The organism is Pseudomonas putida, assembly GCF_028682475.1.
In the GTDB taxonomy this organism is placed as follows: domain Bacteria; phylum Pseudomonadota; class Gammaproteobacteria; order Pseudomonadales; family Pseudomonadaceae; genus Aquipseudomonas; species Aquipseudomonas putida_AG.
In genome coordinates, this window is sequence record NZ_JANHLE010000007.1 from 1 (window position 1) to 57,671 (window position 57,671).

Genomic DNA, 57,671 nt, shown 5'->3' on the forward strand with positions numbered 1-57,671 from the left:
TGCGATCAGTCAGCCCCATCGTATCGCGGGGCAAGCCCGCTCCCACCGCGTCCCCCCGTCGCCATCAGAACGTCTTGCTGGCACTGACCACCACCGTCGCCGAGCACAGGTCGTCATAGCCGTACCAATTGATGCACTCGCTTTTCGACAGGTCTGTGTCGATATAACTCAGGCCCCAGGTCACCCCGACAAACTCACGGCTCAGCTTCGCCTCCCACTCGTAGTACGCATTACGGTCATCGCCGCTGGCCGACAAGAACGCCGGATCTTTTACATCATTGCGCCCGGCGCGCAACGCCAGTCCCACGTCACCTGGCAAGGTCAAACTGTAACCGAGGTAGGCGTAGAGCGTGTCCTGATCCTCACCAAAGAAATTCGGCGTGTCATTGGAGTAGTAAGCACCCAGTTGCACCCCGTACACATCGAGGATGGCGTACACCTCACTCATGTTGAACTGGCCTTCCTTGGGGTAGTCGTATTTGACATAGCCCAGATCAAGGCTGACCGCATCCGTCGCCTGCCAGTACCAACCCGCGTAGTACTCCAGCTCCTGACGGGTCTTGAAGTCGTCGCCAAAATCGACGTTGGACGTCCAGCTGCCCAGATACAAACCGCTGCTGTGGATCAGCGTGGCGCCGGCCTGCAGGGCCGGATCGCCAAGGGTTTGCGAAACACCCCGGCTGCGGTAGTCGCTGGCGGCGGTGAGTTCCACTTCCAGGGAAAAGTCTTCGCTCAGCGTCAGGGCCTGACTGCTCAATGGGGTCAGCAACAAGCTGGCGAGGGAGAAAATGGCGCGTGCGTTCATACAAAACCCTTGTTTTTATCGGTGTGCGGGTAGGTTCGTGCGGGCGAAACCGGGCCCCTCGCTGGGCAAGGAACCAGGCATCGTCAGAGAGAGCGGTCAGGACGCGGGGGCGTAGACCTGTTTGCCGGCGAAGAAGGTCTTCAGCACTTGGGTGTCAAACAACTCATCGTTGCTGACCTTGAACACATCCCGGTCGAGGACGATCAGGTCAGCCTGCTTGCCAGGCGCCAATGAGCCGATCTGCTGGTCCAGGCGCAGGGTCTTGGCGGCATTGAGGGTATAGGCCTGGAACATGACCTGGCGATCGACGCTTTCTTCAGCGTTAAGCACACCCAGCGGCCCTTTACGGGTGATGGCCTGGGCGATGGCGTTCCACGGGTTGGGGCTGGACACCGGCCAGTCACTGGCACCGGCGATCATCGCTCCGGCGTGTTCTAGCGAATTGGCCGGGTACTGATAGCTGTAAGCCGACGCACTAATGTAGGGTTTGACCAGCTCCACGGTGTAGCTCTCCCCGGTGGCCCAAAGCATCTGCATGGAAGCGATCACACCGAGTTGTTTGAAGCGCGGAAAGTCTTGCGGGTCGACCAGTTGCAGGTGACTGATGCTGTGCGCCTTGGCGCTGCTGTTGAGCGTGCGCGCGTATTCGACAGCATTGAGCGATTCGCGCACCGCCCGGTCGCCAACGGCGTGCATATGGACAATCCAGTCGCGCTGTTCCGCCGCCGCCACCAGTTCCCCGAAATGCTCGGGCTCGATCAGCAACTGGCCATTTTTCTGGCTGTTCTTATAGGGCTCAAGCACCGCAGCGGTTTGCCCCGGATACTCCAGCACGCCATCGACGAAGACCTTGATGCCCGGAAAGCTCAAGTTGGGCACGCCCTGAAACTTGTTCATCACGCTGGCCAACACCTCAAGATCCGCTGGCCGGCTCTTGGGGTTGGCAATCATCAATGCGGCAACGTGAGCGTTGAGTTCGCCCTGCTCGGCCAGGGCGCGGTACAGCGGCAGTACGCCGTAGCTCTGCTCGGTGGCTTTGAAATCAAACAGGGAGTCGTCACTGCCAGCGTTGGAGGCCGCGTCCATCCAGGCGGTCACACCGTACTGATTGTTGATCCGTACCGCTTCACGGGCTGCCTTGAGCATGACCTCCTCGCTGGCCGCAGGAATCTGGCTGCGCACCTGGTCCCATTGAGATTCGGAAAAATAGCCGTTTGGCGTGAAGTCAGCCGCGTGACCGACATAGCTGCGGTCTTGCTCCGACATACCCTTGACCCGTGCGGCATCGATTTTCAGCCGCTTGAGCATGGCGTTGTTAGCCCAGCCGGTGTGGCCGTCAATACCGTTGAGCACCAACGGCTGATCGGCCCAGCGCCCCTGGTTGAACAGCTGGCCCAGTTCGCGGCTTTTCTCCCAATAGGCCGAACTCACGCCGGCGATGCTGATGACATCAGCGGCTTTGCCGCGACCGTCCTTGACCTCGGCCAGTATCCATTGCTCCAGTTCGGGCAGCGGCTTGACTGCATCTTCCAGATTGGCGCCGAGGGTGGCCAAGGCGCCCAGGACCGGATGACTGTGGGTGTCGATCATGCCGGGCATCAGCACTTTGCCCGCGAGGTCGATGCGTTGGGTGTGGGCATCGGCCAGCGCATTGATCTGCGCATCTGTGCCCACTTGCACAATCTTGCCATCCTTGACCGCCACCGCTTGCATCAAGGCCTGGCCGGGCTCGGCGGTGTACACCTTGCCGTTGACCAGCACAAGGTCAGCGGCGGCCATGGCCTGCAGGGAAGAAAAAGCCAGGGCCGCGGCCATCAGGCTGGGAATCACTCGTTGCATCGGAACGCTCTCTTGTTTTTATCGGCTCTGGGCACACCCTATAGCGCTCGACAAAAGAACGGACCTCCGCAAATGAGGAGGGTCAGACGACTTTTTCCACCACTGCTGCGACCGAACGCAAGGCCGAGCCCAGTTCCACCTTGCTCTTGACCCCCAGTTGCGCGTAGCAGTTGCGCAGGTAGGTACGCACCGTGGCCGGGCTCAACGACAGCATCCGGGCGATCTCCTTGTAGGAATGGCCAGCAGCGAAGAGCATCGCCGCCGTGCGTTCGCGGGGTGCCAGCACCACCCCAGGGGGCGGCGCTTCAAGTGACAGGATCACGTGTTCGGCATTCGGGCTCAGGGTCAGTGCACAGCGGCCCAAACGCATCACACAGGGTACCGTGTGCAACTGCGCGATGACCTCGGCCGGCAACACCGAGCCACTCCAGCCCGGCACCTCACGCTGTATCACCGCGCACAGCCGGGCCCCGACATACAGCAGGCTGCCATCCAGGCGCGCCACACCGAAGTCGCTGGCGCCGTTGCCGGTGTCGAGGCGGATCATGTCCTGCACCTGGAAACGCCACAATTGCAGCAAGTGGGCGCAGAAGGCGGCAAACAGTGCGTCTTCGCTGGCATTGAAGGCTTGCTCATCCACGCCCCGGTACAAACAGACAAAGAAGCTCAGGCCACTCTCCGGCAGTTCGAAGGTGATGCTCATCAGGTGATAGAGGTCATAACGGCGGGCAAAGTCGTTGACCGCCTCGACCGGGTCGGTGAACTCACTGTCGCGAATCACCCGCCCCGGCTTGGCCAGGGTGTCGTGGGCGAAGCTGTCCAGACCGGCGACGTGGCGCCACTCAGCAGCGAAGGATGCCGGCAGGTCGATGCGCCCGTGCATCCAGCTCTGCAGTGGCGCAGTGGAAACGCTGGCAGACATTTCCCCCCACCAGGCCGAGGCGAATGGCACCAGTTGGCGAAAGGCCTGCAAGCCATCGGCGATGAAATGCGAGCTGCCTTGCTCGCGGGCCAGACTGGCCAACTGCAGAACACACTGATTGAACGCTTCAAGCGTTGGGATCGACAGCTGTGGTCCATTTGTTTCAACCGCCACCATTGTTCCCTCTCTTACCGGTTATGGCCATCGCGGGGCAAGCCCGCTCCTACACTGTGGGAGCGGGCTTGCCCCGCGAAAGCTTCAGAACACTGCCCCCACCGGATAGACAAAGGCATTCACGTCATAGAACGGCGTACGCTGGTAAAACCATTGCAAGCGCGCACTGGGGCTGGCGGCAAAGACCTTGTCGGTCTTGAGCTTCTTGTCGAACTCGGCCTTGAGTTCAGGGCGCTCGGCGAGCATCTTGCGCGCCATGGGTTCCATCACGTACTCCTCAGGTTCTTCCGCCACCACCAGGGTCGAGTTGAAGAACCCCCAGGCCCAGAACGAATCCGGGCTTTCGGGATACAGCAAGTTGACCGCCAGCACACCCAGCGGCTGATCAAGGTCGATCACCACCGAACCTGCCGGGAAGGTCTGCAACCGTTCGAACGGCCTGGCTACCCCGCTGACCAGCAGACGTCCTTCGTAGCCGGGAATCTGGTTGGTTTGCGCACGATCAGGCTCGAATCCGCCCGCCACCTTGACCTCGTCCATGCGGTACAGGGTGACCGCGATCGCCTTGGGCTTGTCCAGGGTGGTCATCTGGATGCCATGGGCCTTGAGCCGGGCAATGACCTCGCGCCATTGGCCGGGCACGACGTACTGCTGTGGACGCCGGGTCACCAGGTCCGGCTCGGTATTACCGGTCACCGGAACTGTCAGCTGCTTGGGTTTGTTGCTCCAGACAATGGTCTTGGCACCGGTGATCGGCGACTGTTCATAGCGGTAGTCACCCACTGTGAACGGGGTGGTCTGGGCCTTGCCCGGCTTCCAGGTGAGGATCACTTCCTGCTGGCTCTCCAGCCGCTCGCGGTCCTGGCGGATGGCTTCCTTGAGCGATGCCGATTGCTCGCCAATCACCTGGAACATGCTTTTGAGCATCACATAGTTGCCCAGCACCTGGGTCTGGTACGGATGCAAGGCGTGTTGTTCGATGAGAATCGAGGGGACGTTGCGAATGTCGCCGTACTGGTTGGAAAACCGCGCGTAGTCGCTGCGGTACGGGTAGTAGCCCTGGCTCGGGTCCTGGTTGTCGTTGAGGCTGATGCACTCGTGCACCACATGCCCATCGGCCTCCAGCGCCTTGTACACCGGCCCACGCATGACGTTATCCATCCACGCACTGCTGGCCGGCGACCATCCGTTGCCATTGTGGCAATAGGAGCTGTCGTAGGGATACATGGCGCCATCGGTGGAATGGGTGTCGGCGAAGAAGCTCAGGTCGTAGGTGTTGAACACCCAGGCGACGTTGCGGATCTCGGCGCTGTCGAGCTTGGTGAAGTCACGGTTGAGGTTGTAGTTCAGGCCATTGACCCGCCAACCGGTCTGCTGCGGACCGTTCTGGTTGATCCGCCCATAGGCGCTGCGGCGCAGGTCACCATCGATATTGACGGTAGGGATGAAGAGGATGTTGACCTTTTCCAGCACACTGGCCAGCGGCTTGTCGCCGGTGGTCATGTCGCGCAGCAGCATGAACATGGCGTCTTTGCCATTGGCCTCGCCGGGATGGATCTCGGCCTCGACGAAGATCGTCGGTTTGCCTGATTCGTTCAAGCCAGCCGGCGACTTGTCGACTTCCAGCGAGGCAATGGCCATGACCATCGGGTGGCCTTCGGCGCTTTTCTCCGGCAGATCGTGAAGCACGATACTGCCCCCGGACGCCGCGACCAGCTTGCTCAGGTAATCACGCGTCTGCTGGTAGTCGCTGGTCTGCTTGAAGCCGCTGGCTTCGGCCTGGGTGATCAGCGGGTTGTCCGCCTTGGCGATGTAGCGGGTGCTGGCCAGGGTCTGCTCGAACATCGGCGGCAGGATGCGCTGCTTGGCCGCCTCTGGGTAACCGCTATCATCGATGTAGGACGGCGCGCTGGGCAGTGCAGCCAGCGCAGGCAGGCATGTGCTCATCAGCATTGCGACACACAGGGGCTGCAAAAGCGGGTGTTTCATGATCAATCCCTATCATGAGAGGCAGACGACACCTTAAACCACAATGAGATGCCAGACGAGGGTCATGCAGCGATGTTCAACAACCTGTTCAATCCCCTTCCTGCCGCTACCACGCAGGAACACGTTGACGAACTGCTGGCGCACCCGGGCTTGCGCATAGAGCGCATCGTCTCCCATGGCCAGGCGAGCCCTGCGGGCTTCTGGTATGACCAGCCGCAGGGCGAGTGGGTGTTGCTGCTCAGTGGTTCGGCCGGGCTGCGGCTTGAACATGAAAGCCGTGAACGAGTGTTGAAGCCGGGAGACTTTGTCGAGATTCCGGCGCATTGCCGACACCGGGTCGAGTGGACGGATAGCCAGCAGGCGACAGTGTGGCTGGCGGTGCATTTTGCTGATCATTGAACTCCGGTGGGAGCGGGCTTGCCCCGCGATCGGCTGCCGGGGCTACGCTAATCCCTGCTAGCCATCAAAAGCCACTTCAAGGAGAAGCGCATGAGCAAAACCAAAGCCGGCGCAGTCAAGCTCCCCAAAGCCAAGCCCGCCATCAGCCGCACCCCGATCGCAGGTCGACTCTTCGACGCCCGCCCCGATCGCCTGGATTTTCGCGACCTGCCCTACATCCCACCGCTGCGCTCACTCCCGCCTTGTGCGCCGGCGCAGACTGACTTGGCAAAATACCTCAAGAGTTACGTCGCCCAGGGGCTGGTGCTCGATCAAGGCAGCGATGGCGCCTGTACCGGATTCGGCTTGGCCTGCGTGGTCAATTACCTGCTCTGGCTTCAGCACCTGGCGCTAGGCAGCGCTGGCGTCTTCGATGCGGTCAGCCCGCGCATGCTCTACGAACTGGCGCGTCGCTACGATGAATGGCCAGGCGACGATTATCAGGGCTCCAGTTGCCGCGGTGCCCTCAAAGGCTGGCACAAGCACGGTGTATGCAGCGAGCAGCACTGGCCGTTTTCCACAAAGGGCTTCATTCGCCCTCGGCCCCGCTGGGATACCGACGCGGCCACAAGGCCTCTGGGGGTTTACTACCGGATCAACCGCAGCTCCGTGGTGGACCTGCAGGCAGCCATTCTGAACATTGGCGCGGTCTACGTTTCATCCAGCGTGCATGACGGCTGGGAAACCCTCATGCACACGCGGGCGACCGCCGTGCCGAAAAACCTCGACAGCCTGCCCGTCATCCCGCCGCCACAAACGCCGGGCTCATTAGGTGGGCACGCATTTGCCATCGTTGGCTACGACCACCGGGGATTCATTGTGCAGAACTCCTGGGGCACCCGCTGGGGACGTTCGGGCTTCGCCGTGCTGCCTTATGAAGACTGGGTCATCTACGGCACGGATGCCTGGGCCTGTGCCCTGGGTGTGCCGCAGCAGTTATCGGACCCGAGCAAACTAAAACCCGGCAAGTCCGATCTGCTTGATCAGGTGTCCTCAGCCTTTCGGGTCGGGTCGGGGCGTTCGCTGACCGGGCTTGATCGATCGGCGCGGGTACCGGCCAATCCGGTTGACGACCCCTGGCCTTTCGACCACCCCTTCAAAGAACCGCGTTATCAGCCGATCCGTACAGCCCGCGCCTACGAACTGACCCTGGTCACCGGTAATGACGGCGAGATCGTCCCTACCGACTTTACCCGAGGTCCGCTGGATCGCGCGGGCCTGGTGCAGGAGGTGGTGCATGACCGGCCGCTGGCCTGGCTGCAGACACAACCGCAGAAAAAGACTCTGCGCCTGGTGCTCTACGCCCACGGCGGGCTGAACGGCGAGGACGCGTCCATTCAGCGTATCCGGGTACTGGCGCCCTACTTCCTGGCCAACGGCATCTATCCGTTGTTCATGACCTGGAAAACCGGGCCGGGAGAGACGCTCGCCAACATGGCAGAGGACTGGCTGCACAAGCTTTTCGGTGCTAAGGACCTGCGGGCCACTGGGCTGGATGACACCCTCGGCGATGCCAAGGACCGCGCCGTCGAAGCGCTCGGCCACGTGCTCGGCACCGGTATCTGGTCGCAGATGCGCAGCAATGCCCGCGACAGCAGCCAGCCTGGGCATGGGCTTGACCTGTTGAACAAGTCTCTTCGAGCGCTGGCAGCTGACCTGCAAAACCAAGGTGGCAAACTGGAGCTGCATTTGCTCGGCCACTCCGCCGGCTCGATTCTGCTCGGCCATCTGCTGGATCTGCTGGGTAAAAACACCGAGCAAGCGCTGCTCAAAGTGCAGAGCTGCGAGTTGTTTGCCGCGGCCTGCTCAACTGATTTCGCGCTCAAACATTACCTCAACGCCCATGTCACCGGCGTGCTCAGCCTGGAGCAGCTCTGGCTCGATGTCCTGCGCGATGAGGATGAAAAGGCCGATGGCCTGCCGACCCCTGACTTCCCCGCGTATGGCAAGTCGCTGCTCTATCTGGTGTCACGGGCATTGGAAGATGTGCGCAAGCAACCCCTGCTGGGTATGGCCCGGGCGCTGGATGCGAAGTATGCCAGCGACAAGGACCAGTGGGACGCCAGTACGCTGCCGGCGATTCAACAGTGGCTGGCGAACTGGCCGACGAAACCTGACCGCTTGCGCGTCTGGCCTACACCCTGGGTGCGCAACACTCGGGATGGACAGCAGATACCCTCGACTCATGGTTCTTTCGACAACAACATCGAGGTGCTCACCTTTGTGCTGATGCGCATCCTTGGCAAACAGCTCATCGGCCCCATCGAGTGGCTGGATTACTAGCGGGAGGTACGGACAGGGGCCATCGACATGGCCCCACCGCCCCGCGACTTAACCTTGCGCAGCCTTGAGCATCCCGCGCTCGACAATGAAATCGATCACCCGCTGCAAACCCTGTCCGGTCTTGAGGTTGGTAAAAGTCCAGGGCCGCTCGGGACGCATGCGCTGGGTGTCCTTCTCCATCATCTCCAGCGACGCCCCCACATACGGTGCCAGGTCAATCTTGTTGATCACTAGGAAGTCCGACTTGGTGATCCCCGGTCCGCCCTTGCGCGGGATCTTCTCGCCTTCGGCCACATCGATCACATAGACCGTCAGGTCGGCCAGCTCCGGGCTGAAGGTGGCGCTGAGGTTATCGCCGCCGCTCTCGACAAAGATCACTTCGAGGTTGCCGAACTTGCGTGCCAGCTCCTCCACCGCGGCCAGGTTCATCGAGGCGTCTTCGCGAATCGCGGTATGCGGGCAGCCACCGGTTTCCACGCCGACGATACGCTCGGGAGCCAGGGCCCCGGCCTCGGTGAGGATGCGCTGGTCTTCCTTGGTGTAGATGTCGTTGGTGACCACGGCGATTTCATAGTGATCGCGCATGGCCTTGCACAGGGCCTCGAGCAGCGCGGTCTTGCCGGAGCCGACCGGGCCGCCGACACCGACGCGCAGGGGTTGCTGATAGCTTTGCATAGAGCTTTCCTCAGGATCGGAACAATCGGGTGTATTGGGTTTCGTGACGGGCCGAGGCAATCGCCAGCAGCGGCAAGCCAGCGCCCAACTGATCGTCAGTTCGTTGCAAGGCGCTTTGCAGTACCTCGGGCAGTGCTTCACACAGGTCGCGCAACAGGCTCTGGGCCGCCTGCTGGCCAAAGGGCACCAGCTTGACCCCAGCCATGACTGCACCTTCGAGCCAGGCGAAACCATGACCCAGGGCCAGATCACGCAGCGGGATATCCCAATGCGCGCCCAGCCACGCCATGCCGCCCAACTGACTCAACTCCAGGCTGGCGCGCCACTCAGGCGCCTGGCACAACTGCCAGCCGTCCAGCAGCCGCGCCAGGGCCATGCCTCGCTGGCGTTCTTCCAGGCGCAGCTCGGCGGTTTCGCGGTTGGCCAGCAGAAACTGGCTCCAGCGCGCGAAGGTTTCGGCATCGTCGTCGCGGCAGGCCTGGTACAGGCGCGCCAGCAATGGCCAGTCGAGGTAACCGAGGGTGTCTTCCAGCTGCTGACGTTGCCAGTGGCGGAAGCCTTCGGCACCTTGCACCCAGCCGGCTTCCACCGCCCATTCCAGCCCCTGCGAGTAGGTGAAACCACCCACCGGCAGGCTCGGGCTGGCCAGCTGCAACAGGCGCAACAGCTTGAGATCGCTGCTCATCAACCGGCCAGCACCACTGCCGCACCTGCCAGCAGGCCGCCACCGAAGGCTTTTTGCAGGCCTGCGTGACGGCGCAGCAGGCAGCCAGCGGCAAAGCCTGCCAGCAGCAACAGGCCGCTGACCGTGACAAAGCCTGCGCTGAACATCCAGAACGCGCCGGGGCTGGCTTCAACCCCATGAGCCCAACCATGGAACAGGGCAAACAGCGGCATGGCCAGGGCCAGCATGGTTTGACGGCCAGGCAGCAGCAACGCGGCAGCGGCCACCAGCAGCGAGCCGATGATCATCTGCTCCATGCCGATCACGCCACCGAACAGATGCCCGAGCAGCGCGCCGCCGAACATGGCGCAGAGGGTCAGCAATGGCAGCGCCAGGGTGCGTCCGGTCAACGCCGCGAGAACACCGGTACCGAGCAGCATCAGCAGGTGATCAAGACCGGTCAGCGGATGCAGCAGGCCGTCCTGCAGCGGATTGGCATCGTGCCCGGGATGGGCGAAAGCCGGTACGGCAACCAGCAACAACGCGAGGGCCAGAGTGTTTTTCATGGTGATGCTCCTTATCAAAAATCAGTGCTGTGCCACACGTACAAAGGGATGGTCGCTATGCGCATGGCTATGCGGCGCGCTCTGGTAGGCACCGGCTTCCGGCTCGAACGGCGCTTGCTCCACCGCGACCTGCAAGCCCAGGCCGCGAACCATCTCGTCCAGTACGTGGTCGTGCTGATAGCGCAAAAAGCCGCCGTCGATCTGCAACGGCACGTGGCGATTGCCCAAGTGATAGCTGGCGCGCGCCAACAGCAGCGGGTCATCGCAGCGCACGGTGGAAACCTGCTCGGCCGCCGCCACCACGCGAACCACTTCAGCGCCCAGTTCATCAGCCAACAGCTCACCGCCGCGCAACAGCTGGCCGCGCTCGAGCATCAGGCCGGCCTCGCGACCGTCGTCGAGGGTGACGCGTACCCGGCTCTTGATCCGTGTGTCCAGGGTGAGGGTCACCGTGGTGCTTACCTGCTCGGCCTCATTCAGCCGACGCGTGAAGACAATCATGCTCGCTCCTTCAGAACAGAAAATAACGTTGCGCCATCGGCAGCACCGTGGCCGGCTCACACACCAGCAGCTCGCCGTTGGCACGCACCTCGTAAGTCTGCGAATCCACTTCGATCAGCGGCAGCAGGCCGTTGTGGACCATGTCGCCCTTGCGCACCGTGCGACAGCCATCGACCACGCCGATCAGGCTGCGCAAGCCCAGTTGCTGATGGACGCCGCGCTCATGGGCGGACTGCGACAGGAAGGTCATGCGCGTGGCATTGCGTGCCGCGCCCAGGGCGCCGAACATCGGCCGGTAATGCACCGGTTGCGGGGTCGGGATCGAGCCGTTGATATCGCCCATCGGCGCCATGGCGATCATCCCGCCCTTGATCACCAACGCGGGCTTGACCCCGAAAAAGGCCGGGGCCCAGAGCACCAGGTCGGCCAGCTTGCCCGCCTCCACGGAACCGACTTCATGGGCGATACCATGGGTCAGCGCGGGATTGATGGTGTATTTGGCGATGTAGCGTTTGACCCGGAAGTTGTCGCTGTAGCCGCTATCCGGCGCCAGCGGGCCACGGCGGCGCTTCATCTGGTCGGCGACCTGCCAGGTTCGCAGCACCACTTCACCGACCCGGCCCATGGCCTGCGAGTCGGATGAAGTCATAGAGAACGCGCCGATGTCATGCAGGATGTCTTCGGCGGCGATGGTTTCGCGGCGGATGCGCGACTCGGCGAAGGCCACGTCTTCGGCAATGCTCGGGTCCAGGTGGTGGCAGACCATGAGCATGTCCAGGTGCTCATCCACGGTGTTGATGGTGTACGGCAAGGTCGGGTTGGTCGACGACGGCAGCACGTTGGCAAAGGCTGCCGCGCGGATGATGTCCGGGGCATGGCCGCCGCCCGCCCCTTCGGTGTGGAAGGTATGGATGGTGCGGTCACCGATGGCCGCCAGGGTGTCTTCGACGCAACCGGACTCGTTGAGGGTGTCGGTGTGAATGGCCACCTGCACATCCAGCTCGTCGGCGACGGTCAGGCAGCAGTCGATGGCCGCCGGGGTCGAGCCCCAGTCTTCATGCAGCTTGAGGCCGACGGCGCCGGCGTGAATCTGCTCGCGCAAGGCTTGTGGCTGCGAGGCGTTGCCCTTGCCGAGCAGGCCGATGTTGATCGGCAGCTCGTCGGCCGCCTGCAGCATGCGCGCCAGGTACCAGGGCCCGGAGGTGCAGGTGGTGGCGTTGGTGCCGGTGGCCGGCCCGGTGCCGCCGCCGATGAAGGTGGTGATACCCGAGGTCAGCGCCTCCTCCACCTGCTGCGGGCAGATGAAATGGATGTGCGAGTCGATGCCGCCCGCGGTGACGATCTTGCCTTCGGCGGCGATCACTTCGGTGCCCGCGCCGACAGGCAGGGTCACGCCAGGCTGCACGTCAGGATTACCGGCTTTGCCGACGCCGAAGATGCGCCCGTTCTTGATGCCGATGTCTGCCTTGACAATGCCCCAGTGGTCGATGATCAGAGCGTTGGTCAGCACCAGGTCCATGGCCTCGGCGGCGAGCATCTGGCCCTGGCCCATGCCGTCGCGGATCACCTTGCCGCCACCGAACTTGACCTCTTCGCCGTAAATCGTGAAGTCCTTTTCCACCTCGACCCACAGCTCGGTGTCGGCCAGGCGCACGCGGTCACCGACAGTGGGGCCGAACATGTCGGCATAGGCCCTGCGGGAAATCCGGCTCATCCTTGCGCCTCCAGCTTGCCCATTACCTTGCCTTGAAAACCGTAGACCTCGCGTTTGCCCGCATAAGGCACCAGGGTCACGGTACGCGCCTGGCCCGGCTCGAAGCGCACAGCGGTGCCGGCGGCGATGTCCAGGCGAAAACCGCGGGTAGGCTCACGCTCGAACACCAGGGCGTTGTTGACCTCATAAAAGTGATAATGCGAGCCGACCTGCACCGGCCGGTCGCCATGGTTGGCCACCGTGACACTGAGGTTCGGGCAACCGGCATTGAGTTCGATGTCGCCCTCGGCGACCTGTATTTCTCCGGGAATCATCCTGCGCTCCTAGACAATCGGGTCATGCACGGTCACCAGCTTGGTGCCGTCGGGAAACGTCGCTTCGACCTGCACGTCGGGGATCATTTCACTCACGCCGTCCATCACCTGCTCGCGGCTGAGCACTTCACGGCCCAGGTTCATCAGCTCAGCGACGGTGCGTCCGTCACGGGCGCCTTCCATCACCGTGGCGCTGATCAGTGCCACCGCCTCCGGGTAGTTGAGCTTCAGGCCACGGGCCAACCGGCGCTCGGCCAGAAGCGCGGCGGTGAACAGCAGCAATTTGTCTTTCTCTCTCGGGGTCAGCTCCATGGTGTTCTCTCAAGTAGCCCAGATACGCGGCGGACATGGCGCCAGGCCGACCACGGCCGGTCGCAAGGCATGCCATAGCCGCTGCAGGGTGGATTGCAGGCGTTGATTATCGGAATCGAGCAGACGCACCACCAGCAGTTGGCCGAGCAGGGTCGCTGCGGCGGGTACGCTCAGGTCATCGATCAGGGTGCGGGTTTGTTCAAGCAGGGTTTCATTGGCCGGATAGGCGCAGAACGTGGCCTGCAACGGATAGCCACCGAGTTTCTGCAGCTGGCCACCTTCGATGCGCAGGCGTTCATGCAGGCCGGGGTCATCGGGCACATCGATCTGTAGGCGACTGTCCAGTGCGCCATGGCTGAAGGATTCATTCATCACCGGTCGCCCCAGGCACAAGGTTTCCCAGGCTAGCAAGCGCGCCCCCGGCGACAGCTTGAAGCGGTTCACCAGGCGTACACGGGCACCGGCAAAACAGATGCTGCCTTGGGGCAGCCACTCCAGCACGCTGTCAGTGGCCAGGTGAAAGTGCTGGGTCAGGGTCGAGGTGTCGCCGCTGCTGCGGTAGAACTTGGTCGCGCCGGGCATGGTCAGCAGCGCATGGCTGCCGGCTTCCAGGTGCACGTCGAGCACCAATTTGTCGCCACCGACCACACCACCGGGCGGGTGCAGCACATAAACGTGGCACGGCGCCCCTTCCGGGTAGAACGGCCGCTGCACCAAAAGTGGACCGAAATGACGCCGCGCACCAATACAGGTCTTCGCTGCGCGGCGGACAAAACGCAGCCTCAACTCGGCACTCCAGCCGGTATCGCGGGCAGCGAGGTCGAGTGGTTGAGCGATTGTCATGCCGTTGATCCCTGTAAACATGCGGTTCCAGGGGGTAAAGCACATAGCGGGCCAACCGACATCCGGTGGTGGATGGGCGCTTCGGTGGGAGCGGGCTTGCCCCGCGATTGCATGTTCTCAGTCACATCGCATCGCGGGACAAGCCCGCTCCCACCGCAAGCCCATTGCTGCATTGTGTGCAGCACTCATCTGCTTTTTCAGGTAATTGCTGCTCATGCCATCAGTAAATATCCTCACAGCCACCTACAACTGATCCGAGGTACTGAACATGGTCATGCACGTACGCCTTGAGCAAACCGGCAATCCGCAAGTCATGCAGCTCGCCAACGCCCATCCACAAGCCCCCGGGCCCGGCGAAGTCTGGCTGGAACAGGCGGCCATTGGCGTCAATCCGCTGGACGTCAATCAACGCAAGGGCGATGTGCCGATAGCGCTGCCTTCAGGGTTGGGCCTGGAAGGCGCCGGCACCGTGACGGCAATCGGCCCGGGGGTGAGCACGCTGCAAATCGGTGACCGCGTGGGCTATGCCACAGGTCCCCTGGGTGGCTACGCCAGCGCCCGCCTGTTCCCCGCTGAGCGCCTGGTGAAGCTGCCAGACAGCCTGTCGTTCGAAGACGCCGCAGCCGTGCTGTTCAAAGGCATAACCGCCCAGTACCTGCTCAAGAGCACCTACCCGGTCGGACCGGGCACACGCGTGTTGATCTATGGCGCAGCGGGCGCGCTCGGTCAGTTGCTGGTGCCTTGGGCCAAGCACCTGGGTGCGTTTGTGATCGGTGTGGTATCCAAGCCGCAAAGCCTGGCCAGGGCCAGGGATGCAGGGTGTGACGAGGTGCTGGTGTTCGACGCCGATACCCTGGCCGCACAGGTGCTGGACCTTACCCAGGGGCTGAAAGTCGATGTGGTCTACGATTCGGTTGGCCGCGTGTCGCTGCAGGCTTCGCTCGACAGCCTGCGACCGCGCGGTGTGCTGGTGTCCTATGGCGCAACCTCCGGCGCGCCTGAACCGCTGGCCATGGGCACCCTCAATGCCAAGGGCTCGCTGTTTGTCACCCGCCCTTCGCTCGCCGCGCATACCGCTACCACACAGGAGTACCAGGAACGTGCGCAGGACGTGCTGGCAGCGGTGACGGCAGGTATCATCCAGCCGCGGATCTGGCAGCGCTATGCCCTGGCCGACGTGGCCACTGCCCACGACGACTTGCAGCAAGGGCGTTCCCAGGGCGCGATCATCCTTACCCCTTGAGGCGCAGCACCAACATGGACCCGTTCGACAGTCGCCAGGCCGATGAGCTGGCCACCCTTCTGGCCCTCTTCAGCCATGGCTCCTTTGCCGCGGCAGGCCGGCATCTGCAACGCCATCCTTCGGTGCTGTCGAAACGCCTGGGGGCCATGGAGCAACGCCTGGGTATCCGTCTGGTCGAACGCACCACCCGCCAGTTGCGCTTTACCGACGAAGGCCTGCGTCTGGTAGAGCGCCTGCAGCATGCCGCCAGCCTGATCAGCGATGCCGAACGCGAAGCCGCCCAGGGCGCAATCGAAGTCAGAGGCCGCTTGCGCCTGGCGCTGCCCTCGTCCATGGGCAGGCTGTGGCTCAGCCCGATGCTCGCCGAGTTTGTCCTGGCCTTTCCGCAGGTGACGGTGGAAGCTGAGTACTCGGAGCGTTTTGTCGATCTGGTCGGCGAAGGCTTCGATGCCGCAATCCGCATCGGTGAGCTGAGCGACAGTCGATTGGTGGCGCGCAAGCTTTGCGATCACCAGCGCATTCTCTGCGCCGCTCCCGCTTACCTTGAACGACATGGGCAACCGCAGACACCGGCCGAGCTTGGCGCCCACAATTGCCTGGGCTTTACCGGATTGCGTTCTTATCCGCAGTGGCATTTGTACCGCGACGGTGAGCTACAGACCATCAAAGTGCAGGGTTCGATGCAGAGCAACGATAACGAGGCATTGCTTGGCGTTGCCCGGGCGGGCGTCGGCATCATCGCCGGTGGCGACTGGATGATGAAGAAGGATCTGGATCGCGGCAGCCTGCAGCGGGTGTTGCCAGAATGGCAACTGGACAGTGCTGCCGGCGTGTACCTGGTTCGCCCCGGTGCTCGCTTCAATACGGCGGCAACCACTGCCTTCAAACAGTGGATCGAGCGGCAGTTCGCCAACGGTGCGCCGTGGCGCTGAAATGCATCGCGGGGCAAGCCCGCTCCCACAGTAGCACCTGTGGGAGCGGGCTTGCCCCGCGATAAAACACCTTACTTAGTAGTAGGCGTTCTCTTTCTGACTGTGGTCAGTCACATCGCGCACACCCTTGAGTTCCGGGATACGCTCGAGCAAGGTCCGCTCGATGCCTTCCTTCAAGGTCACGTCGGCCTGGCCACAACCCTGGCAACCGCCACCGAACTGCAGTACGGCGATACCGTCTTCAACCACTTCGATCAGACTGACCTGCCCGCCGTGGCTGGCCAGCCCCGGGTTGATCTCGGTTTGCAGGTAGTAGTTGATGCGCTCGTTGATCGGGCTGTCTTCGTTGACCATCGGCACTTTGGCGTTCGGCGCCTTGATGGTCAGCTGGCCACCCATGCGATCGGTGGCGTAGTCGACGACCGCATCTTCAAGAAACGGCACACTGACCGCATCCAGGTAAGCAGTAAAACTGGCCAGACCCACAGCCGTGTCTTCCGGCTTTTCTTCGCCCGGCTTGCAGTAGGCAATGCAGGTTTCGGCGTAGGTGGTGCCCGGCTGGGTGATAAAGATGCGAATGCCAATACCCGGGGTGTTCTGCTTGGACAGCAGATCAGCCAGGTAATCATGCGCGGCGTCGGTAATAGTTATGGCGCTCATGGAAGTTCCTCACAGACTTGCCGGCAGTTTACGCCAACCTGGCCGCCGAACAAAGTCCTAGTATTTATGTCAGGAAAGCATGACCGGGGCCGGGAGGGCTCAAACGCCCTTCCCGGCGGCTCGGCTCAGAGGTTTTCGTAGCGGTTCATGTCGAGCACGCCCGCCTCCACCGCATCGGTTTCCTTGATGTAGCTGTTGAGGTCGTGGAAGTACTGCCAGAACTGCGGGTGGCTGCGGCGCACGCCCCAGCGCATGACCACGCGCTCGAACTTGTCGGTGTCGTCGCGGGCGGCTTCCAGATCTTCGACGAACTCCGGCACATCGGCCGCGGGAACGTTGAACATGAAGTTCGGGTAGCTGCTCAGCACCCCGGGAACCAAGGTCAGGGTGTCCAGGCCCGGCTGGTAGCGGTACGCCTCACCGAGCATGAACGCCACGTTGCTGTGCGCGCGGTTGCGTAACAGGCTGTAGACCTGGCGCTGACCGCCCTGCCCCTCGATACGCAGCAGGGTTGCCTCAGGCAACTGGCCGATGACCTTCAACCCGGCAGCCGGACGCGACACCAGACGGCTCAGGGTCTGTTCGACGCCACGAAACTCCTCGTTCATCTGCGGGCGCGAGCAATAGGCGCCCTGACAACGGTTGATCGGATCGGGCGCGGCATTGAGGCTACCGGTGCGCTGGATCAGCTTGAGGCCGAAGTCGCGTTTCGGGTCTTTGGCAGACAGTTGCAGTGCACTCGGGGTATCGGTGTCGATCTCCTCGTAGTCCATCCACATCTTCACCTTGCCGCTGTTCTGGTACCAGTCGCTGAGAATCGCGCCGCGCTGCTCAGCCGGCATCAGGCGCAGGAAGTTGACCTCGGCACCGTTGCGGATCAAGTCGAAGTACAAGCGGGTCTGCGCCTGGTGCGAGACGTTGCCGTAGACATCGAAGTTGACTGCCAGCTGGTAGTAGGTGCGCTCGAACAGCGGGTAGTCGAACAGCCACAGGGTCTTCGGTACGTCACCGATCAGGCCCTTGGTCACAGAAGCGCTGTCGAAGTGGCGGAAGATGGTCAGCAGCGCGTTGTCGTTACCGGCCCACAGGGTCGACCAGCTCGGCGCCGGCATCTCGGCATAGGCATCGCGGCGCAGGCTTTCATACTCGTTGCGCTTGTCGCGGTAGGCATGCCACAGGGTCAGGATGCTGCCCACATCGTCGATCTGCCCAGGCATGGCCAGCAACGGCGTGGCCTGGCCGCGGTACTCGGCATCGGTCAGGTAGCGGTCGTGGGCCGGTTCCTGGAACAGCGCCCAGAAGTTGTCGCGGATTACGTCAGTGGCGATCTGGCCGCGGCACACCGGGCCGCGGATAAAGGTACGCACGAAGTATTCGGCGTTATCCAGCATGAACTGGTAACGGGCCACGGCCGGGATCGCTTCGAAGGTTTCGAAGGGGTTAGCGCGGTGGCGCGGGCCGTAGCCTGGCAGCGCCGTGGCATGCCAGTCGCCGCTGTAGAACAGCTGTTTGACGCGCTTGAGCTTCTGCGGGCCCATCGGGTAGGTGATGTGGGTCTTATGCACGATCACGCCCTGCACCGGCATCAGGCGGTAATAGAAGTCGGTGCCCGGCGGATCGTTGGGGCGCCGGGTCGTGAGCAGGTCGATAGGCTGGCCACTGGGCGTGCGCGAACGTACCCACTGGAAAAAGTGGCCCTGCTCGCCGCCGACAAAGTGGATATGCGCCAGGAACAGGTGCTCGTACAGCCAGCGCCCGACCAGCGCTTCGGTCGAGCCCGGACGGTTGAGCAGCGCCTCCCAGTCAGCGATCTGCGCAGCCTCGGTGGCGCTCGGCTGGATCGGGTTGTGCTCCACCGGCGCCCCTGCGGCGAGCCAGCGTTGCAGGGTCTGGTACTCGGCATCGGTGAGGCCGGTGACCGCCAGCGGCATCCCCTCTTTGGGGTGGGCGCCGGCATAGGCGTCGAACTCGCCGGGCAACGGGCACATGTTGTTGCGGTTCAGGCCCAGGACAATCTCTTCAGGCAGCTTGGCATTGGGTGTCAGCGGCGTCTTGTGGCCCAGTTCGAGCATCCGCGCCATCAGCGCAGCCTGGCTGCCCTGATTGTCGAGTACCGAGTAAAAGCCTTTGCGCTGCCAGGCCTCGGTGCTGTTGGCATCAAAGAACAAGCGGGTCGGGGCCACGGCCTTGCTGCGATCACCTTGGTACACCGGCACCTTGGACGCGCCCCGCGACGCGCCTTCGGCACTGCCCAGGTTGAGCTGGCAGGCCGCGTCGTTGCAGGCGTGGCAGGCCACGCATTTCTCGGTGAAGATCGGTTGGATGTCCCGGGTATACGAAATAGCCGAGCTCGATTGAGGGGCTTGCCCTAACGCCACGCCACTGATGAACAGAGCGAAAGCGCCGGCAAGTAAGCGATGCACCATGTGCCAATTGTCCTGGGTATTGAAAGCTTCACGATTCTACCGGTGCTGGCGGCGCGCCAACATGAATGAAATTCATGTAAATGCTCGACACGTCTAAAAACCGCGCAGCTTTGTTATTATTCCGCAACTTTTGTTTTCGCCCGACCAGGTAGTCCTATGTCTGACCGCAGCGCTCGTTTCCAAGCACTTCAGCACGCACTCAAAGAGCGCATCCTGATTCTCGATGGCGGCATGGGTACTATGATCCAAAGCTACCGCCTAGAGGAACACGACTATCGTGGCACGCGCTTCGCCGATTGGCCAAGCGATGTCAAAGGCAACAACGACCTGTTGCTGCTCTCGCGCCCGGATGTCATCGCCGCCATCGAGAAGGCGTATCTGGATGCCGGTGCCGATATTCTTGAAACCAACACCTTCAACGCCACGCAGATTTCCCAGGCCGACTACGGCATGGAAGCGCTGGTGTATGAGCTGAACGTGCAAGGCGCGCGCATCGCCCGCCAGGTCGCCGATGCCAAGACCCTGGAAACCCCGGACAAGCCGCGCTTCGTCGCCGGCGTGCTCGGCCCGACCAGCCGTACCTGCTCGATCTCCCCGGACGTCAACGATCCCGGCTACCGCAACGTCACCTTCGACTTGCTGGTAGAAAACTACATCGAGGCCACCCGCGGCCTGATCGAGGGCGGCGCCGACCTGATCCTGATCGAGACCATCTTCGACACCCTCAACGCCAAGGCGGCGATCTTTGCCGTGCAGCAGGTCTTCGAGGAAGACGGCGTCGAATTGCCGATCATGATTTCCGGGACCATCACCGACGCCTCCGGTCGCACCCTGTCCGGGCAGACCACCGAAGCGTTCTGGAACTCGGTGCGGCACGCCAACCCGATCTCGGTGGGCCTGAACTGTGCGCTCGGTGCCAAGGACCTGCGGCCTTACCTGGAAGAGCTGTCGGACAAGGCCGGCACCCATGTGTCGGCACACCCCAACGCCGGCCTGCCGAACGCCTTCGGCGAATACGATGAAACCCCGGCCGAGATGGCCGTAGTGGTCGAGGAGTTCGCTGCCAGTGGTTTCCTCAACATCATCGGCGGTTGCTGCGGCACCACGCCGGGGCACATCCAGGCGATTGCCGAGGCCGTAGCCAAGCACAAACCACGGGCCATTCCAGACATTCCCAAGGCCTGTCGCCTGTCGGGCCTGGAGCCGTTCACCATCGATCGCAACTCGCTGTTCGTCAACGTCGGCGAGCGCACCAACATCACCGGCTCCGCCAAATTCGCCCGCCTGATCCGCGAAGAGAACTACACCGAAGCGCTGGAAGTCGCCCTGCAGCAGGTCGAGGCCGGGGCCCAGGTGATCGACATCAACATGGACGAAGGGATGCTCGACTCCCAGGCGGCCATGGTCAAGTTCCTCAACCTGATCGCCGGTGAGCCGGACATCTCGCGCGTACCGATCATGATCGACTCCTCCAAGTGGGAAGTGATCGAAGCCGGCCTCAAGTGCATCCAGGGCAAGGGCATCGTCAACTCGATCTCGATGAAAGAAGGTGTCGAGGCCTTCAAGCATCACGCCAAACTGTGCAAGCGCTACGGCGCCGCTGTGGTGGTGATGGCCTTCGACGAAGTCGGCCAGGCCGATACCGCTGCGCGCAAGCGCGAGATCTGCCAGCGCAGCTACGACATCCTGGTCAACGAAGTGGGCTTCCCGCCGGAAGACATCATCTTCGACCCGAACATCTTCGCCGTTGCCACCGGCATCGAAGAGCACAACAACTACGCCGTCGATTTCATCGAGGCCTGCGCCTACATTCGCGACCACCTGCCCTACGCGCTGAGCTCGGGCGGGGTGTCCAACGTGTCGTTCTCGTTCCGTGGCAACAACCCGGTGCGTGAGGCGATTCACTCGGTGTTCCTCTACCACGCGATCCAGAATGGCCTGACCATGGGTATCGTCAACGCCGGCCAGCTGGAGATCTACGACGAGATTCCGGCGGTCCTGCGCGAGAAGGTCGAGGACGTGGTGCTCAACCGCACCCCGGAAGGCACCGACGCCCTGCTGGCGATTGCCGACGACTACAAGGGCGGCGGCGCGGTCAAGGAGGTCGAGAACGAAGAGTGGCGTTCGCTGCCGGTCGACAAGCGCCTGGAACACGCGCTGGTCAAAGGCATCACCGCCTTTATCGTCGAAGACACCGAGGAGTGCCGCCAGCAATGCGCGCGCCCGATCGAAGTCATCGAAGGCCCGCTGATGAGCGGCATGAACGTGGTCGGCGACCTGTTCGGCGCCGGCAAGATGTTCCTGCCGCAGGTGGTGAAATCGGCGCGGGTGATGAAGCAGGCGGTGGCTCACCTGATTCCGTTCATCGAAGCGGAAAAAGGCGACAAGCCCGAAGCCAAAGGCAAGATCCTCATGGCCACGGTCAAGGGCGACGTGCACGACATCGGCAAGAACATCGTCGGCGTGGTACTGGGTTGCAATGGTTACGACATCGTTGACCTGGGTGTAATGGTGCCGGCCGAGAAGATCCTGCAGACCGCCCGCGAACAGAAGTGCGACATCATCGGCCTGTCCGGCCTGATCACCCCATCGCTGGACGAGATGGTCCATGTCGCCCGCGAGATGCAGCGCCAGGATTTCCACCTGCCGTTGATGATCGGTGGCGCGACCACCTCCAAGGCGCACACGGCGGTGAAGATCGAGCCCAAGTACAGCAATGATGCGGTGGTCTATGTGACCGACGCCTCACGCGCTGTCGGCGTGGCGACCCAGCTGTTGTCCAAGGAACTCAAGCCTGGCTTCGTCGAGAAGACCCGTCTGGACTATATCGAAGTGCGCGAGCGCACCGCCAATCGCAGCGCCCGCACCGAGCGCCTGAGCTACGCGCAGTCGATTGCGGCCAAGCCGAAGTACGACTGGACCGATTATCAACCGGCAGTGCCGACCTTTACCGGGGTCAAGGTGCTGGAAAACATCGACCTCAAGGTACTGGCCGAATACATCGACTGGACGCCGTTCTTCATCTCCTGGGACCTGGCCGGCAAGTACCCGCGCATCCTCACCGACGAAGTGGTCGGTGAAGCGGCCACCGCGCTGTTCAAGGACGCCCAGGAAATGCTCGCCAAGCTGATCGACGAGAAACTGATCAGCGCCCGCGCGGTGTTCGGTTTCTGGCCGGCCAACCAGGTCAACCACGACGATATCGAAGTCTATGGTGCCGACGGCCAGCCACTGGCCCAGCTCCACCACCTGCGCCAGCAGACCATCAAACCGGACAACAAGCCGAACTTCTCCCTGGCCGACTTCGTCGCGCCGAAGGAGACCGGCATCACTGACTACGTCGGCGGCTTCATCACCACCGCAGGCATCGGTGCCGAAGAAGTGGCCAAGGCTTACCAGGACAAGGGCGACGACTACAACTCGATCATGGTCAAGGCCCTCGCCGACCGTCTGGCCGAGGCCTGCGCCGAATGGCTGCACGAGCAGGTGCGTAAAGACTACTGGGGTTACGCCAAGGACGAGCACCTGAGCAACGAAGCGCTGATCAAGGAGCAGTACTCGGGGATCCGCCCTGCCCCGGGCTACCCGGCCTGCCCGGACCACACTGAGAAGGAAACCCTGTTCCGCCTGCTCGATGGCACCGCCATCGGCGAAACCGGCCCCAGCGGCGTGTTCCTCACCGAGCACTTCGCCATGTTCCCGGCGGCGGCGGTCAGCGGCTGGTACTTCGCGCACCCGCAGGCGCAGTACTTTGCCGTGGGCAAGGTCGACAAGGATCAGGTGCAGAGCTACACCGCGCGTAAAGGCCAGGACTTGAGCGTGAGTGAGCGCTGGCTGGCGCCTAACCTTGGCTATGACAACTGACTGAAATCGCGGGGCAAGCCCGCTCCCACCGATCAAGGTAGGAGCGGGCTTGCCCCGCGATCCGGTCTACACTGAGGGCGATGCCTATCCCAAGGAGCCCCTCATGGACGACCCAGCCCAAGGCAAACCCCCAACCTTCTGGCAGATGCTGCAAAGCATTCTGGCGGCGGCGTTCGGCGTGCAAAGCGGCAAGAACCGCGCCCGCGACTTCACCTACGGCAAGGCCAGCCATTTCATTGCGCTGGGCACCGTCTTCACCTTGATCTTCATTCTGGTACTCGTGGGGCTGGTGCAACTGGCCATGCACCTCACCGCGCGCTGAAACGCAATCCGCCCGCAGATATCCATTCTGCGGGCGGCTCATGATTGCCCATCGCGTGATATTACTGGTGGCTGACCCAATACACCGCGGTCACAACAACCAGGACGATCAGACAGAGTATCGCCCAGGCATCGACACTGCTGTCACTCTTACCCGCTTTGGTCGAGTTTCCCATTGCATTGCCTCTTATTGGTGGTTATGGGAATGCATGTCACCCGTAGCAGTTAAGTCCAGCAATGCCCTTTGCTCAAGCAGGGCTATTTTAATATTTGACCGGTGCACTCAGGAATGGATAGCGGTATTCGGCGGGATGGCCCTGAGCGCTGAAACGGTTGAAGTCCAGCCCGTAGTCGGCCTGACCGTGGAGACTCAACCAGCGCCGGGCACGTAGCGGATCAATCAACTGCAGCACCGGCACCTGGTGATCACGCTGCCCATCCCGATCAATTGGCAGTTTCAGCGCATCATCGTGCAACAACACCATTGCCCAGCCACCGAGAGAGAAGTGCCCGCCCATCAGCACGCTGAGACGGCCGTCGATCCGCGCCTGCAGGGCTTGCGGGGAACTGTTGACGGCACTGAACAGCACATCCTTGCCTGGCGTGCGGCCGGCTTCGACAAACGCCTGCATGGCACCAAAGGCCATCTCGTCGTTGGCCGACCAGACCAGTTCGATCTTCGGGTATCGCTTCAACAGTTGCTGCGCCTGCTCGTAAGCCCGCTGCTGGCCCCAGCCGCCGTACACCACCTGACGCAAACGTACCTGCGGATGTTCGGCCAGGGCCCGGCGCATGCCCTGCTCGCGCAACTGCGCGGCGGGCGTGGTCTTGAGGCCGGAAAACGCCAGCAGCTCGACCGGCTGCTGTGCGCCTTTGCGCGCGTGCAGGGCAATCAGTTCGTTGAGCATCTGGTAGCCGGCCTGCTCATCGTTACCCACCAGGGTGCCCCGTAATGGCGGGTACTTGTCCGGATGCGCGCGAATCAACTCGGCCTGATCATGGGTCAGGCCGTTATTGACCAGAAACAGCTTGACCCCGCTGCCCCGTGACAGGCGAATGATTTCCGGGGCCACGTACTGCTCATTGACCAGTACCAGATAATCAGGCCGCGGCTGGCCTTCAAGCACCTGGCGTGCCTGGGTCAGCGCCAGCTCCGGTCGCCGCTCGCTGTATTCGATGCGCAACTGCATGCCCAGATCCTTGGCGGCCGCCTGCATGAAGTTCGAATAGCTGACCCAGAAGGTTTCGTTGGAATAACCCGGATTGAGAAAGACCACCGACGCGGCGTGCGCACTGGCAGCCAGCGGCAGACTCAGGCACAGGCTTTGGCACAAGGCCTTGAGCATGCGGATTCGCTCCTGCTATTCAAACCATTGATTATAAACACCGCAGAGGGTTGAACGGCGAAATGCCAGTCAGTCTCACTTAGTCCGAATGGTTCTTTTCATATGCAAAAACATCACTTTTGCGCATAAACGCAAACTGCTATCTTTCCTTCGCTCCGTTTAGGGAGTGCGCGGCCGTGCGCGCGATTAGCTGCAAGCAGCTTGAGAACAGGACCCCTATGTACGTATACGACGAGTACGATCAGCGGATCATCGAGGACCGCGTAAAGCAGTTCCGTGATCAGACCCGCCGCTACCTGGCCGGTGAGCTGAGCGAAGAAGAGTTCCGCCCCCTGCGCCTGCAAAATGGCCTCTATATCCAACGTTTTGCCCCGATGTTGCGGGTCGCCGTGCCTTATGGCCAGCTGACGTCGCGCCAGACTCGGATGCTGGCGAAGATCGCGCGCGACTACGACAAGGGCTATGCCCACATCAGCACCCGGCAGAACGTGCAGTACAACTGGCCTGCCCTGGAAGACATCCCGGACATCCTGGCTGAGCTGGCCACCGTGCAGATGCACGCGATCCAGACCAGCGGCAACTGCCTGCGCAACGTCACCACCGACCAGTTCGCCGGAGTCGCTGCCGATGAAGTGATCGACCCTCGCCCATGGTGTGAGATCGTTCGCCAGTGGACCACCTTCCACCCCGAATTCGCTTACCTGCCACGCAAATTCAAAATTGCGATCAATGGCTCGAGCAGCGACCGTGCGGCCATCGAAGTACACGATATCGGCCTGGAGCCGGTGTACAACGCCGCTGGCGAGCTGGGTTTCCGCGTTCTGGTCGGTGGCGGCCTGGGCCGTACCCCGGTGGTCGGTGCCTTCATCAATGAGTTCCTGCCGTGGCAGGACCTGCTCAGCTACCTGGACGCGATCCTGCGGGTGTACAACCGCTATGGCCGTCGCGACAACAAGTACAAGGCGCGGATCAAGATCCTGGTCAAGGCGCTCACCCCTGAAGTGTTCGCCGAGAAGGTCGCGGCCGAAATGGTCCACCTGCGCGGCGGCAGCACCACGCTGACCGAAGCCGAAGTGCAGCGCGTGGCCAAGCACTTCGTCGACCCGGACTACAAGGCGCTGGACAACCTCGACTTCAGCGAACTCGAGCAACAGCACCCAGGCTTCGCCCGCTGGCGCACCCGCAACGTCCTGGCGCACAAGAAGCCTGGCTACGTTGCCGTGACCCTGTCGCTCAAGCCTACCGGCGTCGCCCCTGGCGACCTGACCGACAAACAGCTCGATGCCGTCGCCGATCTTGCCGAGCGCTACAGCTTCGGCCAGCTGCGTACCTCCCACGAGCAGAACATCATCCTCGCCGATGTCGAGCAGAGCCAGCTGCACGCCCTGTGGCTGGAGTTGCGTGAAAACGGTTTCGCCACGCCGAACATCGGCCTGCTGACCGACATCATCTGCTGCCCGGGCGGCGATTTCTGCTCGCTGGCCAACGCCAAGTCGATCCCGATTGCCGAGTCCATCCAGCGCCGTTTCGACGACCTGGACTACCTGTTCGACATCGGCGAACTGGACCTGAACATCTCCGGCTGCATGAACGCCTGTGGTCACCACCACGTTGGCCACATCGGCATTCTCGGGGTGGACAAGAAAGGCGAAGAGTTCTATCAGGTCTCCCTCGGTGGCAGCGCCAGCCGCGACGCCAGCCTGGGCAAGATCCTCGGCCCTTCGTTTGCCCAGGACGACATGCCGGATGTGATCGAGAAGCTGATCGACGTCTACGTTGAAAAACGCACCGAAGACGAGCGCTTCATCGACACCTACCAGCGTATTGGCATCGACCCTTTCAAGGAACGCGTCTATGCAGCGAATCATTAAGAACAACGAAATCGTCGACGAAACCTGGCACCTGCTGCCCAAGGACTTCAACATTGACGAGGTGACCAACTGCGACGACTACATCGTGCCGCTGCAGTTGTGGCGTGAACACGGCCATATGCTCAAGGCCCGCGACGGCGGTCTGGGTGTATGGCTGGACGCCGACGAAGAGGCCGAAGAGATCGGCCACGTTGCCAACGAGTTCCAGGTCATTGCCTTGAACTTCCCGGCGTTCACTGACGGGCGCAACTACTCCAATGCGCGTCTGCTGCGTGATCGCTACAAGTTCACCGGCGAGCTGCGCGCCATTGGCGACGTGCTGCGCGACCAGCTGTTCTACATGAAGCGCTGCGGTTTCGACGCCTTCGCCCTGCGTGCCGACAAGGACCCGGTTGAAGCACTGGAAAGCCTCAAGGACTTCTCGGTGACCTACCAGGCTGCAACCGACGAACCGCAACCGCTGTTCCGTCGCCGTTGAACAAACAAGGCCCCGCATGCGGGGCCTTGTTTATTTGTCACACCTCAGGCCTGAGCCTCTTCAGCCTGGGTCAACCTTAGCAACAGCGCGTTCTCAGCCTCTTCTCTGGCGCTTTTCAGCGCGTCGCTCTCCTGCTTGTACTGTCCACCGTTGATTTCAATCTTTCGAAACGCACCCTCTGCGTCGATCGGCTCTGCACCCAATGCTGTACGCAAGAACGCCAACACCTCGCCATCGAGCATTTCAGGGCCCTTATCGGACACACCAGCGCAGAAGTCCAGGTACTCCTGACCCTCGGCCCACCTGTCCCGGAAACTATCGAATTGCGACACGTAACGCTGCTCCAGGTAACGCGTCCAATTGATATCCTCGACCATCCATGCTTGCCGGTTTGCGACCGTATCACGCGCCAAGACTGCACTTTTAACCCGCTGTACCGTCTGCGGCGACAGATTGGCAGTGGTCTCATAAAGCATGCCGCTGGAAGGCTCTGGGTAATCCAGCTCACTCGCCAGCTGCTGGCGCAAGGCCAGTCGAATTTCGATGTCATCGACTTCGTCACGCCTCAACAGGGCATCAGTGATGTCATCCAGCGGATCCAGCGGGGTCAGCGCACTGTTCGCCCTCAAGGCTTGACGCCGCTGCTTGCGGGCCAATGACAGTACATCGGCCATGCGCTGGACTTCATGGCGACGAAACAACTGTTTGTACAATCCCAACAGCTCGGTACTGCGCTCAGCGGTGACGGCTTCCTGACTACGTTGAAACCCCAGCACTGCGATTTCCAGGGCGCTGAAAGCATCGGCACCGGCATCGCCACAAGTGACCGGAAAAGCTTCGGCGATTTCGAGCAGTTCCATTCGTAGCTGCTGGTGCTGCGAGGCAAGCTGGAGCATTGACCATACCCGCTTGCGCACATCCGCCCCATTGCGTTGAAACTCCCTGGACAAGGCCAGCCGGTCAAGCATGTCACGCAGTGCCTGGTGCCCGTTATCCTTGAACAGATCATGCCAGAGCTCGCGTTGTGCCTGGGTTGCACCCCGCAGCCAGGGGTCGCCAGGTAGTCCTGGCAGGGCCGCTTCAGCTTCGAACTCTACCCCGATCACATCCAGGCGCGCGATGCTCTCAGCGTCCAGTGGGTTGTAGGAAATGTCCAGCCCCTGCGTAGCATGTGTATTGGCCTGCAGCCCAGCGCCAAAGCGCGTAGCGGCCAGGTCCGGCAATTGCGTGATCCGATTTTGGCTCAGGCTGACGATACGCAACGGGTAGGGGTCCAGGTTCATCAGGGTGGTCAGTCCGTCCGGCCATTCACTTAATTGGCAATTAATGAGTTCCAGTTCTTGCAACCGGATCAGATTGCCCAGTTCAGGCGCCCGCCCCAAGGTGTTGCTACTCAAGCGCAAACGCTGCAACCGGTCAAAGCTTGAGAAGACCTGGGCACCGGCTTCATCCAGCGCCAGCCTGGTACTGCTCAAGTCCAGATCCTGCAGGGGTAATCGGGCCAGGACTTGCAGATCATTGCTACTCAAACCCACTTGATTGAAGCGCAAGTTCAGTCGGGTCAATCCAGGCAATCGGCTTAGCGTTTCCAGCGCCGCGGTGGGGATATTGGTTAACTGATTGCTTTGCAAGCTCAGTGACCGCAGGCGGGTTAATGGCTGCAACGTATCAAACATGGTATCGCTGCTGTTCAGGCCAATCGCGTCCAAATCCAGATCTTGCAAGTCAGTCAATGCAGTGAGCTCAGGCGGTATGCTACCCAGCGGGTTGCCCTGCAACGACAGGCTTTGCAGCCTGGGAAAACACCGCAGAAAACCGCTGGGCACTTCGCTCAAGCCCATGTCGGCCACCGTCAGGCTTCGAATGTGCTCGAAACGCGCCGTCAGCAAAGGTAGAGACCCGCTGTTACGCGCAAATAAACTCAGCCGCAAGCTCGAACGATCGCCTATTCGGCGCCAGGCGTCTATCAGACTGCTACGGACTTCGTTGCGAGCAAATCTGACAATCATGTTGCGGCCGGAGCCTGCCCACTGTTCAAGAGTTTGCTCGAGCATTGCGAATTCGGCCTCTAACCTGAACAGGCCGTCCGCCAACGTCTGATTCTCGCTCAGCAACTGCACTTTCATTGCCTCAAGCTCTTCCCAGCTCAACGTCGGGAACAAGGCGTTGAGCCGGGCATCAATTGACGATGTTGTCGACCCCATCCCACCCAGGGGATACCCGACACGGCCATCAGCCAAGCGCAACGGTGTGCGAAACCACGGCTTTATTGGCTGCTGCCCGAGTAATCTGGCCGCCCTAGCACGATCCTCCACAGCAAGCGAATACAATGCGGTGCGCAACGTTTGTACAGCATGGATGTCGAGCCTCAACGCCCTGCGCTCGCTATCGGGTAGAGCCCTGAGCAGGGAGACGATAACCTCCTGATGCTTGCTCAGTTCGAGCCCTTGGGCGTCGTAGGCGGTGTATCGCCCAGCCTGGCGCACCAGCGTCTTAAGCTCGCCCCCAGGTTTTCCGGCACTGGCCAGCAAGCGCCCGGACAACCTGTCCTCGCGCATCTCCAGGTAAACCGTGTCGGTCCAGCCCGGCAGTTTCGTCAACAGTCCCACGGCCAGGCGATCGCTGTCCAGGTTCGCCAGCGTGGCTTGATGCACACCCTGTATCGCCTGATTCAACACAATCTGGCGTTGGTAGACACGCGCCTCCTCGGCCAGACGCAAAGGCACCCGGCCATCACTGGCCTGCAATTGCAAGCGCTCAGCGGCGTTAGCAGCCTCTACGATCTCTCGTGCAGCAGCGTCAGTCAGCTTCGGAAAGTCGCGCATCAGACGTTGCTGCTCAATGGAATGAGACGGACGTTGATGCTCGTACAAAATTTTGAAGATATTGGCGCGGCGCATTACCGCGCGTTCTGCAATCAGTGCACGTAACACCTCCAGGCGCTTATCCGTCTCGACACTGGATCCGAACAATTGGAGGGCTTCGGTCTCGGTCAGGTCCGCCAACACCTTTTCGGCCAGTTTGTTGGCATACAGCTCTTTTTCCGATAGACGAATGACGCGGCCACTGGGCCAGCGTTCGGCACCATAGCGAACAGGCGCTCTGCTCGACATGCTTTCGTCGTAAACCTCAATGATCCGCTGCGGCCACCGAGGCAACTCCTGGCCCAGGCTGGGAGCCAACCCCAACCCCTGTACGTCGCCTGTTCCCTCCCCCAAGGCGTTGATCAACCGGGTGACCTGGCGGTCTACCCGAAAGCGCTGCAAAGTTTCCTTCAGCAACGGCGGCACGGGTAGTTGCTCCAAGTGCATACGCCGCAGCACCGCGTCGTCGATACCACTGATCTGCACGGCGTGTTCAAGCACCTCATCAGGTAATCCCTCTGCCGTGGCGCCAATGCGGCTGAGCAGCTTTTCATGGCTCCATTGCATCGGTAGCTCACCGACGGCTTGCCAGGTGCCTTCCTGGTTATGCTTGAGGGCTGGCTGGTACGCTTCGGGGTCATCCGGGTGACGGACCGACCAAGCACCGTCAGTGCCCTCGAACACTTCGAAGACCTGCCCGTCGATGCGGATGTAGGACTTGCCATCAAGGTAGTGCAAGCCCTTTTCATCCGGGACGCTGTTACCCAGATCGACATCGCGTGCATAGGCTGCCAGGTCCGGTTTCCACAAGCGCTGCTCACCGTTGGGCAGGGTGACACGTACCAAACTGTCTACACGTTCGCTCGCCTGCAACGGCGCCGCAGCATGAGTGACGAGACCCAGACCGGCAGCCAGGGCGACATTCAATATCACCGACTCGAAATGCTCCAGCGCCTCATCCCGTTCACCCGCTTCCCAGGCATGGGCGCCGTCGATGATTTCTTTGACCAGTTGTCCACCTGCCACTACCGCCATCACCGCACCAAGCGCAGGCACAAAGAACGCAGCGGCGTTGAGCAGATTGAAACCGATGCTTTCCCAGTAAGCCAGGCGCCGCTTCTTCGCAGCCTCATCCACGTCTGCACTGGGCACGGCAAAGTCGCGCGCATTAGCCTTGATTCGCTTTAGCTGCTGGTCTTGTACATAGCCAAATAACTCACCTTCAATCGCCGCATCACGCAGGTGCAGATTGGCCCTGGGATTGAGCTGGCCACCCGCATCGAGGCTCCTGTCATAAAGCGCCTCATTGAGCAGCTTGAAGAAATGTTCTTGCTCGTGCCTGGGCACAAAGGTACGAAACAGCTCCAGGTACGTGGACGTCAGCAGGTTAACCCGCAGGTCCTGCTTGAACGCTGCCACTGAGGCGTACTCTTTCAGCGGATACAACGGTGCACCTGGCAAATAGACGACAATCGGCTCCACTTCATCGCTGGTAATCCTGTTGGCGCTGAACACCAGAACGCCATCCAGCGCTGACTGGAACATGCTCAGTGATTGGCAGATGACAGGCTTGCCATGCAGAAGCGGTGCACGCTCCCCTTTTAGCAAGCCGTCGAACATCTGCTGAACCGAGGCTGAGATTTCACCCTTCATCAGCGCCGTTTGTGCCACAAGACGCAAATTATCTTTGTAGGCATTGATCAACAAAGTGCGAAGGGCATCTGCAGACGTGGGGTTCTCGAATACTTCGCTCAAGTGCGTCTGATACTTGCCGCCCAGATCCAGCTCATGACACAACGTGGCAAAGCGTGCGGGGTCGATGTCCAGCTTGCTGGTATAGCGGTATTGAAAACGCGGGTAAGCACCTGCCTGCCCCGGGGCCAGCTCCAGCACAAAGTCCCCCTTGGCAGCCAAGGCACTACCCGGCAGAAATTCGCTATCCGCGGCAAAGTTCTGCATTGCCGCCTGGAGCAAACTTTGCTGGCGTGGCTTGATCCTGAGCATGCTGCCCAGCATTACGGACTCTTGATGGATTTCCACCAGCTCGGTCAAAGCAACATCGAGCTCGACATTCAGATCGGCTTTCAGCTTGGCCTTGAGCAAAGGCTCGGCAAAACCAGCCAGCCCCAGAAAATTCTTCAAGGCCTTGGCCAGGGCCTGGGCTGAATTTCGGCTGCTTTGCTGGGCATCAAGCAGCGCCTGACGGGCTTCTTTGCTGGCATCAAAGAACCAGGCGCTAGAGCCGGACGGATGCAACTGGGCCGGGCGCAGACTCTTGCGCCAACGTTTGAGGTCGTCAGCGCTGGCATATTTGAGCCAATCCGGCAGGCGATCGAGTAAAAAGCGGCCATGCAGGCCAGGGACCGAGATCGATTGAGAGATCAACATAGGGGGAATTCCTGTGGTCAGTTGGACCCACAGGAAATCCGACTCGCCCTATGCTGCGGTGTTACATATTGCTCAGCGCCATTGGCCGAGCTTGCTCCAGAGCCCGAGCAATGTGCTTTCGATCGAACCGCTGGCCGCCAGCCCTACCCGCTCCTGCAGGCTTTTGCGTTCGGCATAGTGCAAGTGGTACAGGTTCGACTCACGTGCACGGTCGCCCAGGTACTCGTCACTGGTCTTGAGCTCGTCGACCAGTTGCTTGTTCAGCGCGGCAACGCCCAACCAGACCTCGCCAGTAGCGACATCGTCAATATGCAGCTGCGGGCGGTAGCGCGAGACGAAGTCTTTGAACAACTGATGGGTGACATCCAGGTCTTCCTGGAACTTTTCCCGGCCCTTCTCGGTGTTTTCGCCAAACACGGTGACGGTTCGTTTGTATTCACCCGCAGTGAACACTTCGAAATCGACGTCATGTTTTTTCAGCAGGCGGTTGACGTTAGGCAACTGCGCCACCACACCGATCGAACCGAGAATGGCAAAGGGTGCACTGATGATCTTGTCGCCGATGCAAGCCATCATGTAGCCACCGCTGGCTGCGACCTTGTCGATACAGATCGTCAGCGGAATACCCGCCTGGCGAATACGCGCCAGCTGCGAAGAGGCCAGACCGTAGCTGTGAACCATGCCGCCGCCGCTCTCCAGGCGCAGCACCACTTCATCGCGCGGCGTCGCCAGGCTCAGCACGGCGGTGATTTCGTGACGCAGGCTTTCAGTGGCTGAAGCCTTGATGTCACCGTCAAAATCGAGGACGAAGACCCGGGGTTTGTCTTCGGGGGTTTTCTTCTGCTGCTTTTGCGCCTTGGCCTGCTGCTTGCGCAGGGCCTTGAGCTGGGCCTTGTCCAGCAGGCTGCTTTCCAGGCGCTCACGCAAGTCCTTGTAGAACTCGTTGAGCTTGTCGACATGCAACTGGCCGCCTGCTTTGCGCCGGCCTTTGCCGCGCAACCCGGCAATCGCCGAAAGAACGACCAGAATCGCGATCACCAGGGTCGCGGTCTTGGCGAGAAAGCTTGCGTACTCTGCAAGAAACTCCACAGTAACTCCTTAACATGCCGGCGCCCGAACGGCGCGAACCGATAGTCAAGCATACCGACGCGGCCTTGCCCCTGCCAGCGTAGGAAACGTCCAGCAATGCAGTTCAAACGCTCTTTTCAAACGCTTGTATGTTTTTTCGTTGACAGCCCGCCAGCGGCATCCTAACCTCGGCCTCATTCTTACCGCAGGCGCACGACGTGGGCAGCATCTACCTGATTCGACATGGCCAGGCCTCATTTGGTGCAGACGACTATGACGTCCTTTCACCTGTGGGCATGCGTCAGAGCGAAGCGCTCGGCAAACACCTGGCCCAGCTGGGGGTTCGCCTGGATCGTTGCCTGGCCGGCGACTTGCGCCGCCAACAAGACACCGCGCGTCTGGCCCTGGCGGCCATGAACCAGGCCGGTTGCAGCGTGCCTGAACTGGAAACCGATGCCGCCTTCAACGAATTCGACGCCGACGCGGTCATCCGCGGGCTGCTGCCGGGGCTGTTGCCACAAGAACCCGAAGCGCTGCATATCCTGCGCAACGCGGCCCAGAACCGCAGCGAGTTCCAGCGTCTGTTCGCCCTGCTTATCCAGCGCTGGCACGGCGGCGAGCACCCAAGTGACGGCCTGGAATCCTGGCAGGCATTTATCGAGCGTGTTGACGGTGGCCTGCAGCGGGTGCTGCAACAGGCCGACAACGGCGACAACATTGCGATTTTCACTTCGGGCGGCACTATCACCGCCCTGCTCCACCTGGTTACCCGTATCACTGCCAGCCAGGCTTTCGAGCTGAACTGGCAGATCATCAACACCTCGCTCAGCCAGCTGAAGTTTCGTGGCCGCGAGGTGGCCCTGGCTTCCTTCAACAGCCAAGCCCATGTGCAGCTGCTGAAGGTGCCGGAGCTCATCACCTACCGTTGAGTCCCGGCCCGTGGCAGCCTTCACCGGTTGCCGTAATCACTTAATAAGGAACACACCATGAGCGATGTAGCAAAAGCCGTCGAAGCGATGAAAGCCAAGTTCAACCCAGCCGCTGCTGCCGGTCTTGACCTGGTGTTCGGTTTCAACATCACCGACGAAGACAAGCACTACGCCCTGATCGTCAAGGATGGCACCTGCGAAATCCAGGAAGGCGAAAACGACGACGCCAACTGCACCCTGGTGCTGGACAGCGAAACCCTCAAAGGCATCGTCAGCGGTGATACCGATGGCATGCAAGCATTCATGGGCGGCAAGCTGCGCGTCGAAGGCGACATGATGCTGTCGATGAAGCTGAGCGAGCTGTTCCCGGCCTGAGCCCTGCGCTGATGCCAACTAAAACCGGAGCCTTGAACGGCTTCGGTTTTTTTTCGTCTGCTCTTCGGTGGGAGCGGGCTGTCACCCATCAGGGTCGTTGATCGACCTGCAACACGCTGGCCTATAAGGCTGTGCCAGACTTGTTCGGGTCTGTCGCGAGAATTAGATTAGCCAATAGTCACTGGCTTCAATCATAAGGGAAAAGCATGACGCTCACCGATCAGTCCACCCAGGTCCGCCCCGGCGAAGAACTCGATGCCGCGGTCATCGACCCTTATCTGAAGGCGCACATTGCCGGCCTCAGCGGCACGCCGCAGATCAGTCAGTTCCCCGGCGGCGCGTCCAACCTGACGTACCTGGTGCAGTATCCCGAGCGCGAGTTCGTCCTGCGCCGTCCGCCGTTCGGCCACAAAGCCAAGTCGGCGCACGACATGGGCCGCGAGTTCCGCATCCTCAACCAGCTCAACAGTGGCTTCCCCTACTGCCCCAAGGCCTACGTGCATTGCACCGACGAGGCGCTGATCGGCGGCGAGTTCTACGTCATGGACCGGGTCAAGGGCATCATCCTGCGCTCGGACCTGCCGCCGGAGCTGGGCCTGGATGCCGCCCGCACCGAGACGCTGTGCAAGAGCTTTATCGAGCGTATGGTCGAACTGCACCAGGTGGACTACAACGCCTGTGGCCTGGGTGACCTGGGCAAGCCTGATGGTTACGTGCAGCGCCAGATCGAAGGCTGGAGCAGTCGCTATGAGAAGGCGCTGACCCCGGATGCACCACGCTGGGAAAAGGTCATCGCCTGGCTGCGCGAAAAAATGCCGGCCGATCACCCCAAGCCTGCCATCGTGCACAACGACTACCGCTTCGACAACGTCATCCTCGATGCCGACAACCCGATGCGCATCATCGGCGTGCTCGACTGGGAAATGACCACCCTCGGCGACCCGCTGATGGACCTGGGCAACACCCTGGCCTACTGGATCGAAGCCAGCGACCCGGCACCGGTGCAACTGATGCGCCGCCAGCCAAGCAACGCCCCGGGCATGCTCAGCCGCCAGCAATTCGTCGACTACTACGCCGAACGCGCCGGAATCAGCATCGACAACTACGACTTCTATTACACCTACGGCCTGTTCCGCCTCGCCGGGATCGTCCAGCAGATCTACTACCGCTTCTTCCATGGCCAGACCCAGGACAAGCGCTTCGCTCAGTTCATCCACATGAACAAACTGCTGGAGCACATGAGCCTGCAGGTCATCGCCAAATCCAGCCTCTGACGACTACAACAAGGAAAACACCATGTCCAAGACCCAACTGTTCGACCTCGACGGCAAGATTGCCTTTGTTTCCGGGGCCAGCCGCGGGATCGGCGAGGCGATTGCCCACCTGCTGGCCCAGCAAGGCGCCCATGTGATCGTGTCCAGCCGCAAGCTCGACGGCTGCCAGCAGGTCGCCGACGCCATTATCGCCGCAGGCGGCAAAGCCACGGCGATTGCTTGCCATATCGGTGAGATGGAACAGATTGGCGCCGTGTTTGCCGCGATTCGCGAACAGTTCGGCCGCCTGGACATTCTGGTCAACAACGCCGCGACCAACCCGCAGTTCTGCAACGTCCTGGACACCGACCTCGGCGCTTTCCAGAAGACCGTCGATGTGAATATCCGCGGCTACTTCTTCATGTCGGTCGAAGCCGGCAAGCTGATGCGTGAAAACGGCGGCGGCAGCATCATCAACGTGGCGTCGATCAACGGTGTATCGCCGGGCGTGTTCCAGGGCATCTACTCGGTGACCAAGGCGGCGGTGATCAACATGACCAAGGTCTTCGCCAAGGAGTGCGCGCCATTCGGCATTCGCTGCAACGCCCTGCTGCCGGGCCTGACCGACACCAAGTTCGCCTCGGCGCTGGTCAAGAACGACGCGATCCTCAACACCGCACTGCAGCAGATCCCGCTCAAGCGTGTGGCCGATCCGAAAGAGATGGCCGGCGCTGTGCTGTATCTGGCCAGTGACGCCTCCAGCTACACCACCGGTGTGGCCTTGAACGTCGACGGTGGTTTCCTCTCCTGATTGCCTAGCGACATCAAGGAGCAAGCCCGCGCTGCTCTGCCAGCAGCTGCTGGATCACTTGCTCCTGGGTGTCATAGGCGCCCTCGCCAAAATGCACAAAGCGTACCCGGCCCTGGGCATCGACAAAGTAGTGGGCCGGCCAGAACTGATTGCCGAAGGCATTCCAGATGGCGTAACGGTTGTCGATAGCCACCGGGTACTCAATACCCAGCTTGGCAACTTGCCCACGCACGTTGTCGATGTCGTTTTCGTAGTCGTACTCCGGTGTGTGCACGCCGATCACCACCAGGCCCTGGTCGGCGTAGCGCTTGGCCCAGGTGTTGACGTACGGCAGGCTACGCCGGCAGTTGATGCAGTCGTAGGTCCAGAAATCCACCAGTACAACCTTGCCCTTGAGCGCTTGGCGATCCAGTGGTGGCGAGTTGAGCCACTGCACTGCGCCGCTCAATTCAGGCATGGGGCCCAGGCTGTCCAGCTGCGAAAGGCCAGCCAGCAAGCGGCCGCCCAGGCCTAAAGCAATCAGCGAAAGGGCCAGCGCAGCGGCGATGCCAACCCTGCGCCGTGCTGGATTCAGGCGGCGCAAGGCGCCGCCCAGCGATGTGAACAATGACATGGTCGACTCTCTCCGTGAGGGTGCTTAACCACCTTCGTGGCAGGCACCGGTGGCGTAGGTCTGGTATTGCACGCTGCGCGGCTGGCCTTTGGAATCCAGGTAGTCCATCTTCGCCGTGACCACGCCACAGCTCTGGGCATTGTTGTCGTGAATGTCCAGGACTTTCTGAACGTCCAGGTGCTGGCCGTAATGATAGTTCTGCACCGGTACACTGCTGTCGGCAAAAGCGCCGAAGGCAGCACAGCCGAAGGTGGCGAACAGGCCGATGCGGGCCAGGGTCTTGAAGGTCATGTCGAGTCTCCCGGGTGAAGGGTTCACCCTCTGCCGGAGAGGAACCGCCCTCCCCGTTGAGACCTATTTGAGGCGCCCAAGGTATCGCCGATGTGTCCGGATCAGCCGCCATTGCCTCTTCAGGTATCTGCCGCCAGAGTAGATACACTGCAATACAAACCCCGGCAGGCAAGCGCCACCGGGCTCTGTACACTTCAAGCCAAGCGCTTGAACAGGAGCCGGGCATGGACCATATCGATCATGTGCTGATTGTCGACGATGATCGCGAAATCAGAGAGCTGGTAGGCAACTACCTGAAGAAGAACGGGCTGCGCACCAGCATTGTCGCTGACGGCCGGCAGATGCGCGCCTTTCTGGAATCCAACGTGGTCGACCTGATCGTCCTCGACATCATGATGCCCGGCGACGACGGCCTGTTGCTCTGCCGCGAGCTGCGTGCCGGCAAACACAAGGCTACCCCGGTGCTGATGTTGACCGCGCGCAACGACGAGACCGACCGCATCATCGGCCTGGAAATGGGCGCCGACGACTACCTGACCAAACCCTTTTCGGCGCGCGAGCTGCTGGCCCGCATCAACGCCGTGCTGCGCCGCACGCGGATGCTGCCGCCGAACCTGACCCTCAGCGAAAGCAGCCGCTTGATCGCTTTCGGCCAATGGCGCCTGGACACCACCGCCCGTCACCTGCTCGACAGCGACGGCACCCTGGTGGCCTTGAGTGGCGCCGAGTACCGCCTGCTGCGGGTGTTCCTCGACCATCCACAGCGGGTGCTCAGCCGCGAGCAGCTGCTCAACCTCACCCAGGGCCGCGAGGCGGATATCTTCGACCGCTCCATCGACCTGCTGGTCAGCCGCCTGCGCCAGCGCCTGCAGGACGACGCCCGCGAATCGGCCTATATCAAGACCGTGCGCAGTGAGGGCTATGTGTTCTCACTGCCGGTGCAACTGGTCGAGCCGCAGTCATGAGTGCACCGCTGCGCTGGCCGCGCACCCTGGCCTCGCGCCTGGCGCTGATCTTTTTCACCGGGCTGGTACTGGCCTACGGCTTGTCGTTCAGCTTTCAGTTCTACGAGCGTTACATCAGTTCGCGCTCGATGATGCTCGGTAACCTGGAGCAGGATGTGTCCACCTCGGTGGCCATCCTCGACCGCTTGCCCGCTGCCGAACGCGAGGCCTGGTTGCCGCGCCTGGAGCGGCGTACCTACCGTTACCGGCTGGATCAAGGCCAACCCGGTCAACCGCTGCCATTGGGCGATGCGCCAATGGCCGCGCAGTCCATCGACAAAGCCATCGGCCATCAGTACCCGTTGACCTTCGAGAATCTGCCCGGGCCGAACCCGCACTTTCAGGTACACCTGCGCCTGGCCGATGGCAAACCGCTGACCGTGGATGTCACCCCGGCACCGATACCGCTGTCGACCTGGCTGCCAGTGGTGCTGCTGATACAACTGGTGCTGTTGCTGCTGTGCACCTGGCTGGCGGTGAAGACCGCCATCGGCCCGCTGACGCGCCTGGCCCACGCCGTCGACAGCCTCGACCCCAATGCCCCGGGCCCGCTGCTGGATGAAAGCGGCCCGCGCGAAGTGCGCTATGCGGCAGTGGCCTTCAATTCGCTGCAAGCGCGCATTGCCGCCTACCTGAAGGAGCGCATGCAGCTGCTGGCAGCGATATCCCATGATCTGCAAACCCCCATCACCCGCATGAAGCTGCGGGTCGAAGTGATGGACTCCTCACACGAGAAAGACAAACTCTGGAGCGATCTGGAAGCCATGGAGCACCTGGTGCGCGAGGGCGTGGCCTATGCGCGCAGTATCGACGGCAGCACCGAAGCCAGTTGCCGGGTCAACCTCGACGCCTTTCTCGACAGCCTGGTGCTCGACTACCAGGACAGCGGCCAGCAGGTGACACTTGAGGCCAGCACCGGCGCGGTGATCGACACCCGCCCGCATGCCTTGCGCCGCGTGCTGGTCAACCTGATCGACAACGCCCTCAAGTTCGCTGGCGCCGCGCAACTGGAAGTAGAGTCCGGTGCAGGCCACAGGACCTTGATCCGGGTGCTGGACAGTGGCCCCGGGATTCCCGCCGATGAACTTGAAGAGGTGCTCAAGCCGTTCTACCGCGTCGAAGGCTCGCGCAACCGCACGACCGGCGGCACCGGCCTGGGCCTGGCCATCGCCCAGCAATTGACCCAGGCCATCGGCGGCAGCCTGAGCCTGAGCAATCGCGACAGCGGTGGCCTGTGCGCGCAGATCGAATTGCCCGCCCGCGGCGTCTGAAGCCTTCAGTACATAACGATACATAATGAGCGGTGGCCGACACACTGCAGATAAGTGCCCTTGCAACACTCCCGGACAGACAAGCGTCGACACCCCGACGGCGCCCTCTGCGTCTGGAGCCCTTGATGAAACTGCCCGCCTTGCCCTCCGGCTGGAAACTGTTCGGCCTGCTGGCCGTGATAACCCTGACGATGACCGCACTGATCCTGGCCGCCCAACCGCTGGGCGCGGACGGCCTGCGCAGTGCCATCCGCGCCACTGCGCGCAGCTCGTTCGCGTTGTTCCTGCTGACCTTCCTGGCCTCGTCGCTGGCCATTCTGCTGCCGGGGGATACAACGCGCCGGCTGTTGCGCGAGCGACGCTTTCTGGGCCTGGCGTTTGCCTTTTCGCACACGGTGCACGGCGTGTTGATCTACCGGTATGCGCAGCAGTTTCCCGCGCTGTTCTGGGCTGGGCGCACGGTTACCTCAAGCCTGCCCGGCACGGTCGGTTACCTGTTCATCCTGTTGCTGACCCTGACCTCGTTCAAGGCACCGATGCGCCTGCTCGGATCGCGGGCGTGGAAGCAACTGCACAGTGTCGGTACCTGGATCATTGCCCTGGTGTTCTGCCTGTCGTTCTACAAGCGCATTCCCATGGGCGCGTGGTATGTGCTGGCGTTCTCGACAATGTTTGCTGCCATCGCCCTCAAGCTCACCGCCAAGCTGGCCCTGCGCGTGCGTCGCGCAGCAGCGGCCTTTTCGTCCTGATCGAGGAACTTGTCATGACCGCTATCACTACCCCCTTTGCCCCCTTGGATCGTTTTGGCGCCTGGAGTGCCGACCTCGCCTTGCGGGTCTTTCTGGCCTGGGAATTTTTCGAGTCGGGCTGGCAAAAATGGAATGGCGAAAACTGGTTCGAACAGCTGCAGTCGGCCTTTCCTTTCCCGTTCAACCAGCTGTCGGCCAGCTTCAACTGGCAGCTGTCGATGTGGGCAGAACTGCTGTGCGCGTTATTGCTGCTGACAGGTCTGGCGACACGCTTCTCTGCGCTGGTGCTGTTCATTGTCACCGTGGTGGCCATTGCCGCGGTACATTGGCCGGCGCACTGGTCGGGGCTTGCGGAACTGGCGCAGGGGTATTCGATCAGTGACCACGGTTTTGGCAACTTCAAGCTGCCGTTGATCTATCTGGTGGCATTGCTGCCGCTGATGCTCAAAGGTGCCGGGAAACTGAGCCTGGATAATCTGCTGCTGCACTGGCGTCGTTGAGATCATCGCGAGGCAGGCCCGTTCCCACAAAGTAGGAGCGGGCTTGCCCCGCGCTGCTACTGCACCGGTAGCAGCGCCGGCTTGCCGGCATCCTTAAGCAGAAACACCACAAACTTCGCTGGCTTGTCCTGGCTGGCATTGCGCCCGACTGTATGGACATCGGCAGGGCCTTCATGGAAGGTCTGGCCCGGCATCAAGGTGACTTCCTTACCGCCCTTTACGCCCATGACCACCGAACCCTCCAGCACATAGACAAAACCGTGGGCGTCATGACGGTGCACCGGATCGGCGCCGCCTGGCGGGTACGCCACTTCCAGTATCACTACTTCCTTGCCTGGGTAATCGGGCAGCGCCTTGGTCATCACCGGGGTGACGGTGGGCGGCGGCGCACTGGCTGCCGGCGATTGAGCATGAACCACCGTGGCGCCCAGCAAAGGTACAAGCACAAGCAATGACGAGATGCGCATAGTGCTCTCCTGGTCGTGCGGGTCAGTGTTGGACAGGTGTGTTTTTCAACCACGTCTGAAAATGCAGACCGCCGGTGATCGCATCGGCGTCGGGCGTCAACGAGCGATCATCGATCGGTGCGCCGAAATAAGTGGCCTGGGGATCGGCGATCACTTCACGGGGATCCTGCTGGTGCTGCAGATAACTGCGCACGAACTCGTGCAGCGGCTGGCGGTCAGGCCCTGCGACCTCAAAGGTGCGGTTGGCCGCAGGCTTGTCGACAAGCTCGGCCAGTGCCTGGGCAACGTCAGATGAGGCTACCGGTTGCAGAGCAGCGGTGCTCACACGCACACAGTTGCCGTCGGCACCGGAGTAGGCAATGGCGCCCATGAACTCGAAAAACTGCGTGGCCCGCAGAATGGTATAGGGCACAGCGGACGCTTTGATCAGCTTCTCCTGAGCCATCTTGGCGCGGAAGTACCCGCTTTCCAGCATGCGCTCGGTGCCCACCACGCAGAGGGCGATGTGATGCTTTACCCCACAGGCCTTTTCCGCGGCAAACAGATTGCGCCCGCAGGTTTCGAAGAACCGCAGCACTGCAGCATCTTCGAACGACGGCGAGTTAGCCACATCAACAACCACATCAGCGCCTTCCAGCGCCAGCTCCAGGCCTTCACCGGTCAGGGCATTGACGCCGGTCTGCGGGGAGGCGGCAAGCACCGCATACCCCTTCGCACGCAGGTTGTTGCACAACTGGGTACCGATCAGGCCGGTACCGCCGATCACAACGACTTTCATGGCTGAGTCTCCCGCAAAGTGGGCGGCGAGCGTGTCCGACGCCACGGGATGACTGCATGAGGTGGTAAGGGGCGCGCTCGTGGGTAACGTTGCAAACTTTCATGATAGTGCTTCGTGTACCGACGAGCGCTGGGACGGATCAGTGGTTACCCTTACGCCCCCGGTGGGGGGCGTGCCTGCAGACTAAAGAACCGGCGCTGCGCCCGCTCCTTCCCACCAGACCATGAGCAGGTTGCCTACCTGCTCTTCTGGTTCTTGCGAGATTTTCAGCATGGCAGGGATGCCGTGCTGGCGAATGGGCAACAGGTTGCCGTTCAACGAGACAAAAGCAGCCCCGTCGACGGTCAACGCCCAGCGTTTCAAATAGTGATCGAACAGCGCGAAGTGCCTCGTCTACTTCTGCTGCCTGCTACCTCTGATGTTGCCGGCAACCCCGCCGGCGACGGCGCCGATCGCAGCGCCAGTCCATCCACTGCCACCGGAGATCGCGGCAATGCCAGCGCCGGCCGCAGCACCGATAGCGGCACCGCTCACTGTCCCCTGCTGCTGAGCGGACATCGAGGTGCAGCCGATCACACTCGCCGCAGTGAGGGCTGCGGCCAACAATAAGGACCTGTTCATCTTCACCTCCGCTATTTGTTCTGCGTCAGACCGGGCACGACCATCTCGAACCAGAGGGTCTCGATGACGGGTCGTTTCACCTGGTCGGGATGGGCGGCGTACCACTGGTTGAGCCCTTCGCGCACGGTATCGAGCGTTTGGCCCTTCAATCCCCTGGCGAAACGTGGAATCAGGCTGTGGTCATCGGAAGGCGGCTTCGCCTTATGGTAGGCCGCCTCCACCTCGTAGGCATTGGCGATGCCGATGAGGTAAACCTTCTTGAGCTGCTCCGACGACTGCATCCATTGCTCGCCGGTGATCAGGGCAACCCCTTCGGCGCGGGCAATACCCGAAGCCGTCGCCAAGGCCACCCACATCGCCCATACCAACGTGCTCAATCGCAATGCGCTCATCGTCTTCCCTCCTCGCCAGGTTGAACCGCTACATGTGCCACTCGTTTCTTAGCCTCACGCTCGCATCAGTCAGCCGCTAACCCCGGGCCTACAGACAAGTCTAGATTCCTAAATGGCCGCTGCCTGTCCGCAGACCAGCCGTTCAGCTCATCGGTCCTCGATTCCCTTGTCATGAAATGAAAATTCGCTGTCGTGCGATGAGAGGTAATCGCAACCGCTGTTGCCCTAGAGTCGGGGCACAACAACACAGCGCCCGGACACGAGAGCCGCCATGAGCAGATCGACCCGCACCAGCGAGACCGCAACGCCCACCCAACGCCCCCAGGCGACCCCCCGAAAGCGTCGAGCTCGCAAGGAGAGCGATCTCCCGGACAACCACCAGCTACAAGAACTGATCGGCACGGCTGCCAACCAGACCCTGGCCGGCAATCCGCTGGTCAGCGTGCGCCCGGCGGACCTGGCCAGCTCGGCCGGCTATCTGCTCAAGGCCGTGGGCAAGTCGCCGCTCAAAGCTGGCACTCATCTGGGCGGCTACCTGAAGGCGCTGCGCGGCATCGTCGGTGGCAACTCCTGCATCGCGCCGGACCCTAAGGACAAGCGCTTCGCCGACCCGGCCTGGCAATCCAACGCCTTCCTGCGCGCCCTGCTGCAGAGCTACCTGGCCGGCCAAAGTGAGCTAACCCGCTTCATCGAAGCCACCGACCTTGCCCCGCTGGAAAAGAGCCGCGCCCGGTTCGTAGCGGCGCTCCTGGCCGATGCCGTGGCACCGAGCAACTCGCCACTGACCAATCCGGCGGCGCTGCGCAAGCTGGTGGACACCGGTGGCATGAGCCTGGCCAGGGGCATGCGCCAGTTCGGCGAGGATATGCTGAACAACCGCGGGCTGCCGAAACAGGTCGACAGCACGCCGTTCAAGGTTGGGGAAAACATCGCCACGGCCAAGGGCGAAGTGGTATTTCGCAACGAGATGTTCGAGCTGCTGCAGTTCGCGCCCACCACCGAAAATGTCTATGCCCGGCCCTTGGTGATGTCGCCGCCGCAAATCAACAAGTACTACGCCATCGACCTGTCGCCGGAGAAAAGCCTGATCAAGTGGATTCAGGACAGCGGCGTGAATCTCTTCGTCATCAGTTGGCGCAATCCCACCCGCGAGCACCGCGACTGGGGCTTGTCCGAATACGCGCTGTGCCTCGACCAGGCGGTGGACGTGGCGCGCAGGATTACCGGTAGCGCGGATGTGAACATGTGGGGCTCCTGCTCCGGCGGCATCACCCTGGCGGCCTACCTGGGCTGGCTGGCGGCCCGTGGCGAAGGGCACAAGGTGGCCAACACCAGCTGGGCGGTGTGCGTGCTCGACATGCCGTCGGCGCTGGACGACACCACCCTGGGGCTGTTCACCACCCCGTCCGCCCTGCGCGCGGCCAAGGCCAGCTCGCGGCGCAAGGGCGTGCTCAGCGGCCAGGGCATGGCCCGCATGTTCGCCTGGATGCGGCCCAACGACCTGATCTGGAACTACTGGGTCAACAACTACCTGCTGGGCAACAAGCCGCCGGCCTTCGACATCCTGGCCTGGAACAACGACACCACGCGGCTACCCGCCCAACTGCACGCGGACTACCTCGACCTGATCCAGCAGAACCCCTACAGCAACCCCGGCACCCTGGAGATTGCCGGCGAGCCGATCGACATGACCCAGGTGAAGGTGGGCGCCTATGTAGTTGGCGGCACCACTGACCACATCACCCCCTGGCAGGGCTGCTACGGCACCGCCCGGCTGTTTGGTGAAGACACAACCTACGTGCTCTCCAACGCCGGCCACCTGCAGAGCCTGGTGAATCCGCCGGGCAACCCCAAGTCGTTCTACTACGCCGCGCCTGCCGCCGCCGAGTCCCCGGAAACCTGGTTACAGAATGCCGGGGAGCGACAGCAAGGCAGCTGGTGGCCGCATTGGCGCGAATGGATCGGGGAGCGCTCGGGCGACAGCCTGCCGGCAGCGAAGAAGCTCGGCTCACGCAAGTACCCGCCCCTCTGCCCCGCACCTGGCACCTATGTCATGGAGCGCTGAGGTTTTTACCAGTAGTGGTCTTCAACCGGTGGGAGCGGGCTTGCCCCGCGATTGCGGTCTGTCAGAGACATCAAATCGCGGGGCAAGCCCGCTCCCACCACAGAGGCTACGTTGACCCTAACCTGGATTGAGAACTGCCTGCCGGCCAGAAGCCGCCAGTGGTCGTTGCATTTCGCTGGTCGCTGGCGGGTAGCTAAGCTTAATAAATCGGGGCAACTTGAAACTTGGGTGGGCATCCAGACGCCGCACCCCAAGGAGACGACCATGTACGCGGTGATAAGAACCTACCTGGGTGCTGGAGCAAAGCAGCTTTTCGAGCGTTTAGAAGAGCGCAAAGCCGACGTCGAAGCTGCCCTGCGCACAGTGCCTGGCCTGGTCAGCTACACACTGCTCAATACCGGTGATGGTGGTACTTCAGTGACTGTATGCACGGACAAGGCCGGCAGCGATGCAAGTTTGAAAGTCGCACGGGACTGGGTTCAGAACAACGCATCACATATCCACGCGGACCCGCCGATCGTGACGGAAGGTCCGGTCATTGTGCAGATCAACTAACGTGCACTTCGGCTTGATAGCCAACAAAACCGCTCTTTCTGGGCTGGTGCCGCAGCCCTCGCCCTAACGCGCCTACCAGACCAACGCCCACGCCCGTTACAAATACTTACCCCCTGATCGGGTGGTGAAATGCCCAAACACCCCCAAATGAGGGGATTTCTGGGTAACGAATTGAGCGGGACTTAACCTCAGCTCAGGCGTTGCGGGCTATCGAGCTTGGCATGATGTGTGCCTATTCCATAATCGACATTGCACATTATTCTCTCAAGGTCTCGAGGTGTGAAGCGCATGCAGCAAACTCACGAGAGAAACCCGCCAACCCCATCACACCCGAAATCCAGTCGGGATGAACGCGTGCGCTGCGATACCAAGCGCACGCTCGGGCAGCCGCATGCGATCAGTGAGACGCAAGATCGAAAAGAGGGATTGGACTGTACAGTGCGGACAACAAGAAATTCCTTTATTAGCCGTGCGCCATGGAATCTTAAATTACTACCTATCAAAGGCACTGCGTCGATTCTGGCGAAACTCAAAGCGACTCGAAGGCCCTCAACACTCATCGGACCCAGTGTAATTTTAGTCGCCACTTTTTTTGGGCTGTTTGTTACCGGCCTCATAATGAGTACAAGCACCCAGCAAAACACAGCACTCACTGCCAAGTTTATCCAGGCGTTGGGAGCCGTTGAAGCGAGAAACATGGGGTTGGCTGGATATCAAACAAGCGACGTCCTTGACTCGCGCGAAGACAGTGACTTACCTCAAGAAGCCCAGATCAATCGACAGCGATCTCGACAAGCATTCTTTGAGAGCCTGAAAAATATTGCCAATCAGCCGGACACCTTATTGATTAATGTTTATGCACCTGACAATGTTGTCATTTGGTCTAGCAATCCAAAATTAATCGGCCAACATTTCGCCGACGACGACGAACTTGAAAGTTCCAGGTCCAGCAAGGGTGCAGTCGTTGCCAGCTACCACCAGGTAAAAGAAAGTCGCAGTGAACAGCAATTCACTCGAAAGCCCAGCAGCATATTTATTGAGAATTACATCCCGCTCGTGAATACGGCAGGGAAAGTACCCTCAGTTGTTGAATTCTACACCGCCCCTCACGGCTGGTTCGCGGGTACTCAATCGGGTTACCTGGTGGTGTGGCTCACTTGTTCCATTGGCGGAGCATTGATTTATCTAGGCCTTCTCTCCTTCACGGGTAGGCGTGGTGGTCTGTTTCCTTCGAGGATTCAACAAAACATTGACAACGAAATGGCCGCTTTACTTAACGAAGTGTCTAGCGTGGTGGCCCATAGCTTACGCAACCCCCTTGCCGTGCTCCGCTCCAGTGCCGAGCTGGCACTGGAGGTCGGAACCCAAGCAGCCGGCAAAAACATCGGAGATATCATCAATCAGGTGGACCGCATGTCAGCGTGGATTAAAGAACTGCATGTTGCATCCACCTCGCTGAAGGGTGAAATCGGAACGGTCTGTCCGGTAGAGGCAGTACATGAGACCCTGCGAAATTTTGAACTGTCATTATGCAGCGCCAATGTGCACGTGGAATTTTCAGCCATCAGCACCCTGCCGGTAACAGGTCATCACCAACTGCTAGTTCAAATATTAGACAGCCTGGTAGCCAATGCCATTGATGCGATGCCCGACGGAGGTACTTTGTACATAGCCATAAATCAGCGCCCGTTCAGGCGTTTGAGCATAATGCTTCGTGACACCGGCATGGGCATGACCAGCGCCCAACAGAAGGCGTTGTTTCGCCCTCGTTGTTCCATCACGCAGGGAGGTTTTGGCATTGGGTTAATGCTGGTGAAATTGATTATGAAGCGTTTTGGCGGTGACGCCAGCCTGACCACGAGTAAAAATAAAGGGACAACCGTAGATCTGTGCTTTCGGATGGCCAACAGAGCTTAGTATCGCCCTTGGCTTTGTCGTTTGGGTCGGTAACTGCCGTTCGACAGAGGTCGCAATCCGTCCCGAGCAATCTTGTCATTTGCCAAGGCTTAGGGCAGGGTCGATACCACTGATATCTCTGCCAATGGAGTCACCCCATGTCAAAGCTATATCCCAGTGTTGATCCTGAGGGGCTGCTCGAGTACTCGGTGGTCTACACCGACCGCTCGCTCAACCACATGTCGCAGTCATTTCAAGGCGTGATGAAGAACATTTCCAGGACCCTGAAACAGGTCTACAACGCCCAGGCTGTTGCGGTAGTCCCGGGCAGCGGCACGTTCGGCATGGAAGCGGTGGCGCGACAGTTTGCCAGCGACCAGCAATGCCTGGTGATACGCAACGGCTGGTTCAGTTATCGCTGGAGCCAGATCCTTGAGATGGGCAAAATACCGGCGGCCACCACGGTGCTGAAAGCCCGACCGGTCGACACGGGTCGCCAGGCTGCCTATGCGCCTCCCCCGCTGGACGAAGTGCTGGCAGCCATTGCGGCTTCGAGGCCGCAGATTGTCTTCGCCCCCCACGTTGAAACCTCATCAGGGATCATCCTGCCCGACGACTACCTGCGGGCCGTCGGCGACGCCGTGCATGCGGTGGGTGGCCTGTTCGTGCTGGACTGCATCGCCTCCGGCACGATTTGGGTTGATATGCACAAGTGCGCAGTCGACCTGCTGATCAGCGCACCGCAAAAAGGCTGGAGCGCCTCCCCTTGCTGCGCCCTGGTGATGTTCAGTGCCTTGGCCCTCGAGCGCATCGAGCAGACGCAGAGCAGCAGCTTTGCCTGCGACCTGAAAAAGTGGCTGCAGATCATGCAGGCCTACGAACAGGGCGGACATGCCTACCATGCGACCATGCCCAGCGATTCCCTCGCGCGATTCAACGACGTGATGAAAGAGATGCAAGCCTACGGTTTCGACAAGGTCCGCGGCGAACAACAGGCGCTGGGCGATCGGGTGCGCGCAATGTTGACCGGCAAAGGCATCAAAAGCGTGGCCGCTGCCGGCTTTCAGGCCCCTGGCGTAGTGGTCAGCTACACCGATGATGCCGACATCAAGAGCGGCAAGAAATTTGCCGACCACGGCCTGCAGATCGCCGCCGGAGTGCCGTTGCAATGCGACGAGCCGGCCGACTTCCAGACCTTCCGCATCGGTCTGTTCGGACTCGAAAAGCTGCACAATATCGAGCGCACGGTCAGCACCCTCGAGCAGGCACTGGACGAGGTGATGGTGAACTAAGCCCTCATCTTGCCTGCAGCACATACCGAACGTGTGAATTCAAGGAAGGTATTCTGCTCTGGGTACTGCCGGCCCAGAGCGCTGTATGACTTGGGTCGACCTAAAGCTGCCCTTCATGGAGGGCAGCTACCGGCCATAAGCGGACATTCCTGAAACGAAAAGCCCGCCCGAGATAGGCGGGCTTCAACAAATTCGGATCACTTGGTTTTCTTGATCACTGGCGGCTTCCAGCTTCCATCGAGGATCGCCTGACCGCTTCGATCTTGAACTCTTTGAGGTAAAGCTAACGACTCATGACACTTCAAGGCCTCATTATTAGGCCTGTAGGTTTCTAGGAAACCAGGGGCGATTCAAAAGTCCATGCATTGAAATTAAAACCAAAAATTCAACCATGTAATAGAATTTTAGAAGATCAAAAAAAAACGAGGGCATTGCCCTCGTTTCCGCAACTGCTGACAGACTTTAAATCTGTTCGGCACTATCCAGATAAATTATGCGCGATGAAAAACCCAAACACCTGCCGGATGGTTGGGCCGCAGCAGCACACCCTCTCCCGGTGTAACCACCACTTCGGGCTGACTGCCCGCGACATCAGCGCCAAAGGCCCTGATTTAGTGTCCCAATGTACGTTCAGAAGCGTCTGAAACGCAACGCAAGATTGGGATCCAAATGTTGACAAAGAATCTTCAGCAAGGCGGTTTCATCGTATTTCTTAAGTGCCTCAACCAATTCATTATGTTCTTCCATCACTACACTTAACAGTTTTTCATCGATCGGAATGGATGCACAAGCCAGCAAATGCCGAAACTGCAAGGCATCATAAAGCTCTAACAGCACTTCATTCCCGGAAAGCTCTACGATAATACGATGCAACTCCCTATCAAGCTCTGCTATTTCATGCGCCATGATGAAATGCGTAAGCCTTGCCATTTCACTTATCAGTTCATCAACCCGCTCGGGAATAGGAGGACGAATGTCACATACACGACGTGCGGCATATGTTTCAAGTACAATCCGGGTTTCAAAAAACTGATGCATCTCACTCGGTGAAATCGCGCGGACCCTCGCACCGCGGCGCGGAATCAGCTCGACGAAGCCTTCGGCGCTCAATTTGTTGAAGGCTTCCCGGATAGGTGTCCTCGACACCCCTATTTCATTGGCAACCATTCCTTCTTCAACGAATGATCCCGATGGGAAGGTGCCACGCAAAATGCTGTTTCGAATGAAGTCATAGGTCCGGGTTTTAACCGAGTCCGTGCCTGGTTCTGCGACTTTGTTTTCCATGTGCCTACTCACATACCTGAAGGGGTATTGCATGGCGATGAGTATACATGAGAAATGCGCGACGTATAACGGTGACACCCATCTTGACCGAAAGGGCCTCCAGCGAGGCCCCGGAAACACAGCTTAAACCCATTGCACCTTTCCGGCGACGGCTCGTCGCTGCGCAAGGGAACCGTCGGGCAGCAGGAAATGCGACAGCGCAGGTACCAGGATCAGCGCGCCGAGCATGTTCCACACGAACATGAAGGCCAGCAGAATGCCCATGTCCGCCTGAAACTTGATGGGTGAAAAGACCCAGGTCACGACACCCACCGCCAGGGTCATGCCGACCAGGCCGACCACCTTGCCGGTGAAGGCCACGGCATGGCTGTAGGCATCGGCAAGCGAGTCCCCCCGCCGCTGCCTGGCCAACTGGATGCTCAGCAAGTAGAGCGCATAGTCGATGCCGATGCCGACCCCCAGCGCAATGACCGGTAATGTCGCAACCTTGACGCCGATGCCAAGCAGCACCATCAGCGCCTCGCACAGGATCGAGGTCATGATCAGCGGAATGACTGCAACCAGCACTGCCCGCCAACTGCGGAAGGTGATGTAGCTCAGCACAATGACCGCCGCATAGACATACATCAGCATGGCCCGATTGGCGTCTCGCACGACGATATTGGTTGCCGCCTCTATCCCCGCGCTGCCCGCCACCAGCATGAACTGCCGGTCCCCCGTACTGTGCTCCGCGATGAACCGCTCGGCAACCGCCAGCACCTGATCCAGGGTTTGCGCCTTGTGATCGGTCAGGAATGCGATAACCGGCATCACCGAAGCATCACCATTGAACAGCTCCGGGTTGTTGACCGAAGCCACCTGGCTGCCATAGTTGAGAATGTCCTGGTTGCGCGAAAGGGTCAGCCATTTCGGGCTGCCTTCAAACGTTCCACTGGTGACCTGGCGCACAGCATCCACCAGCGACGTGGTCATCTGCACACCCGGTACGCCTCGCAATGCCCACGCAAGACGGTCAGCCTCTACAAGGCTTTCATATTTGTAGCTGCCGTTGGCAGGCGTCTTCAGGATCACCGCAAAAAGGTCGCTGGACAGCGAGTAGTGCTGGGTGATGTAGGCGTTGTCCCGGTTGTAACGTGAATCGGGGCGCAATTCAGGTGCCCCTGCATCAAGGTCGCCAATCTTCAGGTGAGTACTGATTGCGAAACCTGCCAGCACCAGGACGGCGGCCCCCACCAGCGCAAAGGTTGCCCAGCGTCGCGAGGTGAAATGAACCAGGCCGTCCCACAGCGATGTACGCGTGGTATGCCCATCCTGAGCCAGGCTACGACGCGCCGCGTTCGCCCCCACCCCGGTGAAGGAAAGCAGCACGGGCAACAGGAGCAGGTTGGTAAAGATCAGCACCGCAACGCCAATGCTGGCCGACAATGCCAGGCCTTTGATGACCGGAATGTCGATCACCATCAGCACCGCGAAGCCCACGGCGTCCGCGACCAGCGCCGTCGCCCCGGCCAGGAACAGGCGGCGGAAGGTATAGCGTGCCGCCACAAACTTGTGGGTACCGCGCCCGATGTCCTGCATGATGCCATTCATCTTCTGCACGCCATGGGACACCCCGATGGCGAAGACCAGAAACGGCACCAGCATCGAGTAAGGATCCAGGTCGAACCCCAGCACGGTAGAGAGGCCCAGTTGCCAGATTGCCGCGATGATCGAGCAGGCGATCACCAGGGTTGTGCTGCGCAAGCAGCGGGTATAGGCATAGATGATCGCCGCTGCGACGATCGCGGCGATCGCGAAGTAGAAAAAGACCTGGATCAGCCCATCGATCAGGTCGCCCACAAGCTTGGCAAAACCGATGATGTGAACCTTGATGTCCGCCGTTCCCTGGCTGCGGATGCGCTCCTCCAGCGCAGTGGACAGCGCACTGTAATCCAGTTTCTGGCCTGTCGCCGGGTCCACATCCAGCAACGGAACGACGATCATTGCCGACTTGAGGTCCGTGCCGACCAGGCTGCCGACCAGGCCGGCGCGGTTGATATTCTGCCGCAGCAACTGCACTTGCCGGGGGCTGCCATCGTAGCTGGCGGGCAGCACCGGCCCACCGGTAAAGCCTTCCTCGGTGACCTCCATCCAGCGCACCGCTGGCGTCCAGATCGACTTCACCCATGCCCGGTCGACACCGGGGATCAGGATCAGCTCATCGTTGATCCGTTGCAGGACCGCCAGGTATTCCGGGTCGAAGATATCGCCATCGGTGCGCTCGACGACGACCCGGATGACATTGCCAAGCCCCCGCAGCTCACCCTTGTTGTCCAGATAGTTGCGGATATACGAATGGCTTTGCGGAATCATCCGCTCGAAGCTGGCATTGATATTGATGTGCTTCAACTGATAACCCAACACGACGGTCAGCACCGTGCAGAGCATCAGCAGGACAATCCGGTAGTTGAACACCATGCGTTCAAGCCACCCGCCCGAGTTCCGATCGAAGTGCCGGTAATCGGACACCACGGGCATCTCGGCTTCTTTCTCAGTTGAAAACGCCACGATTATTCTCCACTCATGAGTCGGCTCAACGGAGCACCTGCCTGCTCAGCCCCTGCCCGCTTCCCACGACCAAGGTCTGGCCGTCGTCCAGCGGGACCAGGGAGGCGGCAACCGAAACAGGTGCCAGGCCGGCGACCTTGGTAAAACCGGTGCCCTTGCTGCGGCTGGCCAGGACCTGGCCGTCCTGGCTCAACAGCATCACGTCACCTGTCGCGGTCATGCCATCGGCGATCAACGAGGTCGCAACCTCGGTCTCGACAGCGCGCCAATGGCTACCCGCATCACTGGACACCACAATGCTGCCCCTGAGCCCGTAGGCGATCAGGTGCCCCGGCATGCCGGTGATGCCGAAAAAGGTGCCGGCGAAGTTGCTGTCGAGGCGCTTGAACTGCCCTGCCTGGCGATCCAGTTTCATGAGCAGGCCGGCCTCTCCGGCAACATAGGTGTCTTCGCCAATCGCCCGGACCGCGTACAGGTGCAACCCCATCGGATTTTCGGCCCTGTCGGACCACTTCTCCCACGTGGTGCCCCCGTCCGTGGTACGCCAGATCTGGTTGAAGGCACCGACTATGAACCCCTGCCGTTCTGTCTCGAACCACAGGCCAAGGAACGACAGGTCTGCCAGTGCGGCGCTGCCATTTTCGCCCTCTGCCGGGAGCAGGTCCCGGGCCATGCGTGCATCGAGCTTGCGCTCCCACGACGCCCCACCATCGGTGGAACGAAGCACTACACCATCGTGGCCGACTGCCCAGCCCACCTGCGGGCTGGGAAAATGCACCGCGTTGAGGTCGCAGGAGACCGGCACCCGGGACTGCTGCCAGGTGCGGCCACCGTCATCGGAAAAGACAATGTGGCCACGACGCCCTACCCCAACGATGCGCGTCCCGGCCTGCGCAAGCCCGGTGATCAATTGCCGGGAGGACAGCTCGGTCCTGACAGCTGGCGAATCCAGGACATCCTGGAAGCTGTCGCGAGCCACTACACATGCCGGCTGGATGCCGGCCACCCCGATGAACAGTGAAACCAGCAGGGAATGGACCTTCATGACTTCATCACTCCTAAAATCGCCCGAGAAGGCCCTTCCCGGTACAGGCCCGGGAAGGGCTCCTGTCCGGTTCAGCGCACGCCGGTGCCCGCCAGTGAATCGGCGTTCCAGTCGCGCTCGGAGAGCGGCTTGATGTACTTCAGGCCGCCTTTTTCCCCACCCAGGTGCACGACCAGCGCGTAGTTGCCGGCGATCAGGTCATAGGCGAAGTAGGAACTGGTGAACGGCGCAACCGCGTCGTAGCTTTGGGTTGGAGTGGCGATCACGGTGCGGTAGAGCTGGCCGTGGCCGTCATACTCATCGCTGGCCAGTGCCGCCCAGCTGTCTTCGTCGATGTAGAAGGTCCGCTTGCTGTAGATATGACGCTTGCCTTCCTTGAGGGTCGCTTCCACGACCCAGACGCGATGCAGTTCCCAACGCACGATATCCGGGTTGAGGTGATTGGGGGTCAGCAGGTCTTCAGGCTTGGTCTCGTAGGTCATCTTGTAGGTGTTGTACGGAACGTACATCTCCTTTTTGCCGACCAGTTTCATGTCGTAACGCTCCATCGACCCGTTGAAGACGAAGGCGTCATCGTAGGTCGTCGCGCCACCGGTGCCCGGGTTGGGCGTATCGAACGCCAGGGTTGGCGCCAGGCGTACGCGGCGCTGGCCCGGCAGGTACTGCCAGGTGCTGCGCCCCTTGCCGACCACATCGATGGCGTCCTTCAGCAGAATGGCCTCGCCGTTGCGACGCTCCGGCCCCAGGTAGCGCACCTTCAGGCGCCAGAAGGTATCGGCGCCGGGCGCATGGTAGTAAGGGAAGTCATCGGAGTTGATCCCTTCGGTGGCCAGGATCGGTCGTCCCGAGGCGTCGACGTTCCAGCTCTTGTAGCGATACTCCATTGCATCGCCGCTATAGCGAAGCAAATGGTTCCACATGACCTGGTAGGCATCCTTGGGAATCGGGAACGGATAGCCGGCCTTGACGTTCTTTACCCCCAGGCCGCCATCAATGGTTTCACCACTCAGGGCATTGGCCAGGGTCGATGCCTGGATCTGCTCCGGCACGGCCATGGTGCGGTGCGACGGATAGACATCAATACGGAAACTCGGGTAACGCTTCATCAGCGCCTTTACCGACTCGGTGAGACGCTCGGCATACTGCCCCATGTTCTGTGCATTGATGGAGTACAGCGGCTTTTCCGTCGCAAAGGGATCGATGCGAACCCCCGAGTCCTTCTGGAACCCTGGCGGTGGCGTCGTCAGGCCACCGGTGTAGGCCGGGATGGACCCGTCGGCGTTGCCGGCCTTTTCGGCGCCAACCGCCGTCAGACGGGTACCCAACTGTTGCGCTTCGGCGGGTGTCACCGCGGCATGGGCCGAACCTGCCAGGGTACACATCAGGCCCATCATCAAATATTTGTTGAACATGTTGTCCCCGTCTTTCAGAAAGTGGTTTTGAGGGTCAAGGTAAGCATCCCGCGGTCTTCCAGCAGCGCCGATCCGCCATTGGCCACCTGTACGGCGCCCGTTTTGGGGTTGGTGCTGTAGTCGCCGAAGAAGTCGATGTACTTGAGGTCGGCCTTGTACTTCTGCGCGATGTCAGCGGCAATGCCGATGCTGTAGCTGCCAGCTTCCTCGTTGCCACCGTTGGCAACCGGTGAGTTGCCGCCAATGCCGGCACTGATCACCATCGGCATCGACAGGTCCACGCCTGGGAAAACCTGCAACCAGGTCGGCGTGTAGGTCGTGGTCAGCACGAAGGCATCGCGATCTGCCTGATCAAGCGCCCGGTAGTTGCGATTGCCCTTGTAGAACTGTTCACCGTCGGTGACGTCGACCAGGTGGCTCCAGGCAAGCTCCGTGCTCCATCCGGCGGAGTCATAAATGCCGTTACCGCTCATCACGCCCACCAGGTTCAGGACGCCGTGCAGGGTTTCACCCCGCGCCCCGGGCGTTTCACCGTGCTGGGGAAGTGCAGTGACGGGCACGGCAATGCTTACCAGCGGCATGTTGCGCCGGTAGGACAGTTCGGCGCCGACGGAAACCCCGCCGTAGTTCTGCGACAAGCTGATGCCGTAGAGATCGATGTCATCGGCATAGGCCCAGTGGTAACGGCCGGCGACACCATTGGCGGGCGGCGCGCCCTCAAGTAGCAACTGCGGGATCCGGTCGGAGAAATTGCGGTAGTAGAAACCCAGCGTGCCTTGCAGCCACTCCGGCGACCAGCGCGCTGAAAGCCCCCAGTCGCCATGGTCGCGCGGGTCGATGTCCTTGCCTTTGAGGAAGCGATTGGGCCCGGCGATCAACGAGCCTTCGTTGCCACCGATGTTGATGTCGCTCGAGCCCAGGTAGGTGCCGCCTTCGGGGAACAGGTTCTGTTCCCAGTCCAGGAAGTACTGGCCTGCAACCGACAGGGAATCGGTTGGCCGCATCTGGAAGGAGACATTGTTCAGCGGGCGAAACAGCTCCTTGGCCTCGATTCCGGGAATCGCCTGGCCCTTGCCGATATCCAGCGGCATCTGCGCATACGCGATGCCGTTGATGAAGGCAGTCAGGCCCAGGCTCTCGCCCCAGTAGATGCTGTGGCTGCCGACCTTGACATCCACCGGCACGTCACCAACATCGAAACCACCAAAGACGAAGGCATCAAGGAACTCACCACTCGGGCCGGCAAAGTAGCGCTCGGTAAAGCGGGTAAGGCCAACTGCCGGCACGCCATTTTTCATATAGTTGGAAGTTGCCGGCGAATCGTTATCCAAATCCTTGTCATACTGGAAGTCATACCAGCCGGCAGCTGAAACGCGCATGCCATATTTATTCTTGTAAATGGCATCGAACTCGGACAATACATCCAGACGGTTGGAAACAATTCCGCGATCGAAGTTTCGATCGCCATCGTTATTGTTTACAGCGTTGATAATCGCCTTGTCCTGGGACTCGACGCGCTGGGTCAAGGTGTAACGCGGGGTGTTATCCCAGCGTACCTGCCAGTCTTCACTTCCGGTCGGAATTTCCATAGCCTGCGCACTGGCACAGGCTAGTGTAAGCAACGTCAGGCTGCTGCCGGCGAAGGGAAGCAGCCGGCGTGCATGACCCATAGTTTTCCGCATGTTTATTGTTTTTATCATTATTACCCACCTCTAAGCTGATCAACCGAACCCGCGCATATACAATGGCGCGCGAGTTTTTCGGCGAAAGATCACCCAGACCCACGATATGAATATTCGTGAGCGCAGGATTGACAGGTTTTTTCGGAAACTTGACTGCTTATTGTTCGAGCTTGCCCATTACCATCGCGCTGGCGCCGGTCAACAGGCCCAATGTCTTGTCTTTACCCAGCAGCGGAAGCCCTTTCTGTTCGGTTTCCTGTAGCAATACTGCACGCTCGATATCGTGCGCTGCCTCTTCGCGGGGAATGAACACAACACCGCCTTCATCAGCGATGACCA

The 57,671-nt window shown here is 60.9% G+C and carries 50 protein-coding genes (1 of these 50 running past the window's edge); 20 read left to right on the top strand and 30 right to left on the bottom strand.

The window, feature by feature from the left end; genetic code table 11:
• Window positions 1-64: 64 nt before the first annotated feature.
• The 4 genes from NPS47_RS07995 to NPS47_RS08010 form a co-directional block, all read right to left on the bottom strand.
• Entirely contained in the window at window positions 65-805 is a 741-nt protein-coding gene (locus NPS47_RS07995) for a TorF family putative porin (RefSeq protein WP_274294447.1), read from the bottom strand.
• A gap of 96 nt (window positions 806-901) precedes the next feature.
• A complete protein-coding gene (locus NPS47_RS08000) occupies window positions 902-2,644 on the bottom strand; it encodes an amidohydrolase (protein WP_274294448.1) in 1,743 nt (580 codons plus the stop codon).
• Between the two features lie 82 nt (window positions 2,645-2,726).
• Complete coding sequence (locus NPS47_RS08005; RefSeq protein WP_274294449.1) at window positions 2,727-3,740, bottom strand: helix-turn-helix transcriptional regulator; 1,014 nt, start codon at window positions 3,738-3,740, stop codon at window positions 2,727-2,729.
• Between the two features lie 84 nt (window positions 3,741-3,824).
• On the bottom strand, window positions 3,825-5,729 hold the full coding sequence (locus tag NPS47_RS08010; RefSeq protein WP_274294450.1) for a M14 family metallopeptidase: 1,905 nt from the start codon (window positions 5,727-5,729) through the stop codon (window positions 3,825-3,827).
• A 72-nt stretch (window positions 5,730-5,801) separates the two neighbouring features.
• On the opposite strand from NPS47_RS08010, the gene NPS47_RS08015 reads away from it, so the two are divergent.
• On the top strand, window positions 5,802-6,128 hold the full coding sequence (locus NPS47_RS08015; RefSeq protein ID WP_274294451.1) for a cupin domain-containing protein: 327 nt from the start codon (window positions 5,802-5,804) through the stop codon (window positions 6,126-6,128).
• Between the two features lie 90 nt (window positions 6,129-6,218).
• Window positions 6,219-8,450: a C1 family peptidase gene (locus NPS47_RS08020; protein ID WP_274294452.1), complete on the top strand. Its 2,232-nt coding sequence runs from the start codon at window positions 6,219-6,221 to the stop codon at window positions 8,448-8,450.
• 48 nt (window positions 8,451-8,498) lie between these two features.
• Here the strand turns inward: NPS47_RS08020 and ureG are convergent, their stop codons facing one another.
• From ureG to NPS47_RS08060, 8 genes are read right to left on the bottom strand one after another with little or no spacing between them, the layout of a single operon-like run.
• Entirely contained in the window at window positions 8,499-9,125 is a 627-nt protein-coding gene (gene ureG / locus NPS47_RS08025) for an urease accessory protein UreG (protein ID WP_274294453.1), read from the bottom strand.
• 10 nt (window positions 9,126-9,135) lie between these two features.
• Window positions 9,136-9,810: an urease accessory protein UreF gene (locus NPS47_RS08030; protein ID WP_274294454.1), complete on the bottom strand. Its 675-nt coding sequence runs from the start codon at window positions 9,808-9,810 to the stop codon at window positions 9,136-9,138.
• Entirely contained in the window at window positions 9,810-10,355 is a 546-nt protein-coding gene (locus tag NPS47_RS08035; protein ID WP_274294455.1) for a HupE/UreJ family protein, read from the bottom strand. The genes NPS47_RS08030 and NPS47_RS08035 overlap by 1 nt, the downstream gene beginning before the upstream one ends.
• Window positions 10,356-10,376: 21 nt before the next feature.
• On the bottom strand, window positions 10,377-10,856 hold the full coding sequence (gene ureE, locus NPS47_RS08040; RefSeq protein ID WP_274294456.1) for an urease accessory protein UreE: 480 nt from the start codon (window positions 10,854-10,856) through the stop codon (window positions 10,377-10,379).
• Window positions 10,857-10,866: 10 nt separating this feature from the next.
• On the bottom strand, window positions 10,867-12,570 hold the full coding sequence (gene ureC, locus NPS47_RS08045; RefSeq protein ID WP_274294457.1) for an urease subunit alpha: 1,704 nt from the start codon (window positions 12,568-12,570) through the stop codon (window positions 10,867-10,869).
• Window positions 12,567-12,884: an urease subunit beta gene (locus NPS47_RS08050; protein ID WP_274294458.1), complete on the bottom strand. Its 318-nt coding sequence runs from the start codon at window positions 12,882-12,884 to the stop codon at window positions 12,567-12,569. Before NPS47_RS08050 ends, ureC begins: the two co-directional genes overlap by 4 nt.
• Window positions 12,885-12,893: 9 nt before the next feature.
• Window positions 12,894-13,196: an urease subunit gamma gene (locus NPS47_RS08055; protein WP_038611495.1), complete on the bottom strand. Its 303-nt coding sequence runs from the start codon at window positions 13,194-13,196 to the stop codon at window positions 12,894-12,896.
• A gap of 9 nt (window positions 13,197-13,205) precedes the next feature.
• Window positions 13,206-14,039 (bottom strand): urease accessory protein UreD, encoded by an 834-nt coding sequence (locus tag NPS47_RS08060; RefSeq protein ID WP_274294459.1) that lies wholly within the window; start codon window positions 14,037-14,039, stop codon window positions 13,206-13,208.
• Between the two features lie 268 nt (window positions 14,040-14,307).
• Between NPS47_RS08060 and NPS47_RS08065 the strand changes: the two genes are divergently transcribed.
• Entirely contained in the window at window positions 14,308-15,282 is a 975-nt protein-coding gene (locus tag NPS47_RS08065; RefSeq protein WP_274294460.1) for a quinone oxidoreductase family protein, read from the top strand.
• A 14-nt stretch (window positions 15,283-15,296) separates the two neighbouring features.
• Window positions 15,297-16,214 carry a LysR family transcriptional regulator gene (locus NPS47_RS08070; protein WP_274294461.1) on the top strand — a complete coding sequence of 306 codons (918 nt, stop codon included), beginning with the start codon at window positions 15,297-15,299 and terminating at the stop codon, window positions 16,212-16,214.
• A gap of 75 nt (window positions 16,215-16,289) precedes the next feature.
• Here the strand turns inward: NPS47_RS08070 and nfuA are convergent, their stop codons facing one another.
• Window positions 16,290-16,874 (bottom strand): Fe-S biogenesis protein NfuA, encoded by a 585-nt coding sequence (gene nfuA, locus NPS47_RS08075; RefSeq protein WP_028941949.1) that lies wholly within the window; start codon window positions 16,872-16,874, stop codon window positions 16,290-16,292.
• A 125-nt stretch (window positions 16,875-16,999) separates the two neighbouring features.
• On the bottom strand, window positions 17,000-19,300 hold the full coding sequence (locus NPS47_RS08080; protein WP_274294462.1) for a fatty acid cis/trans isomerase: 2,301 nt from the start codon (window positions 19,298-19,300) through the stop codon (window positions 17,000-17,002).
• A 156-nt stretch (window positions 19,301-19,456) separates the two neighbouring features.
• Between NPS47_RS08080 and metH the strand changes: the two genes are divergently transcribed.
• Together metH and NPS47_RS08090 are read left to right on the top strand one after the other, a co-directional pair.
• Window positions 19,457-23,164, top strand: a complete 3,708-nt coding sequence (gene metH, locus NPS47_RS08085) for a methionine synthase (RefSeq protein ID WP_274294463.1) — start codon at window positions 19,457-19,459, stop codon at window positions 23,162-23,164.
• Window positions 23,165-23,267: 103 nt separating this feature from the next.
• On the top strand, window positions 23,268-23,486 hold the full coding sequence (locus NPS47_RS08090; RefSeq protein WP_038611512.1) for a DUF2970 domain-containing protein: 219 nt from the start codon (window positions 23,268-23,270) through the stop codon (window positions 23,484-23,486).
• A 262-nt stretch (window positions 23,487-23,748) separates the two neighbouring features.
• On the opposite strand, the gene NPS47_RS08095 is transcribed toward NPS47_RS08090, so the two are convergent.
• A complete protein-coding gene (locus NPS47_RS08095) occupies window positions 23,749-24,831 on the bottom strand; it encodes an ABC transporter substrate-binding protein (protein ID WP_274294464.1) in 1,083 nt (360 codons plus the stop codon).
• A gap of 218 nt (window positions 24,832-25,049) precedes the next feature.
• Between NPS47_RS08095 and NPS47_RS08100 the strand changes: the two genes are divergently transcribed.
• Both NPS47_RS08100 and NPS47_RS08105 read left to right on the top strand, forming a co-directional pair.
• Complete coding sequence (locus NPS47_RS08100) at window positions 25,050-26,702, top strand: nitrite/sulfite reductase (RefSeq protein ID WP_274294465.1); 1,653 nt, start codon at window positions 25,050-25,052, stop codon at window positions 26,700-26,702.
• Complete coding sequence (locus NPS47_RS08105; protein WP_038611520.1) at window positions 26,686-27,180, top strand: DUF934 domain-containing protein; 495 nt, start codon at window positions 26,686-26,688, stop codon at window positions 27,178-27,180. The genes NPS47_RS08100 and NPS47_RS08105 overlap by 17 nt, the downstream gene beginning before the upstream one ends.
• A gap of 44 nt (window positions 27,181-27,224) precedes the next feature.
• On the opposite strand, the gene NPS47_RS08110 is transcribed toward NPS47_RS08105, so the two are convergent.
• Window positions 27,225-32,186 carry a dermonecrotic toxin domain-containing protein gene (locus NPS47_RS08110; protein ID WP_274294466.1) on the bottom strand — a complete coding sequence of 1,654 codons (4,962 nt, stop codon included), beginning with the start codon at window positions 32,184-32,186 and terminating at the stop codon, window positions 27,225-27,227.
• Between the two features lie 318 nt (window positions 32,187-32,504).
• A complete protein-coding gene (gene sohB / locus NPS47_RS08115) occupies window positions 32,505-33,521 on the bottom strand; it encodes a protease SohB (RefSeq protein ID WP_274294467.1) in 1,017 nt (338 codons plus the stop codon).
• Between the two features lie 197 nt (window positions 33,522-33,718).
• Here sohB and NPS47_RS08120 point away from each other — a divergent pair, with 197 nt between their 5' ends.
• The 4 genes from NPS47_RS08120 (at window position 33,719) to NPS47_RS08135 (ending at window position 36,868) form a co-directional block, all read left to right on the top strand.
• Window positions 33,719-34,429: a histidine phosphatase family protein gene (locus NPS47_RS08120; protein WP_274294468.1), complete on the top strand. Its 711-nt coding sequence runs from the start codon at window positions 33,719-33,721 to the stop codon at window positions 34,427-34,429.
• Between the two features lie 57 nt (window positions 34,430-34,486).
• On the top strand, window positions 34,487-34,804 hold the full coding sequence (locus tag NPS47_RS08125; RefSeq protein ID WP_274294469.1) for an SCP2 sterol-binding domain-containing protein: 318 nt from the start codon (window positions 34,487-34,489) through the stop codon (window positions 34,802-34,804).
• Between the two features lie 206 nt (window positions 34,805-35,010).
• Window positions 35,011-36,078, top strand: a complete 1,068-nt coding sequence (locus NPS47_RS08130; protein ID WP_274294470.1) for a phosphotransferase family protein — start codon at window positions 35,011-35,013, stop codon at window positions 36,076-36,078.
• Between the two features lie 22 nt (window positions 36,079-36,100).
• Entirely contained in the window at window positions 36,101-36,868 is a 768-nt protein-coding gene (locus tag NPS47_RS08135; RefSeq protein WP_274294471.1) for an SDR family oxidoreductase, read from the top strand.
• Window positions 36,869-36,881: 13 nt separating this feature from the next.
• Here NPS47_RS08135 and NPS47_RS08140 read toward each other — a convergent pair whose 3' ends face one another.
• Together NPS47_RS08140 and NPS47_RS08145 are read right to left on the bottom strand one after the other, a co-directional pair.
• Window positions 36,882-37,481 carry a thioredoxin family protein gene (locus NPS47_RS08140; RefSeq protein WP_274294472.1) on the bottom strand — a complete coding sequence of 200 codons (600 nt, stop codon included), beginning with the start codon at window positions 37,479-37,481 and terminating at the stop codon, window positions 36,882-36,884.
• Window positions 37,482-37,505: 24 nt separating this feature from the next.
• On the bottom strand, window positions 37,506-37,772 hold the full coding sequence (locus tag NPS47_RS08145; protein WP_274294473.1) for a DUF2790 domain-containing protein: 267 nt from the start codon (window positions 37,770-37,772) through the stop codon (window positions 37,506-37,508).
• A 224-nt stretch (window positions 37,773-37,996) separates the two neighbouring features.
• Between NPS47_RS08145 and NPS47_RS08150 the strand changes: the two genes are divergently transcribed.
• From NPS47_RS08150 to NPS47_RS08165, 4 genes are all read left to right on the top strand, one after another.
• Window positions 37,997-38,737, top strand: coding sequence for a response regulator (locus NPS47_RS08150; protein ID WP_274294474.1), 741 nt, complete (start codon window positions 37,997-37,999; stop codon window positions 38,735-38,737).
• Complete coding sequence (locus NPS47_RS08155) at window positions 38,734-40,047, top strand: ATP-binding protein (protein WP_274294475.1); 1,314 nt, start codon at window positions 38,734-38,736, stop codon at window positions 40,045-40,047. The genes NPS47_RS08150 and NPS47_RS08155 overlap by 4 nt, the downstream gene beginning before the upstream one ends.
• Window positions 40,048-40,172: 125 nt before the next feature.
• Complete coding sequence (locus NPS47_RS08160) at window positions 40,173-40,796, top strand: ferric reductase-like transmembrane domain-containing protein (RefSeq protein WP_274294476.1); 624 nt, start codon at window positions 40,173-40,175, stop codon at window positions 40,794-40,796.
• 14 nt (window positions 40,797-40,810) lie between these two features.
• Window positions 40,811-41,296 (top strand): DoxX family protein, encoded by a 486-nt coding sequence (locus NPS47_RS08165; protein ID WP_274294477.1) that lies wholly within the window; start codon window positions 40,811-40,813, stop codon window positions 41,294-41,296.
• Window positions 41,297-41,352: 56 nt separating this feature from the next.
• On the opposite strand, the gene NPS47_RS08170 is transcribed toward NPS47_RS08165, so the two are convergent.
• From NPS47_RS08170 to NPS47_RS08190, 5 genes are all read right to left on the bottom strand, one after another.
• Entirely contained in the window at window positions 41,353-41,763 is a 411-nt protein-coding gene (locus NPS47_RS08170; RefSeq protein WP_274294478.1) for a cupin domain-containing protein, read from the bottom strand.
• Window positions 41,764-41,785: 22 nt separating this feature from the next.
• Complete coding sequence (locus tag NPS47_RS08175; protein WP_274294479.1) at window positions 41,786-42,541, bottom strand: SDR family oxidoreductase; 756 nt, start codon at window positions 42,539-42,541, stop codon at window positions 41,786-41,788.
• A 183-nt stretch (window positions 42,542-42,724) separates the two neighbouring features.
• Window positions 42,725-42,904: an aminoglycoside phosphotransferase family protein gene (locus tag NPS47_RS08180; protein ID WP_274294480.1), complete on the bottom strand. Its 180-nt coding sequence runs from the start codon at window positions 42,902-42,904 to the stop codon at window positions 42,725-42,727.
• Window positions 42,905-42,934: 30 nt separating this feature from the next.
• On the bottom strand, window positions 42,935-43,162 hold the full coding sequence (locus NPS47_RS08185; RefSeq protein ID WP_274294481.1) for a YMGG-like glycine zipper-containing protein: 228 nt from the start codon (window positions 43,160-43,162) through the stop codon (window positions 42,935-42,937).
• Window positions 43,163-43,173: 11 nt separating this feature from the next.
• Window positions 43,174-43,554, bottom strand: a complete 381-nt coding sequence (locus tag NPS47_RS08190; protein WP_274294482.1) for a hypothetical protein — start codon at window positions 43,552-43,554, stop codon at window positions 43,174-43,176.
• Window positions 43,555-43,825: 271 nt separating this feature from the next.
• Here NPS47_RS08190 and NPS47_RS08195 point away from each other — a divergent pair, with 271 nt between their 5' ends.
• The 4 genes from NPS47_RS08195 (at window position 43,826) to NPS47_RS08210 (ending at window position 49,362) form a co-directional block, all read left to right on the top strand.
• A complete protein-coding gene (locus NPS47_RS08195) occupies window positions 43,826-45,619 on the top strand; it encodes an alpha/beta fold hydrolase (protein ID WP_274294483.1) in 1,794 nt (597 codons plus the stop codon).
• A 264-nt stretch (window positions 45,620-45,883) separates the two neighbouring features.
• Window positions 45,884-46,174: a hypothetical protein gene (locus tag NPS47_RS08200; RefSeq protein ID WP_274294630.1), complete on the top strand. Its 291-nt coding sequence runs from the start codon at window positions 45,884-45,886 to the stop codon at window positions 46,172-46,174.
• 288 nt (window positions 46,175-46,462) lie between these two features.
• Window positions 46,463-48,091: a sensor histidine kinase gene (locus tag NPS47_RS08205; protein ID WP_274294484.1), complete on the top strand. Its 1,629-nt coding sequence runs from the start codon at window positions 46,463-46,465 to the stop codon at window positions 48,089-48,091.
• Window positions 48,092-48,228: 137 nt separating this feature from the next.
• Window positions 48,229-49,362: an aminotransferase class V-fold PLP-dependent enzyme gene (locus NPS47_RS08210; RefSeq protein WP_274294485.1), complete on the top strand. Its 1,134-nt coding sequence runs from the start codon at window positions 48,229-48,231 to the stop codon at window positions 49,360-49,362.
• 630 nt (window positions 49,363-49,992) lie between these two features.
• On the opposite strand, the gene NPS47_RS08215 is transcribed toward NPS47_RS08210, so the two are convergent.
• The 6 genes from NPS47_RS08215 to NPS47_RS08240 form a co-directional block, all read right to left on the bottom strand.
• On the bottom strand, window positions 49,993-50,646 hold the full coding sequence (locus NPS47_RS08215; RefSeq protein ID WP_274294486.1) for a GntR family transcriptional regulator: 654 nt from the start codon (window positions 50,644-50,646) through the stop codon (window positions 49,993-49,995).
• A 123-nt stretch (window positions 50,647-50,769) separates the two neighbouring features.
• The gene (locus NPS47_RS08220) at window positions 50,770-53,163 is read right to left on the bottom strand and encodes an efflux RND transporter permease subunit (protein WP_274294631.1); all 2,394 of its coding nucleotides are present in this window, start codon (window positions 53,161-53,163) and stop codon (window positions 50,770-50,772) included.
• Window positions 53,164-53,218: 55 nt separating this feature from the next.
• On the bottom strand, window positions 53,219-54,238 hold the full coding sequence (locus tag NPS47_RS08225; RefSeq protein WP_274294487.1) for a WD40/YVTN/BNR-like repeat-containing protein: 1,020 nt from the start codon (window positions 54,236-54,238) through the stop codon (window positions 53,219-53,221).
• Between the two features lie 71 nt (window positions 54,239-54,309).
• Window positions 54,310-55,650, bottom strand: a complete 1,341-nt coding sequence (locus tag NPS47_RS08230; protein WP_274294488.1) for a DUF1329 domain-containing protein — start codon at window positions 55,648-55,650, stop codon at window positions 54,310-54,312.
• A gap of 14 nt (window positions 55,651-55,664) precedes the next feature.
• Window positions 55,665-57,239, bottom strand: a complete 1,575-nt coding sequence (locus NPS47_RS08235) for a DUF1302 domain-containing protein (protein ID WP_274294489.1) — start codon at window positions 57,237-57,239, stop codon at window positions 55,665-55,667.
• 250 nt (window positions 57,240-57,489) lie between these two features.
• Window positions 57,490-57,671, bottom strand: partial view of an RraA family protein gene (locus NPS47_RS08240; RefSeq protein ID WP_274294490.1) — the 3' end only. The gene runs 484 nt beyond the window's last position; 182 of the gene's 666 nt are visible here — the last part of the coding sequence; its start codon lies beyond the right edge, outside the window; its stop codon occupies window positions 57,490-57,492.

Coding starts and splice junctions, on each gene's coding strand:
- NPS47_RS08210 (WP_274294485.1), top strand. CDS start 48,229: ATGTCAAAGCTATATCCCAGTGTTGATCCTGAGGGGCTGCTCGAGTAC.
- NPS47_RS08020 (WP_274294452.1), top strand. CDS start 6,219: ATGAGCAAAACCAAAGCCGGCGCAGTCAAGCTCCCCAAAGCCAAGCCC.
- NPS47_RS08100 (WP_274294465.1), top strand. CDS start 25,050: ATGTACGTATACGACGAGTACGATCAGCGGATCATCGAGGACCGCGTA.
- NPS47_RS08220 (WP_274294631.1), bottom strand. CDS start 53,163: ATGCCCGTGGTGTCCGATTACCGGCACTTCGATCGGAACTCGGGCGGG.
- NPS47_RS08145 (WP_274294473.1), bottom strand. CDS start 37,772: ATGACCTTCAAGACCCTGGCCCGCATCGGCCTGTTCGCCACCTTCGGC.
- NPS47_RS08160 (WP_274294476.1), top strand. CDS start 40,173: ATGAAACTGCCCGCCTTGCCCTCCGGCTGGAAACTGTTCGGCCTGCTG.
- NPS47_RS08195 (WP_274294483.1), top strand. CDS start 43,826: ATGAGCAGATCGACCCGCACCAGCGAGACCGCAACGCCCACCCAACGC.
- NPS47_RS08155 (WP_274294475.1), top strand. CDS start 38,734: ATGAGTGCACCGCTGCGCTGGCCGCGCACCCTGGCCTCGCGCCTGGCG.
- NPS47_RS08105 (WP_038611520.1), top strand. CDS start 26,686: ATGCAGCGAATCATTAAGAACAACGAAATCGTCGACGAAACCTGGCAC.
- ureG (WP_274294453.1), bottom strand. CDS start 9,125: ATGCAAAGCTATCAGCAACCCCTGCGCGTCGGTGTCGGCGGCCCGGTC.
- NPS47_RS08185 (WP_274294481.1), bottom strand. CDS start 43,162: ATGAACAGGTCCTTATTGTTGGCCGCAGCCCTCACTGCGGCGAGTGTG.
- nfuA (WP_028941949.1), bottom strand. CDS start 16,874: ATGAGCGCCATAACTATTACCGACGCCGCGCATGATTACCTGGCTGAT.
- NPS47_RS08055 (WP_038611495.1), bottom strand. CDS start 13,196: ATGGAGCTGACCCCGAGAGAGAAAGACAAATTGCTGCTGTTCACCGCC.
- NPS47_RS08125 (WP_274294469.1), top strand. CDS start 34,487: ATGAGCGATGTAGCAAAAGCCGTCGAAGCGATGAAAGCCAAGTTCAAC.
- NPS47_RS08205 (WP_274294484.1), top strand. CDS start 46,463: ATGCAGCAAACTCACGAGAGAAACCCGCCAACCCCATCACACCCGAAA.
- NPS47_RS08030 (WP_274294454.1), bottom strand. CDS start 9,810: ATGAGCAGCGATCTCAAGCTGTTGCGCCTGTTGCAGCTGGCCAGCCCG.
- ureC (WP_274294457.1), bottom strand. CDS start 12,570: ATGAGCCGGATTTCCCGCAGGGCCTATGCCGACATGTTCGGCCCCACT.
- NPS47_RS08080 (WP_274294462.1), bottom strand. CDS start 19,300: ATGGTGCATCGCTTACTTGCCGGCGCTTTCGCTCTGTTCATCAGTGGC.
- NPS47_RS08010 (WP_274294450.1), bottom strand. CDS start 5,729: ATGAAACACCCGCTTTTGCAGCCCCTGTGTGTCGCAATGCTGATGAGC.
- NPS47_RS08060 (WP_274294459.1), bottom strand. CDS start 14,039: ATGACAATCGCTCAACCACTCGACCTCGCTGCCCGCGATACCGGCTGG.
- NPS47_RS08095 (WP_274294464.1), bottom strand. CDS start 24,831: ATGCTCAAGGCCTTGTGCCAAAGCCTGTGCCTGAGTCTGCCGCTGGCT.
- NPS47_RS08130 (WP_274294470.1), top strand. CDS start 35,011: ATGACGCTCACCGATCAGTCCACCCAGGTCCGCCCCGGCGAAGAACTC.
- NPS47_RS07995 (WP_274294447.1), bottom strand. CDS start 805: ATGAACGCACGCGCCATTTTCTCCCTCGCCAGCTTGTTGCTGACCCCA.
- NPS47_RS08165 (WP_274294477.1), top strand. CDS start 40,811: ATGACCGCTATCACTACCCCCTTTGCCCCCTTGGATCGTTTTGGCGCC.
- NPS47_RS08050 (WP_274294458.1), bottom strand. CDS start 12,884: ATGATTCCCGGAGAAATACAGGTCGCCGAGGGCGACATCGAACTCAAT.
- NPS47_RS08090 (WP_038611512.1), top strand. CDS start 23,268: ATGGACGACCCAGCCCAAGGCAAACCCCCAACCTTCTGGCAGATGCTG.
- metH (WP_274294463.1), top strand. CDS start 19,457: ATGTCTGACCGCAGCGCTCGTTTCCAAGCACTTCAGCACGCACTCAAA.
- NPS47_RS08035 (WP_274294455.1), bottom strand. CDS start 10,355: ATGAAAAACACTCTGGCCCTCGCGTTGTTGCTGGTTGCCGTACCGGCT.
- NPS47_RS08200 (WP_274294630.1), top strand. CDS start 45,884: ATGTACGCGGTGATAAGAACCTACCTGGGTGCTGGAGCAAAGCAGCTT.
- NPS47_RS08175 (WP_274294479.1), bottom strand. CDS start 42,541: ATGAAAGTCGTTGTGATCGGCGGTACCGGCCTGATCGGTACCCAGTTG.
- NPS47_RS08225 (WP_274294487.1), bottom strand. CDS start 54,238: ATGAAGGTCCATTCCCTGCTGGTTTCACTGTTCATCGGGGTGGCCGGC.
- NPS47_RS08230 (WP_274294488.1), bottom strand. CDS start 55,650: ATGTTCAACAAATATTTGATGATGGGCCTGATGTGTACCCTGGCAGGT.
- NPS47_RS08150 (WP_274294474.1), top strand. CDS start 37,997: ATGGACCATATCGATCATGTGCTGATTGTCGACGATGATCGCGAAATC.
- NPS47_RS08000 (WP_274294448.1), bottom strand. CDS start 2,644: ATGCAACGAGTGATTCCCAGCCTGATGGCCGCGGCCCTGGCTTTTTCT.
- NPS47_RS08135 (WP_274294471.1), top strand. CDS start 36,101: ATGTCCAAGACCCAACTGTTCGACCTCGACGGCAAGATTGCCTTTGTT.
- NPS47_RS08190 (WP_274294482.1), bottom strand. CDS start 43,554: ATGAGCGCATTGCGATTGAGCACGTTGGTATGGGCGATGTGGGTGGCC.
- NPS47_RS08235 (WP_274294489.1), bottom strand. CDS start 57,239: ATGGAAATTCCGACCGGAAGTGAAGACTGGCAGGTACGCTGGGATAAC.
- NPS47_RS08170 (WP_274294478.1), bottom strand. CDS start 41,763: ATGCGCATCTCGTCATTGCTTGTGCTTGTACCTTTGCTGGGCGCCACG.
- NPS47_RS08140 (WP_274294472.1), bottom strand. CDS start 37,481: ATGTCATTGTTCACATCGCTGGGCGGCGCCTTGCGCCGCCTGAATCCA.
- NPS47_RS08215 (WP_274294486.1), bottom strand. CDS start 50,646: ATGGAAAACAAAGTCGCAGAACCAGGCACGGACTCGGTTAAAACCCGG.
- NPS47_RS08065 (WP_274294460.1), top strand. CDS start 14,308: ATGGTCATGCACGTACGCCTTGAGCAAACCGGCAATCCGCAAGTCATG.
- NPS47_RS08015 (WP_274294451.1), top strand. CDS start 5,802: ATGTTCAACAACCTGTTCAATCCCCTTCCTGCCGCTACCACGCAGGAA.
- NPS47_RS08070 (WP_274294461.1), top strand. CDS start 15,297: ATGGACCCGTTCGACAGTCGCCAGGCCGATGAGCTGGCCACCCTTCTG.
- ureE (WP_274294456.1), bottom strand. CDS start 10,856: ATGATTGTCTTCACGCGTCGGCTGAATGAGGCCGAGCAGGTAAGCACC.